Below are 52,276 nucleotides of genomic sequence, written 5' to 3' on the forward strand. Positions count from 1 at the left end.
GGAACAGATGGTCTTGGTACAATAGAAAATATGCACAATTGTTGGCGGGGTGAGCACGTTGGGCTTGGCAAACGCCGTGCTGGAACGCTGGGCCAGCGATGTGCCGGAAGCGGGTGAAGGTCAGTGCCAGATTCGGATCATTTTTGAAGACGGCTTTCAATACCGTAACCAGTTTGGCCTAAGCCGGTCGCAAAAACGCATTTCGCTGGCCAAAGTGTTGCGTCAGCAGTTGGCAGCGATGGCGTCGCCGAATACAAGCCAACGTAAGCGCAAAGACCGCACCGGTCCGATCACTACGATTGCACTACCGACGCTGCCATTGAACGCGGACGTGATACTGGCCCGATACGACATTTAGCGCGGTGTCCGGTCCCTTTCTGAAGTGAGAGAAGGTCGGGCCGGAGCGCAAGAAAAATCGAATCTATGACACGCAGTAATAACGATTTAGTTCAGGCGACCTTTTTGAATGACTTGCGCAAGCAGCGCATGTCGGTCATCGTGTAACTGGTGACCGGGGTAGGGCAATCCGGGAAGATCGAATCGTTTGATCAGCATGCGGTGTTACTGCGACACGGTGACAGTGTGCAGCTGATATATAAACATATGATCAGCAGCATTATGCCGGGGACAAAACCCCAGACAGCTCAGGCATCAAATCCGGCAAAACGGACAGTGAAGCGTCCTGATGCCAACTCAGGCCCTGTGGTGACCCGTAAAGTACCGCGTCGAACGATTGTTCGTGATGAATAACGCCGCTCAAACATAGGTAAGCAAGGCGTTGAACGTCAATGGAAGATGGTGCTGGTATTCGTTCCGCCCGCCAGCTCCGGTGGATGCCGCCTATTCTTTTGAAATTGAAGTCTCACTCCGATGGCTGCATGGGGCGATTGTACAGAGCAGGGACATGAATCGGGCAGTACTACTATTGATGCGAGTCAACGAGTAAGGTATCCCGTCCCTCACGTAAAGGGTCCGTCAATTGACACTAGACGTTTGCCGGCCACCAGTCGAAGGCTTCCTGGCGTAATACGAAGATCGACTGTGTCTGGTCCAGATAAAAGCGCGAGGTCACTGCGCTCCATTGGCCTTCTACCTTTTGGCCGTCATGCAAAATGACGATGTACTGATTCCCATCTTTCGGTTCGTGCAACTGCTCATTGTATTTGGTACGAGTTTTGATCTTCATGGTGGGTCAACACACGGCTACTACATGGCTTGTCAACAAATCTTCGATGCAGGCTTTGCTATAAGCGTCCATGTCGAGAAATCGAACTCCCGCGCTGAATCCTTCTTCGGTAGGATCGCAATAGACCACTGTACCCCACGCATTAATCCGTCGCGGGCTGTCCGGAACCTCAATGGCGATGGCATAGTTACGACCGATTACGAGGGGACGGTGACTGAACAGACCGAGACCATGCAACGACACATCCAACGTGATGACGGAATAGGGGCCCACATCGTCCATGAGTACCTTCGCGTCGAAGGAACAATACTGGCGCCGGTGTAAGCGGCGTTTAAAGGCAGAAAAAGAATGCATGCGGCCATTCTAGTTCCAAGGTGCAAACATGTTTCAAATACGAAACATTTATTGCGGCGCATCAAATGCAGGGGTACCCAGTATTCCAATATTCGATGTCGTCGACTATCGTCATTGCCAATGCCATAAAAAAGCCCGCAAGAGCGATACGCCGTGCGGGCCATAAAATCCAAACCGGAAGGTTGGGAGGAGACGTAAAGTAGATAGAGATACTTTTGCCAAGTTCAAGGGACGCATTAAGTATTTTCTTTTGATGTCTTGTACTCGACAGCAAAAACTGTCGGTAGAACACGCTGACCAGCTGTGCTCAAGTGTTGCAGTCAGAATAGGCTTTCGATATGTCGTTGGAAGCAGACGCCTGGCGGGACGGAAAGGGTGTTGTGAGGGAGAGGCTACACGGAGAACAGGCTGAAATTGCCTGAGTCTAGGACGGATACGGTAGAATAGTAGTACTGTCTTTTTATACAGTGAAGGCAAATGATGGCAACGCAAATGAAAACCGGGAAGAGCGATATCGATGCCTTGAATCGCTATGGTATTGCCGATGCAGCCAGAACACGCATCACGGCGCAGATTCTTCGCAACGTCACCAGGCCGGCTCAAAAACAACCGGTACAACCTCAAGTGCCTAGAATGTCAAAAGCAAAGACAACGGCTTGAACGTGCGGTGCGCCACTCAATCGTTTTATTGACCGGTCAATAAATTGCTCATAGCACTGCAGCCTGCATAACGCAAGGGACTAGTCCGTCGACTAGGCGCTGCAACATACTCGAACGCCTACTTGAGGCCTATCGTATGGGTGAGCGCTTAACATCATGCGACTCTTGAGCCAGTCACGAGCGCCCGAGTCCATCGCTGCCGCAATGACTTCTGGTGGCAAGCTATAGACCGTAGCCCAGGCGGCGCGCCCATCCGCGATATTGGACGGAAAACTCGCGGTTTCTATTGGCCAGTGATACTTGCGCTTCAGAGTTCTGACAATGGCGGCGAGTGTCACTCGTCCGCGGAGCGGCTCGGCACCAGTCTGATCTGTGTTGGAAAGCAGAACGGCGAGGACGGCGCCACGCGCTGTACGCGGGCCGGGAAAAATGGGAGATTTGGCCGGCATCGCGATATTCTAGCCTTGGCGCCAATTCGGCGGTGCGGTTTCCGGCTTTGCGTATCTTATTGCTTATAATCGAAACGGCACTGCATAACGAACTTTGTGGTCTCCGACTGGAGCATCGCAAAACACCACGAGCAATTCAATATTGCACAATCATTTTTGCATAGTTATAACGACTGTTCTTTGCCAGCCGGTACCGTGTGCCAGAACATTCAATTATGTTAAATAGCCCACGCTTATTTTGGTGTCGCAGTAATACGGGCGTCAACATACAGTGAAGGTGAGGCTCGAATACGATTTTTATACGACAACTGCTTTAATGCACATCGGGATAGACGTCGTTAGATGACCGTTAACGTTCAATCCAATGCACGATCTCTAACCGTGCTGCGGATCAAGCCTCATGATGCGCTTGGTAGACCCGCTCGACTTTGCGAGCCTTGAATCAGCGTGATAAGGGTACGCATAGTTTGCGTGCATGTCCCCGCTCAGTCAACTACGTCGAATCGCACCATCATTGCGTGATCTTCGTGACTGATGTTATGACAATGCATCATGTACTTGCCGATAAAGTCACGAAACTGGATGAATACTTCCACCTCCTCACCGTCAATGATCGGATACACGTCCTTGCGGCCGCGCTCATGAGCTGGCGGTGATTTTCCGTCCCGTGACAGGATCCGTCCTTCTTCCATGTGGATGTGTACGGGGTGCAGCCAGCTACCCTTGCTCTCCAGCGTCCAGATCTCAGCCGTCCCTTTTTTTACGGTGAACAGCGGCTTGGTCACGTCAAACAGGTTGCCGTTGACAGTCCAGCTGCCGCCGGAGCGATCGAACTCGAAGTTGCGTCTGCGCACAGCCTTCTTGGTATCAATCGGCGGAAGGTCGCGCAATTTCGCCGGGACTTGGCTCGGGTCATCGACCGCTCCAGCTTTGATTTTAAACTTCAGGATCTCGTCACCGGGGGTGAGGAGTTTTCCTGTCGGTTTCCTGCCGTCGACCTGTTCCAGCCGGTTCACCAGGATGACCTCATCGTCAGCACCGATATTGCCGAAGGCCTTGAAATCGATGATGATGTCGGCACGCTCGGCCGGCGCAACGCGAATCTTCTGCATCGTCAATGGCGCCGGCAGCAGGTTGCCGTCATTGGCGATATAGGTGAAATTCTGTGCACGTCCCTTGTACATGAGGTAGAACTCGTACTGCCGGGACGGGCTGGCGTTCAGGATACGGAAACGGTACTTGCGGCGCCTGACATCAAAGAACGGCTGGATCTTTCCGTTGACGCAGATCTTGTTGCCCAAAATGCCGTCATTATTGAATTGATCCAGCTTCACATAACCACTGGCGTCGAACTGCTTGTCCTGCACCATCAGCGGAATGTCGAAGTCGCCGACGCCGCTGGGCAGGCGCAGCGCTGTCGGGCTAGGGTCGGTCTCATTGCCAGAGTCGATATGGTCGAACAACAAGTAGAATCCGGCGAGTCCCCGGTAGACATTCCCGGCCGTGAAATCCATCCGGTGGTCATGAAACCATAATGTGCCCAGTGCTTCCCGCGCGTCACCGCCGGCATAGGTGTTCGGGTACAAATGGTCCTTCCACCGTCCTGGTGCGGTAAGCGATGGGCCCGCCTTTGTGGCGCTATAGTAGTCACCGGTGAAACCGTCACTCTCGGAGGCACAGTGCAGGTTATGCAAGTGAGTGGAGATCTCCGGAGAACCATACCCGACGGCATCGCCAGGCAAGTTATTGCGAAAGCGGACGCAGACGGGCTCTCCATACCGGGCTACGATCGTCGATCCGGGCAACGTGCCGTTGTAGCCCCAGATCAGGTTCTTGGGCCCTTGCGCATGGAACTGATGTTCTGCCTGCCTGACATCAATATCGTAGAGCACTCGGGGCTGAAACTCGGTCCAGCGCTGGTGTGGGAGGCGTCCAGTCTCGCCGTTTGCTTCATCGCAGTCTGCCGCAGGAGCGGGGGCTAAGGCACCTACTGGCGCCAGTGCTCTATTGACAGGCAGAGGGTCCATCCATGGTGTGGTGGTATAGCCGCCGCTAGGCGTAGTGGTCTGGGCCTGGATATCCCCGATGCGGGACGCAATGATACTGGTACCGGTTGCTACCATGCCGAGTTTCAGGAGGTTCCTGCGGCTGAGCCCGCTTTCTTTAGTAGAGGAAGACGACATGGTCGACACCCTTTCTGTACATGGTAAAAATGTATGTGTAGATAACGGCGTTGTGCCCGGATCCCGACCATTTCATTGGCCGCCTCTGCCTGCTGCTACATCGACGTTCCGTTTGTGACGAGATTAGCCAATTTGGCAATGACGGCCAATAGTACAAATGCCGTACAAGGCTGCGGATCGCAATGGCTAGCTCAACAGCCGCAGCGGTACTAAGAATAAAGCAGCCCTCGTTTTTCGCCTTCTAGCAGGCGGCTGTCATGCAGCATTGTCGTTCTGAGTTTGTGCCCGTTATCAATTGTCTGAGATGAACTCAACAGGGAAGTGCAGGCACCGGCTTTGGGCAGCTAGCCCCAAACAGTACCCCGAAGCTCAGCAAGCACTTTCCTTGGCAAGGGGGGATGTTGCTGCGGCTATGCCGTTAAATGCAAGTGGTAGGCAGAAGACAAGTCACCACGGATACGAGTCGCCGGTGGTCAAATCCGCTGTGGTGTCCAATCCGGCGCTCGAATCGCTGCGCAAGTTCGTGGCGGAAAACCCATCCATTGCCACCATCGGCAAGGACCAGTTCGCCGTCCAGAAGATGCTGGGGCGCGACGGCTACAAATAAGAGCAATCCGTCCTCAGCATTCCTTGTAACTGAACCAGAGTTCTGCAACGAGTCAATGGTACCGCCTATAACGATACCTTTGTCGATTCCATGTCCATGAGCCGTGCTGCGATCAAGCAGCGGCGAATCACACTTCGCAAGCACTGAAAGCAACTGAAAAGGAGAAAACTCATTACCGTCTGGCATCTGTAGTCAGCACTGTGTTCGTCAGATCCTGCTAGAGTATTCATGTCGAAATGGCGAAACTGCGCTTGACAACGCGCCAACGAATTGCATAGGATAAAAGCCGCCCATTACCGCACCATGAGAAAATCCCGTCCATCCAGAATTGTTGCCGCGCTTGTAGCGCTGTTCAGCGTGCTGTTTATGCAGTTCGCAGTAGCGGCCTACGCTTGCCCGACACTGCATCTTGGACAGGCCAACGACACGATGGACATGAGCGCTGACGTCAATGGTATGGCGACCATGTCGGGCTGCGCCGGTGTGGACATTGAGAAGCCTAACCTCTGTCAAGCAGACAGTCACAAAGGAAAGCTTTCCCTGGACAAGCCCGAGCTGCCCAATGTGCCGTCGTTTGCGCCAGCGCAGTTACTAGCGATAGTCATCCCAGTTCATCTTTCCATTCCTTCTGCGCCTTCCACCTCACCAGCAGGCATATTGGCGCGGACTACCGCGCCGCCGTTATCCATCCGCCACTGCTGCTTCAGAATTTGACGCTTCAGATTGCGTAGACCTTCGCTGTACCCGCTTGGCGGGACCAGTGCTGTTCGTTGCTATCTGGAGATTTCATGTTATTCCCCACCCCTGCGCATGCATCCATGCGCCGCGTCGCTCGCCGGTTTGTACCGGGAATGGCTCTCGTTTCAATCTTGGTCTCGACTTCAACGACCGCTTTTGCGGCAGGTGCGCCGCTGACGCTGACTCAAGCACAGCACCTGGCTGTTGAGCGGTCACGTCAGCTGCAGGCCAAGGACTATGCTGTCACTGCATCCCAGGAAATGTCGGTTGCCGCCGCTCAACTACCAGATCCTACGTTGAAGGCGGGGGTCGATAATCTGCCGGTCAATGGATCCGACCGCTTCCGGTTGGGGGCCGATTTCATGACCATGCGTTATGTCGGCGTCATGCAGGAAATTACTCGCTCCGATAAGCGAAAATTTCGTGCCGAACGCTATCAACGAGAGGCGGACAAAACCACCGCGGAGAAAACGGAAGTGGTCGCCAATATTCAGCGCGACACCGCACTTGCCTGGCTGGAGCGCTTTTACGCCGAAGCGATGGCTGCTGTCGTGGACGAGAATGCGACACAGTCGGAGTTCGAAATCCAAGCCGCTGAAGGGGCTTACCGGGCTGGACGCGGCAACCAGGCTGAGATTTTCGCCGCTAAAAGCGCCTTGTCGACCTATCGTGACCGGGCTAGTCAAGTCAACCGTCGCATCCGGAATGCGAAAGTCACCCTTGCACGCTGGATTGGCACCGCCGCCGATTCACCGCTTGCCGGCAAGCCTGCCACAGATACGGTTCGTCTGGACGCGGGTGCGCTCGATACCCAGCTCGCTCATCACCCCCGTATTGCCGTTCTGAACCAGCTCGAAGCCATGGCCGTGGCGGACGCGAAGCTGGCGCACGCCAACAAGCAGCCGGATTGGAGCGTGGAAGTCATGTATCAGCAGCGTGGTTCCGCGTATGACAACATGATCTCGTTTGGCGTCTCCGTGCCGCTGCAATGGGACCAGAAGAACCGTCAGGATCGGGAACTTGCAGCCAAGCTGGCCATGGTCGAGCAGGTCAGGGCCGAGCGCGACGACATGCTTCGTGCGCATGTGGCAGAAACGCGCGCCATGCTCAACGAGTGGGAAAACGGAAAAGAGAGACTGGCCCGTTACACAGAGGAACTGGTCCCGCTGGCAAAGGAACGCACGCTTGCCGCGCTAGCGGCTTACCGTGGCGGAAAGGCGGGCTTGGACGATGTGTTAATGGCACGGCGCAACGAGATCGATGTGCGCCTGGAGGCGCTGGAGCGGGAAGCTGAAACAGCCCGGCAGTGGGCCGAGCTTAATTTCCTGTTTCCAGATAGTGGCTTGAGTCATCCAGCCACTACGCAATACAAGGAATTCAAATGAAAGCAAAAGCAATTGTGCTCGCGTTGGTTGCAGTTGGCGTCGTTGGAGCCGGAGGATATGGCTTGTACTCGGCCGGCATTGATCAAGGACTGAAGTTGGCGGCTCCAGCGCAGGGCGGGACGGCGCCTGCCGGCGCGGCCGGAGGTACGTCAGGCGGCGGCTTGGTGGACTCTGCCACTGGTAAAAAAGTGTTGTACTGGCATGATCCCATGGTACCCGGACAGAAATTCGACAAACCTGGCAAATCTCCCTTCATGGATATGCAACTGGTGCCGGTTTATGCCGAGGATGCTGGTGATGAAGGCAGCGTCTCAATCAACCCACGGATCCAGCAAAATCTTGGAATTCGCACGGCAGAGGTGACGAAAGCGAATCTCGCAGCGGCGCTCGAAGCGGTCGGTAGCGTTGCCTATAACGAACGTGACTTGGTCATGGTACAGGCGCGGAGCAACGGCTTTGTAGAACGGCTGTATGTGCGTGCCCCGCTCGATGCAGTCCGTAAGAGCCAACCTCTGGTTCAGCTTTACGTTCCCGACTGGGTAGCGGCCCAAGAGGAATATCTTTCCGTTAAACGGATGAATGGCACGGGTGCGGAGGCATTTGTCGACGCGGCGCGCCAACGGATGCGCTTGGCCGGCATGACGGATGACCACATCCGCCTTGTAGAAACGACGGGAAAAGTTCAGGCCAGGATGACACTTACGGCACCGGTATCCGGTGTGGTGGCGGAACTGTCCGTGCGCGAAGGCATGACCGTGATGTCTGGCGCGCCGCTGTTTCGCATCAACGGCTTGTCAACCGTGTGGGTCAACGCCGAAGTGCCGGAAAATGTCGCGGCGCAGGTTCGTCCCGGTAACGTCGTCGAGGCACGTACGCCATCGTTGCCCGGAACCGTTTTCAAAGGAAAGGTGAGTGCGATATTGCCGGAAGTGGATCCCACGACGCGAACACTGAAAGCACGGGTCGAGCTTGCCAATTCGGGCAGCCAACTCGTTCCCGGGATGTTTGCGACCGTCAACTTCACACCACATACCCGCCAAGACGTGTTGACCGTACCGAGCGAGGCGGTGATCGCGACGGGTAAGCGAAGCGTCGTGATGATTGCGCAGGGCGATGGCAGGTTCGCCCCGGTCGATGTGGAGGTTGGTATCGAGGTGGATGGCAAGACCGAGATACGAAAGGGCCTTGAGGCAGGCCAGAAAGTGGTGGTGTCGGGCCAGTTCCTGATCGACTCGGAAGCGAGCCTGAAGGGCACCATAACGCGCCTGGGCGAAGTACCTGCGGCAGCCGAGGGTGACAAAGGCGGCGACCAACTCCATCGCGGACAGGGCAAGGTGGAAGTCATCGACAAGGACGAAATCGTTCTCTCGCACGAGCCTATCCCCAGTTTGCAGTGGGGAGAGATGACCATGGGATTCAAGCTTCCACCACAAGGACTGCCAAAGGGCATTGCCGAAGGTGATAGCGTCACCTTCGAGATCCGGCCTCGCAAGGATGGCACCTATGAAGTCACGTCTATTGGTCCGTTGGGCGCTTCCGCTGCTTCAGGCGCGAAGGGTGAAATGAAAGGCGGCATGAGCATGCCCGCAGCGCCGGCAGGAGCCGTCAAATGATTGCCAAGTTGATTCGTTGGTCCATCGCCAACCGGTTTTTAGTGTTGCTGGCAACGATCATGCTCACTGCATGGGGCATCTGGTCACTGACGCGTACCCCGGTGGATGCATTGCCTGACTTGTCCGACGTGCAGGTGATTATCCGAACCACTTATCCCGGACAGGCACCACAGATCGTCGAAAACCAGGTGACGTATCCGTTGACCACCACCATGTTATCAGTGCCGGGGGCGAAGACGGTACGCGGTTATTCGTTCTTTGGCGATTCCTTCGTCTATATCCTGTTCGAGGATGGCACCGATCCGTACTGGGCGCGTTCGCGCGTGCTCGAGTATTTGAACCAGGTTCAAGCGCGGCTGCCACCCCAGGCGAAGGCATCCCTGGGACCCGACGCAACCGGTGTGGGATGGATCTATGAATATGCGCTGATTGACCGGAGCGGAAAAATGGACTTGTCACAATTGCGCGCATTGCAGGACTGGTTCCTCAAGTATGAGCTCAAGACCGTCGCCAACGTCTCCGAGGTCGCCAGCGTGGGCGGCATGGTCAGGCAATATCAGATTGTGCTCGACCCGGACAAGCTGCGTGCCTACAGCATCCCGCACGGAATGGTGATCGAGGCAGTGCAAAAGTCCAATCAGGAAACCGGCGGCTCGGTGCTGGAGCTGGGCGAGGCCGAGTACATGGTACGCGCATCGGGGTATCTCCAGTCCCTCGATGATTTCCGCAAGATTCCATTGACGACCACCTCTGCCGGTGTTTCCGTGCGCCTGGGGGATGTCGCGCGAATACAGCTCGGACCGGAAATGCGTCGCGGTATCGCTGAGCTGAACGGAGAGGGCGAGGTGGCGGGAGGCATCATCGTCATGCGGTCGGGTAAGAACGCCCTTGAAACAATCGATGCCGTCAAGGCCAAGCTACATGCGCTAAAACCCAGCCTGCCGCAAGGAGTGGAAATCATTCCCACCTACGACCGCAGCGGACTTATTAAAAGCGCGGTGGCAAATCTCGAAGAGAAGCTGATCGAGGAATTCATCGTGGTGGCGATCGTCTGCGCGATATTCCTGTTTCACGTTCGTTCTGCGCTGGTCGCCATCGTTTCGCTGCCGCTGGGGATCCTCAGCGCTTATATCGTGATGTACTACCAGGGGGTCAACGCCAATATCATGTCGCTTGGCGGAATTGCAATTGCCATCGGCGCGATGGTCGACGCGGCCGTGGTGATGATCGAAAATGCGCACAAGCATATCGAGGCCTGGCACCAAGCCCATCCAGAACGCAAGCTCAGCGGTGATGAACAATGGCGTGTCATCGGAGATGCCTCGGCAGAAGTCGGTCCTGCATTATTCTTCTCGCTGCTTATTATCGTGCTGTCGTTCATCCCGGTGTTTACGCTCGAAGCCCAGGAGGGGCGCTTGTTCTCGCCGCTGGCATTCACCAAGACTTATGCGATGGCGGCAGCGGCGGGCCTAGCGGTGACGCTGATACCGGTATTGATGGGATACCTGATCCGTGGGCGCATCCCGGAGGAGCAGAAGAATCCACTCAATCGCTTCCTGATCGCGCTTTACCGTCCGCTGCTCGATGGCGTGCTACGCTTTCCGAAGATGACATTGGTGGCCGCCGCCGCCATCGTCGCATTGACCGTGGTGCCGTTGAGCCGGCTGGGCGGAGAATTCATGCCGCCGTTGAATGAGGGTGACCTACTCTATATGCCATCTGCACTGCCGGGACTATCGGCTGGCAAGGTGTCGGAACTCTTGCAGCAGACCGACCGGCTGATCAAGACCGTCCCCGAGGTGCATACCGTGTTCGGCAAGGCAGGACGTGCCGAATCGGCGACCGACCCGGCCCCGCTCGAAATGTTTGAAACCACGATCCAGTTCAAGCCACGGGAGCAGTGGCGACCTGGCATGACGCCCGACAAGCTGGTCGAGGAGCTTGACCGTGTTGTCAAGGTACCCGGACTTTCCAACATCTGGGTCCCTCCCATCCGCAACCGGATCGACATGCTCGCGACTGGCATCAAGAGTCCGGTTGGCATCAAGATCGCCGGAACCCAGCTTCAGGAAATCGACCGTATTACCGGCGAGATCGAGCGTACTGTAAAAAAGGTACCGGGTGTCAGCTCCGCGCTGGCCGAACGGCTGACAGGAGGGCGCTACGTCGATGTCAACATCGACCGCGACGCCGCGGCACGGTATGGATTGAACATTGCGGACGTACAAAGCATCGTGTCGGCGGCAATTGGCGGCGACAACATCGGTGAGACAATTGAGGGACTGCAGCGTTTTCCGATCAACGTGCGCTATCCGCGGGAGGTGCGTGACTCGGTTGAAAGGCTGCGTCAGCTGCCAGTACTGACGGCGCGCGGAGCCCAGATTCGGCTCAGCGACGTTGCCAGCATCCGAATTAACGACGGTCCGCCCATGCTGCGCAGTGAGAATGCCCGCTTGTCAGGCTGGGTCTACGTGGATATTCGCGGCAGGGACCTAAGCTCGGTCGTGGCCGACATGCAGCAAGCAGTGGCAAAGGAGGTCAAGCTGCCTGCCGGATATTCGCTTTCCTGGTCCGGCCAGTTCGAATATCTTGAGCGCGCGGCGGCCAAGCTGAAGGTCGTCGTACCGGCCACCTTGCTAATTATTTTCGTGTTGCTGTACATGACCTTTCAGCGCTTCGACGAGGCAGTGCTGATCATGGCGACGCTGCCATTCGCACTAGCTGGCGGTATTTGGCTGCTCTGGCTACTCGGACACAATCTGTCAGTGGCAAGCGGCGTTGGTTTCATCGCACTTGCCGGCGTTGCCGCCGAGTTTGGCGTCATCATGCTCCTTTATCTAAAGCACGCATGGAACGATAGGGTCATGCTCGGTAAGACGAGTGAAGCAGACCTGCTCGATGCGATCCGCGAGGGCGCGGTGCTGCGGGTGCGTCCCAAGGCGATGACGGTGGCGGTCATTATTGCCGGCCTCGTCCCGGTCATGTACGGCACCGGAACCGGCTCGGAAATCATGCAACGCATTGCCGCACCGATGGTAGGAGGCATGGTCACAGCCCCGCTGTTGTCGATGTTCGTGGTGCCGGTAGTCTATTTGCTCTTGCGACGGCGCGAGCTGCGAAGCGCACAACGCCGCGAGCAGAGGGCGCAGGAAACGCGGTTGAAGGCCGCCTGACGATTTCGCAGTTCACAGTAACGTGTGTAAGTCGTCCAGCGTGAGCGAGGCGTGGGAAGCGCAAGGGCGCCATGGATACGCGCATTGGCGTCTATGCGTCGAGATTGTGTCTTTGCAGGCGTTATAAAGCATAGAGGTGCTATGTTTTTATTGGGAAAATGGATACCGAAGGAGGTGGTCAACACCTACATTCTGCTATGGGGCCTGACGGTAGTTCCAATGCTGGTCTATATTTTCTGGGGCATGTGGAAAGCCAGGCGCCATGGCCGCCTGGCGCGGCCGGAAAGACGGAAACGCAAAAAACGCACACGGCATTGACAGCGTGCCTGAGGTTGCGAGCTTCCGATACGCGTTAGCGGCAAGATCATCATCTAGGTACGCGTATAGACCAGCGTACCGCTGAATTGGAAAGCAATGTCTTGCCGTCCACGAGTCGCATGCGGCCAGCCGTTCTCCTGGTACGAATGGCGTTCTGCTCGGCGATTTCACTTTGACCGTCAATGCAGCTGCAAGAGATCCTGCAAATCCGAGTAGCAACGGTATCGTCTACAAATTCAGGGGGGGGACGTGACCGTGTTTTGCAGCAGGCGTTGCCCCTGATCTGGAGATCAACGACGTGTCTGACATGGTGGCATGGGCATTCTATTATCATATTAGGGTTAATCCTCTAACCTGATCGCCCATTGATATCATGGATATACCAAAACAGATTCGAGACTGTGGTCTGCGGGCTACGCTTCCTAGAGTACGGGTGCTGCAGCTGTTCCATGAACATCCGGGAAAGCATCTTTCTGCGGATGATATTTCTCACCTGCTTGCGAATGAGAAGATTAACGTCATCTTGCCTACCGTGTACAGGGTATTGATGCAGTTTGCTGATGCGAATATCCTGATTCGTCACACATTCGACGCAGAGCGCGCCGTCTTTGAGCTCAATGAGGGTTCGCATCATGATCATCTTATTTGTACCAAGTGTGGCCGAGTAGACGAGTTCATTGATGAGGCGATCGAGCGCCGCCAAAAGGCCGTCGCCCAACAAAGGCGATTTGTGCTCCAGACACATACGCTTACGCTGTATGGTCTCTGCGCGCAATGTGCATCACGCGTTCGTTAAAGCAGGGCCTTCGCCGGTTTCATGTATTCGCAGTGCTGGGCGCAACCTACCGACAAGGGGCAGGCCAGTCGCTTACGACTGAGTGACAAACGTCCACGTCCGACTGACGGCACGGTTATCAATGAGGCCTCGAAACGTGACTTCATAGGTGGTGGCAGGCGCAAGCGGGACAAGAGGAATGATTGATGCCGCGGAGCTTGGCGTGTAACGGTCGGTGCCGGCTGTCAGTAATCGTACGGGGAGCGCTGCACTGCCGCGCGGCTGAATGGTAAAGCTTTCTACCTGTACAGTCGACGTCACATTCGCGTGGACGCTGATGGGGTAGCCGACTTCATTCTGCTCAGGAACAGGGTCGGGCAATTCATTATCGCTTTGAAAATTTTGGGGGACTTGCTGCTGCCCGTTAAAGGGATAGGTAACGATGTCGCTGGCGCCAAGTCCTCTGTCTAGCCCGACTGCACCGAAGTTCGTGGTGAAATAGGTCATGCCGCGCGCCGATGTTACAGCGCCGCTGCCTGCCTCTTTAAACATAGGTTCGAATGCCACGAACCGGTGATAGATAGCCGCAATCAACTCCTCCGCAGACCTGAAGCCGGAGGTATAACTGGTACTGGAGATGATCTCACCGTACATATAGCCCGCCGTCCCCAGCTCGTAGCCGGCATTGGCAAGGCGTTCGCCAAGCGTGGCACCGGTAAAATCCGCATCTGTCCGTGTTTGTTCATGCGAAATGACGTTATTCGTGGCCTGGTACCTCGAATGCCCAAGCGCAGCAGTGTCAATACGGTTATTGCGCGTCACGCTGGCCAGGCCCACCTGAGTACGTCTGAAATTGAACCAGTTGAAACCGTCCGTTGCGATGTTTCCCGTCGCTTGCGGTGCTCCTGGCTCTGGGGTGGGTGCAGCCGACGCGGCCGCGGTACTGGACGCGACGTTGTCAGTGCCGCTTCCACCACCACAACCAGCCAGGGCGATGGAGAGCAGAACAGCAAGGAGCCATTTTTTTGAGAGGGCAGTATGCAAGCGATACCTCCAGCGAGCGATTCGGATTCAGGGGGCGCTCAGCCTGAGTCACCAGTGGTGACCGACGGGTGAGATGGCATGGCGATGTCATGTGGCAGAACGCTTTGTTTGCAAATGACAATGTCCGGTATGACTGATAGCCATAGAAGTGGTTCATCCCATATGCAATGCCGCAGGAGATAACCATCGATCGATCCAGTCAGTCGGAGCCGGCTCAACTCTGACTCTGCTGCAAAAGGCCGCCGGGTGGATTGGCAACAGCAAGCCGGCATGCTTCCACGACGTTCAATGCAGCCCGTTCATAGGAGTACTCGCGCACACGGGCCACGCTCATCCTTGAACAATTCTTCCATGTCTCTTCGTTCGTCAGCAACATCGCCGCACGGGAAACCCATTGTTCTGGGTCCAGCGCACACACAAAGCCGTTTTCCCCATCACGGATGAGTTCGCCTGCCGCACCTGCGTATGGAGAGGAAATGACAGCCAGGCCTGCGGCGCAAGCCTCGTTCACGACAACGCCCCAAGGATCACAATGGGTAGGAAACAGGAAAATGCGGGCCTTCCAATAGAAGGGTGGCAGTTCCCGATGATCTTTGAATCCATGGAATTGCGCATCGACTACCTCGGCATGGGCCGCTGCGTATTGCCTAAGCATCGCTTCCTGGTCGCCCGCACCGATAAACAGGATGCGGGTCCTGCGGCGGAGTACGCCTGCGGCCCCGATGGCAACCTCGAGTGCGAACCTGGGATTCTTGACCTCTTCGATTCGGCCACAAAAGACAAAATCAAAAGGCCTTCGCATAGGGGTACCCTTGGCAGCAAACAATTCATTGTCAATGCAGAGGGGGACCTTGAAGCAGCGTTCTGCAGGGATCTGATAATGACTGAATAGTCGGACCCCGCCGTCGCTTGCAGCCAGAAAAGCCTTCGATCTGGCAAAGACGAAGCGCCGTATGCTCTTATGGATTCGGCTAAGGGAATGCTCAGACCAGTCGGTACCGTCAGTCATGGGAACATGCGGGATACGCTTAGCCAGCGCATAGGCGAGCGCATACAGATGCGTGGGGTTGAATCCTCCGGTGATGACGACATCAGGCGCAAAGCGATGCAATGCCGGGATGACATCTACGTTATTGTGTATATACCGGCCGCTTTTTTCGATGACGTTTTCACGCAGACAGACATAGCCGAAGTCCAGCGGCGGCAACACCCATTGTCGGTTCGGCTCGCGCATCGTGCAGAGAATAACCTGCAGGGTAACGCCTGGCATCTTGGCAAGAAGGCTAAATAGCGGTACACGGTAGGGCGGGAGCTCATTGGTCACAATAGCGATACGAAGCATGTTTGGACTCGTGTTCAGGGGTGCGTAAGAAAGTAACGCTATGGGTCACACGTGGGCAAGGCCGCGTTGGCGGTTCTGGTGCGTTCGGGATGAAAACACTTCATTGACATGGCTTGCGAACCTACAAGGCAATAGCACGCTTGCCACCACCCCTTGAGGTAAGGGGGATGTCGAACGATAATGCCGCCATCACGCAGGATCACGTCAGAAAAGAAAGGCGCGCCAGGCACGACATCATCCAGAGCATCGACTTTACAGGAAGTGGCAGCCGGCAATAGTGATGGTGCCGGCTACTCGCCGATGAACACCGATCGATTCGCGTCGATACGGAGGAAGACATGGCGAAGCTGGAGTGTCGCGTCGTTTCAACGGTATATGAGACGCAATTCATGTCGTCAATGCATAGGCAAATCCTTCCACGCCTTGTTGAGCGCAATGTGATGTGGTGGTCGACCGGCGAGTCGAATCGTTCGCAACGTGCACCCAACAGGGTGCGATCGCGGTCAATGGAAGATGTCTTCCCAGCCCGATATCCCACCCCAGGAATGATGGAGGAACGAAGGAGTTTGCACCTATTGTCCGCTGCGATAAGTCATGTCTTGTGGGTTGCCGTAGGGGCTATTACCGCCACCACGTGTTGCCATGCCGGAACAGCCAGCCACAAGCAGAACAAGCAGCACTGTAGAAATTGCTTTCATGTCATTTCCTGTTTTTCAAATTGGAGATACGGCGCTTAAGCACCTTGGCCTCTTCATCTTGAGCGATGGACATTACAAACAGATGACAAGAGGATTACATGTCGTGCCGGTATGCGTTAAGTCAGAAGGGCGATATAAACTTTTCAAGCATCGCCTCAGTCGATACAGAGGTACTTCATCATCCCCGCGCTTCGCCGAAGGACATTTGCGCAAAACGCAGCCTGGACGGAGGACATGGCATCGCATAAGTGCCCTCAAGCGTTATGCGTCGCTGTGTTCGCGCGTAAGTGGAATGCGATGGCGCCGTGGCAATGTGCTTTGTGGAATAGCATTTGCTGTGAGTGGACAGGTGCCATGAGCGAAGTTCTTGCGCTGCATGGAACGCCATCTGTACGCTGGATGACGAAGGAGTGGGTGTAGTAATCGATACTGAATGGCAAATGACACGATAGAAGACGGGGGTTGTGTGGATAGGTATAAAAAAGAGGGTGCGCTTAACCCTGCGAGCCGGTCGCGACGGCGGTTCGTCACTGGCCTGGCCGCAGGTGGGGCATTGGCAGTCGCCGGGCCATTCGGGCGTCTTGCATGGGCCGCTTCCGATACTGGCAAGATAAAGACAATGCAGGGGACCGAGTTTGATCTCGCTATCGGAAGTACGCCGGTGAACTTCACTGGGAAAGAACGCCACGCAACGACGGTCAACGGAGGCGTTCCGGGACCCTTGCTGCGCATGCGTGAAGGGACAACAGTTACCTTACGGGTGACCAACCGCCTCGCCGAGGACTCCTCCATCCACTGGCATGGGCTAATCCTTCCGTTTGAAATGGATGGGGTTCCCAGCTTCAGCTTTCCGGGCATTGGTCCCGGCGAGACCTTTACTTACCAGTTCAAGGTGCAACAGAGCGGCACCTACTGGTATCACAGCCATAGTCGTTTCCAGGAACAGACAGGGGTTTACGGGCCGATCGTAATCGATCCCGCCGGCCCGGATCCGATTCAGGCAGACCGAGATTATGTCGTCATGCTAAGCGATTGGACTGACGATGAACCCGAGTGGATTTTTCGGCGACTGAAGCAGTCCTCGGACTTCTTTAACTATCAGATGCCGACGGTGGGAGATTTCTTTCAGGATGTACGACAGATGGGTTTGTCCAAGGCGTTTGAGAAACGGCGCATGTGGGACCAGATGCGGATGAACCCCACCGATCTCGGTGATGTCTCCGGCGCCACTTTCACTTACCTGACCAACGGTACCTCGCCTGCCGGCAACTGGACAGCGATTGCACGGCCTGGCGAACGGGTCCGCTTGCGCTTTATTAACGGCGCGGCAACCTCCATATTTGATGTGCGTATTCCAGGCTTGAAAATGACCGTGGTTTCCGCGGACGGTCAAAACGTTGAGCCGGTGACGGTCGATGAATTTCGGATTTCAGTCGCAGAAACCTATGATGTGGTGGTGCAGATGCCGGATGACCGTGCCTACACGATCTTTGCGCAATCCATTGACCGGAGCGGCTATACCAGGGGAACACTCGCTCCCAGGTTGGGAATGTCAGCGGCCGTCCCGGAAATGGATCCGAAAACCTGGTTATCCATGGTCGACATGGGGATGGGAAACATGCCGGGCCATGACATGGGCGCGATGAACGTGCAGGGAAGTCCCCAACCTTCTGCAGCGATGGGGCAGTCGCACCCGCCCGGCGGTCAACATGGCGGCGCAGCGGGTACGACAGCAACGTCGCCGTCGCCCGGGGCCGGTCACGCGATGCATGACATGCCAGGCCATACGATGGGAGGGGCAACTCCAGGCGCAGCGCAGGCCGCGCCGTCCGGCATGGCCGGACATGACATGTCTGCCATGAACTCCCAGAGCACGCCGGCCTCCGCGCAAGGCGGTGGCAACATGGCGGGTCACACCATGGAGGGAATGGCAGGCATGTCGGGCCATGACATGTCTTCTATGCAGGACATGACGATGCTAGGCACTGAACCTGGCGTCGATTCCCGCTCAATGGCGCCTTCGAAGTCACTGAGTGATCCCGGGCCCCGATTGCGCGACAACGGGCGTCGGGTCCTTACTTATGCAGACCTGCGTACCATCGGTGGCCCTATTGACCAACGTCCCCCTTCGCGCGAAATTACGCTGCGGTTGACTGGAAACATGCAGCGCTTTATCTGGGGATTTGATGGCAAAAAATTCCATGAAGCCGAGCCAGTCTATTTCAAATATGGTGAGCGGCTTCGGGTCACGCTGATCAATGACTCGATGATGAACCATCCCATTCATTTGCACGGCATGTGGAGCGAGGTCGAGAACGAGAATGGGCAGTTCCAGGTTCGCAAGCATACGGTCAATGTCCAGCCAGGCAAGCAATTGACCTTTCAGGTCACCGCTGACGCCATTGGACAGTGGGCGTTTCATTGCCATCTTTTATATCATATGGAAGCGGGTATGTTCCGCAAGGTGATCGTCGCATGAGTATTTACCTGCCAACCTGTCGTGAAACTCATCGCCGGCGGTTGCCTGCGTTGCCTACTCTTGGCGTAGCGATCGGCTTGCTCCTCGCTGGCCCCGCCGTCTTTGCGCAATCGACAATGCCCGGAATGGACCACGGATCTATGCCGGGCATGAATCATGGTGCCATGCCCGGTATGGATCATGGCTCCGGGAATACCCAGTCAAACGCACCGGCTGTCACGCCCGCTCCTGCGCAACAGCCGCCATCCCGCGCTCCAGCGCCATCGCATGAGTCACATCCAGCCCTCTCCAGCCCGGCGTCTGGCATGCCGGCGCCGGCAGGCGCTGGTCGTAGCATCCCTGGTGATCCTTCGTCCGGAACAACCCCGATGCCCATGCACGGCAACCACAACATGGCAACGCCGAGCCAACAGCAGATGCTTCGCTCGTCGACCGTCCCCTCCGCATCGCAATACAAGCGCAATCCGGATGGTTCTTACCAGATTCCGGGCTCGGAAATGGTCATGGCCGACAACGATATCTTTTATATGGTGCTGTTGGATCAGCTGGAGTATGTCAAAAGGCGCAATAGTGATGGTATCGCCTGGGATGCCGAAGGATGGGTGGGACGTGACTACGGCAGGCTTTGGCTCAAAACAGAAGGCGAGCGTATTGAAGGTAGATCGGAAGGCTCGATCGAAGCGCTTTATTCCAAGCCCATTGCCGCGTTCTGGGACGCGCAAGTCGGAGTCCGACATGACTTTGGGGAGGGGCCGAGCCGTCAATGGCTGGCCCTGGCGATCCAGGGTACCGCGCCCTACTGGTTCGATGTTGAAGGTGCGCTTTACCTGGGGTCCGCCGGCAGGGTTGGCGCACGCTTCAAGACCGACTACAGCTTCCGGCTCAGTCAAACGGCATTTCTTACCCCGGAAGTCGAAGTCAATGCCTATAACAAGTCTGATCATGCACGTGGCATCGGGAGCGGCCTGTCGGATATCCAATTCGGATTGCGTCTTCGGTACGAACTCCGTAGAGAAGTGGCTCCCTATATTGGCGTGACGTGGGGGCGCAAGCTCGGTCGAACAGCGGATTTCGCGCGCGAGGAAGGTGAATCACCCATTGAGCGCCAAGTGGTCGCAGGAGTGCGTATCTGGTTCTGACCCTAACCTCAAGACTTAATGATTATTAACGGCTTGCGCAACCTCTGTTGCGCTGGCCAGGAACGGCCTGTGTTCAGGTGTTGTCGCGGTCTTGCTGAAACTCGACCTGCGTTCAAACCGGCAGATGCAAGGTTGGTAGTCCAATTCACGTTGGTAAGCCCGATAACGAAAGCGTCGATGCGATCCACGCCGTGGCGATAGATGCCTTCGACAAAGCGAGTTGGTTGGTACAGGGGCATTGCAGGTCCAACAATCCCGAGCGTTATAAATCCAGATGGAGAACACTATGCAGATACCTTATTTGAAAACGTGTACCGCGACGGCCGTCGTCTTGCTGCTTGTCGGTTGTGCGGGCAATGCACCGCAGTCAACCGCTCAAGGTTCGTCCTCGACGTCTGCTGCCGTACGTGGGGCAGCGACGTCGGCACCAAGGCCTTCTGCCACGTCTTCCGCCGGCACTGCAAATACGAATATGCAAGGTATGAGCCACGGCACTGGCTCCATGGCGGGGATGGACCATTCATCGATGGCCAACATGAAGGGAATGGATCACTCCCAGCATATGCAAGGCGCCGGGACGGCCCAGGGCGGCAGCCAGACATCGGCCAGCAACCATTCCATGGGACACGGCAGCGGGGGGCACGGCGAATCCGCAGCGGGACGGCCTGGCACCGCAGGGCAAGTCACCCGCACCGTCAACGTCACCGCGCTTGATACCATGCGGTTTGATCCGTCAACCTTCGCTGTGAAGTCTGGCGAGACGATCCAATTTGTCGTGACGAACAAGGGAAAGGTGCCACATGAGTTTGTCGTTGGCACGGCGGAAGAGCAAAAGGAACATGAGCAAATGATGCAAAAGATGCCGGGCATGAAACACGATGACCCGAATGCCATCACGCTGGCGCCAGGGGAAACCAAGAGCCTCATCTGGCAATTCGGCCGGAGCGCCAATGTCGAAATCGGCTGCCATATCCCAGGACACTACCCGGCGGGCATGGTGAGCAAGGTCACCGTCAGCGGGGCCGGCAGCCGATAGGTTACTTCGGCCGCATCTGCAGCACGGCGTTACCACGGGCTCCTTGCCAGTATTTACCGACAGCGAGGGGGCGATGGTTCCTTGAGCGGCATCTTCCCTTCCTGGAGAGCCAGGTCATGGCGTCGGGTCAGTGCTTCACGGGAAACAATAGCGTGAACGTTGTCATTTCATTAGGGGTGCTCGACACCATCGCCTGACCACCATGGAGTTTCATGATGGAAGCGACGATGGCCAAGCCGAGCCCGGTGGAAGATGTGGATTGGCTGCGCGCCTCGTCCACCCGGTAGAACCGGTCGAACAGGCGTGGCAGGTGTTCGGCATCGATGCCTTGGCCGGGGTTACTGACGCTAATGAGGGTACTCGTTGGCTTCTGTTCCACGTGCAACGACACCGTGCCGCCGGAAGGGGTATAGCGTATCGCGTTGGAGACAAGGTTGTTGACCGCCCGGCGGAACAACGCGGGATCGGCGTTGACGGTGGCACTGCCTTCGACGTCAAGACGGACGCCAACATCTTCAGCAATACCTTCGAAATACTCGGCGATACGCTGCAGCTCCTCCTTGCCATCGAGGGCGCTACGGCTGAGCGCCACCTGCGCATTGTCGGCCCTGGCAAGAAAAAGCATGCTTTCCACCATGCGGGTCAGTCGCTCATACTCCTCCAGCCCGGAACCGAGCAAGGCAACGTATTCCTCCTCGGCCCTTGGTTTGGAAAGCGCCACCTGCGTCTGCATGGTCAGGTTGTATAACGGAGTACGCAGGTCATGGGCAAGATCGGCGGAAAACTGGGATAGCCGTTGAAAACTTTCCTGCAAACGATCGAGTACCGCATTAAAGGATTTCACGAGAGCCTGCAGCTCAGAGGGGACGGCACTCGCATCAAGGCGCTTGTCCAGGCGGCGCGCCGTAATGGAATGCGCTTGTTGCGCAACCGCTTTAACTGGTCGCAACGAACGCCGCACTACGATGAAGCCAAGCATGGCTGCGCACGCCGCGCCGGCCAGAACGGCTCCGAGAATGTCCATCAGGTACTCGCCCAGCAATTCCATGCGCTCTGACGCGGTGCGCGCAACGATGATCTGCACCTGCGTCGTTGGATCGGCAAGCCTGCCCCACGCTGATATCGTCGTCGCCACTTTCCCGGGCGCGTACCTCCATACCTGTAATGCGCTTTCCGCGGGGACGCGATCAGCGGGCACAACTTCAATGTCAGGCAGTGAAACGGCATCGTTCCGGTTGCGCATCAGTATCTGTCCATCTGCAGCGCGTAGAAACACGATCAAGCCGTCGTGGCCGGTGGCGACGTCGACGAAGCGATGCTGGTGTTCGATAATCGCGCGCACCGAGGGCGTCTCAATGAGGATATGCCGATACTGCTCGATCTTTCCAATCAGTTCATGTTCATCCCTGGACTGCAACTGAACGGCCAGCGAGCGATACAAATAGGCGCCGACGACGCTGAGCGTGAGCAAGGCTGCGGCGGCAAACAGCAATGCCAAACGCGTAGTAAGCGAATGCGGCAAAAAGCGAATCACCCACGTTCCTCCAGCACATAACCCATGCCGCGCACCGTATGGACCAGTTTGCTGGAATACGGATCGTCCACCTTCACACGTAACCGTCGTATCGCCACATCGACGACGTTGGTATCGCTATCGAAATTCATATCCCAGACTTGCGAAGCGATCAATGAACGGGAGAGAACTTCTCCTTTGCGCTTCGCCAGCAGATGCAGTAATGCAAATTCCTTGGCAGTGAGGTCGATCCTTTCGCCGGCGCGGGTCACTCGCCGCTTGAGTACGTCAATTTCCATGTCCGCAATCTTGAGAAGTTCTGCCTCGCGGATGGGACCGCGCCTGAGCAGGGTGCGGATGCGGGCAAGAAGTTCGGCAAACGCGAACGGCTTGATGAGGTAATCGTCTGCGCCGAGTTCCAGTCCCTTGACGCGGTCCTCAAGCTGGTCCTTTGCAGTCAGGAACAGCACTGGCGTTTCCTTTGTTTTACGCAGCTCCTGGATGACCTTCCAGCCATCAAGCCCCGGAAGCATGACGTCAAGCACGATGACATCGTAGGTGTTGGTCTGCGCCATATTCAGGCCATCCAACCCATTCTGTGCCAGATCGACGACAAAGCCGGACTCGGAGAGTCCTTTACGGAGGTATTCCCCGGCTTTGGTTTCGTCTTCCACTACTAGGACCCGCATGGTTCTCCCTATTCTTCGCTATCAGTTGATGCATATTTTCACCGATAAACCTCAATTTCCACATTACAAAGCTGTAATGTTCAGGCGCCAAAGAGAATGCATGCACACAGCAAGCACTTCGCCGTCATGACCGCGGCTGATATCGACCTCCTCGATATGGGAAGGAGGGGCGTTGCCGTGACTTTTTTATATGCTAGACTAAAATGATGGGCCGATTCGCCAAGATGCTATGGATATGGATGCTAATCCTTGTGCTACCTGTGCAAGCAGTAGCCTCTGCGAACAGTGTGTCTTGCGGTCCTTGGCACCACGCGGCGGCATCTATTGCAAAGAACCAACGTGCGGCGTATTCGGCTAATAAAAAGGTCACCGTGACGCTTGCTGGCCATGATGTCGGCATCGGTGCCGACAAGGTCGCCCTGCAACCTGGACAATCGCGCGACACGTCCCCCAGTCAGGATGTGCGCAGCAGTGCATGCGCTATGTGCTGCATCAGCGCTTCAGTTCTTCCAACCCGGAACTCGTGGCGTCCAGCCATTGGACATGAAGCCGCTTTCGGCGCTCATCCTATAACACTTTTCACCAGTTACATTCCAGCTCGCCTGGAGCGACCTCCACGTTCTTCCTGACCGTGAAGGTTCCATCTCGTACTCTGATCAACGGAATGCATCCAGTTGCGACAGGCTTCCTTGCTGACTCGTTGCTTGACATGCTGCCCTCCTGCATCCTGTCCCGCCGGTGTGAGTGGGCCGACAGGGCGCAGAATCGAGGTGGTTCGACCGCAGGAACAAGCTGATTGGACTTGTTCGGTAAATAAGAAGCCATCGGGGAACATGGCCGACCCAGCGAGTCTATATACATTAACCAGAGACATGGCAGATTGACCTTGTCCTTTGCATCAGGGAGAACCAAGCGTACCAACATTAACTCTTTTGGAGCAAAACCATGACTATGACTACCCAGTCTCAAACGCAGGCGAACCCGCAAATGCAGCAGCACATGATGGAATGTATCCAGAACTGTCTGGATTGCGCGCGCGCCTGTGAAATGTGTGCCGCCGAATGCATTCGAATGGACATGCCCGGTATGGCAGAGTGTATCGCTGCATGCTTGGATTGCGCCGATATTTGCTTGCTTGATGCGCGTTTGATGAGCAGAAATTCACCAATGCACTTTGACACGTGCGCTCTGTGCGCCCAGATCTGCACAACATGTGGCGATATTTGCGAGCGGATGGCCGGATCGCATCCCGGACAGAGCGCCACGATGATGCAAGAGTGTGTGGAAGCTTGCCGCCGTTGCGCTCAGTCTTGCAGTGCGATGGCATCGATGCGGACAGCGATGCATTAATGTTCCCGGGCGGGGCTATCAGTGCTCCGCTCAATTTTCAGAGAGAAGACATGTTTTACACCGGTGGGCCATTGCCTTCATCAATGTTACCAACCCTAGGCATTGTGGGTGCCCTCATCTTATTGACTGTTTTAGGCTTCTATTATTATCTGCGCCAACAGCACAAGCGGCCGAAGCCTTCGGGTCGAAAATCCAAAGCGGCTCCCGCGTCAACGTCATTGGCGATACGGAAGAAGAAAAGGTAGCGCCATCTTCGCGCCTGGACGGTTTCGCGTCAGGCACATGCCGTGTTTCCAGGCGTGGCAGCGCGACACCCGCGGTATGACGTAGTCGCCATCCCTCGTTTCCACCCTCATCACCGGTTGTTGTACCGCTCAGGTCAGCGGCTGCCCAACGATACTTCAGGAGAGGGTAGCGCAAAGCATTACGCAGTTGTAATGGGCATGTCAGACTCGCGTTGCCACCCGGCTCCTAAACTTGCACTCATGGATCGATGCAGTAAGAAAGCGATCCGGAAGTTTTCCCCCATTATCCATAGGAGTGCAAAATGAAATCGATCTCGCTGTCCGTTGCTGTTATTGTAGGTTTGCTGTCTGCTGGAATCGGCTCGACAGCTCTGGCCGACGATAAATGGATCGGCGATCAGGGCACTAACTGGCAGGAGCATATCCGTTCAACCAAATCGCGAGCACAGGTCCAGGAAGAACTCAGGCAGGCGCAGGCGCAGGGTCTCATTGGTGTCGGTGATGAACCATTCTATCCTTATCAGCCTAAGTTCGTCTCCTCGAGAAGCCGCGCGGAGGTCAGGGCCGAAGCGATTCAGGCTAATGCCAATCGGATTGGCGCTCTTGACGAGCTTTACCGCGGTGGCAATTAAGGACGACCGGCGTACCTGCTGTCAGAAAGAGCGCAGAGAGGCTCTCTTCTTCAGAAGTACTGGAGCCACTTGCACTTACGCGGGTAAGCGATTTCTGGGCTCGCTCTCTCATTGATCAAGCCAATGCCCTGCAAAGGGCTTGATCAATGAGATGACTGTTCAGCTGACGAATTTGTCAACGCGTGCTACCGCGATGGTTTGATCTTGACTGGGGACAGCTTGATCCCCCACCCCCAGCCATGTGCGCGCCAAGGCTAACGGTCGCAACCTCGGGAGCGCTGCCATGCAAGGAGGGCTTATGCCGCGCAAGACCGGACTTGACGGCAACATACCCCCGTTCCCGTTACTGACGCCTATTTATCGGGTGCTTGTGGAAGAGGACGGCTCGGCTACGGCATTGATCACATCATCCTGCAGGAATGTGCTAAGGGCTGCCACAAATTCCGCTGGCCGTTCGACCTGAGGCAAATGCCCGCATTCCGGAATCAGCACCATCCTGCCTCGCCGTAGGTGGCGCGCGGCGGCAGTGCCATGGCGGCTAGGGACAACTTGATCGTCCTCGCCCCAGACGACCAGGGTCGGAATCTCCAATTGCACTAGCAGATCCAGAAGGACCTCTCTTTGCCCGGTCAGCCCAAGCTGCCCCCGTACCGGAGCCACCACGCCCCCCATGATATGTCCTTGCTGGCGAGCCAGACGGAAGGCGTTCGAATACCAGGACAGTGGAATGCGGTGCGGCCGGGAAAAGGCAATCGATGCGAGCATCCATGTCCATTGGCTTGCCCCCCACGGCGTTGTGCACCATAGGCTGATGGTTTCCCCGACAAAGGGAAGGGCAAGCATGACCAGCAGCGGGTGTGTTTCCCGCCCGAGCGCCGCGCTGTCGGCGAGACAAAGGGCCGTAACGCGCTCCTGTGCAGCTAGCACAAATCGTAATGCAATCAGACCTCCATGCGAGCTTCCCACCAATGCCACGCGCGATAGTTCAAGCTCGTCCAGAAATGCGGCAAGGAAGTCAGAATAGTACGAAGGTGGGGTAACCGCAGAAGCGAGCTTGCCGCTTTGTGCCGCACCTGGTAGATCGATAGCATAGACGCGATGCGTACGCGCCAGCTCGGGAATGACGTGCTGCCACGTTGCCCAGTTTTCCCCTTGCCCGTGAAGAAGAATCATGGCCGGCCCGGCGCCCGCGGTGACGTAATGGACCTTCACGCCGTTGACTGTCGCCCATTCCTCCCTCATGTCCGGCTGAGGCGTACCTGAAATCGTGCCAATCATTCGATGTTTTCCCAAAATCTCGGTTAGTGTCCAGCATGGCAACAAAGTTGCAGGTTCTGAAGCGTTGCGAAGTCGGCTTTTATTAGCGAAACGGGAGCGTTCGCACAGTCGCGTGTCATCGGTCGAGAATGCGAAACAATCCTTGACCTTGCCATCGCTGGAAGGGCTATTGTTACGATAACGCCTCAGGAGAATTAGATGGATACAGTCGTAAGCAATAAGGCCGGGATGACGGATGTCACTTTCAGAATCGAAGGAATGACTTGTGCATCCTGCGTCGCACGGGTTGAGAAAGCGTTGAAAACAGTCCCGGGTGTGGAAACGGCCTCGGTAAATCTTGCAACCGAGAAAGTTACCGTACGTTCTGAGGCCGCAGTTGGGATCGATGCGCTCTCCGCTGCAGTGAAAAAAGTGGGTTACGCGGTCCCCGAAGAGGAAGTAACACTCGCAATTTCCGGCATGACCTGCGCATCGTGCGTGGCTCGTGTTGAAAAGGCGATCACGAAAGTGCCTGGAGTCACCAGTGTATCGGTCAATCTCGCCACGGAAAAGGCACAGATCAAGACGACCGGCGTGGCCATCGAAGCGCTCCTCGCCGCCGTTCAGAAGGCCGGGTATGAAGCCGCGACTCCTACCTCCGACAGGCGAGATCCTTCCCCGGCGCACGCACTTCCGGGCTGGTGGCCGGTTGCCTTGTCGTCGGCCCTGAGTCTCCCCCTCATCGCGCCGATGTTCATGCTTCCCTTCGGCAGGGACTGGATGCTGCCCGGCTGGATACAGCTTCTTCTTGCCACCCCGGTACAGTTCTGGCTCGGCGCCCGGTTCTACAAGGCCGGATGGAAGGCGCTGCTTTCACGTTCGGGCAACATGGATCTGCTTGTCGCTATTGGCACCAGCGCAGCGTATGGCCTATCGGTGTATCTGTTGTTCGCTCATGGTGACCATGGCGCCATGCAGCACTTGTACTTCGAGTCTTCCGCTGTTGTCATCACGCTTGTGCTGCTTGGAAAATGGCTGGAAGCCCGCGCCAAGCAACAGACGGTCTTTGCCTTACGTGCACTTGAATCGTTGCGCGCAACCACGGCGATGGTTCGTCGCGACGGGCTCGACGTTGAGATCCCGACCGCACAGGTTCGGGTTGGAGACAGGGTGATCGTGCGGCCGGGCGATCGTGTCCCTGTTGACGGGATTGTGGTCGAAGGCGCCAGCCACCTGGACGAGTCATTGCTCACCGGGGAAAGCCTTCCGGTAGCCAAGTCAGTCGGCGACCAGGCCACCGGCGGCGCCGTGAACGCTGACGGCTTGTTGATTTTAGAAGCGACTGCGGTGGGCGGCGCAACCATGCTGTCGCAGATCATCAAGATGGTCGAGGACGCGCAGGCGGTCAAGGCACCGATCCAGCGCCTGGTCGACAAAGTCAGCGCGGTCTTCGTACCGGTGGTTTTGCTGATTTCCGGTGTGACTTTTTTTGGCTGGGGACTACTGACCGGTGATTGGCAGCAGGCCTTGCTTAACGCCGTTGCGGTACAAGTGATTGCCTGTCCGTGTGCGCTGGGTCTGGCCACACCGACTTCGATCATGGCGGGCACTGGTATTGCAGCCAAATACGGCATCCTGATCAAGGATGCAGAGGCGCTCGAAACCGCCCATGCGGTCACCGCAGTCGCTTTCGACAAGACCGGTACGCTGACCGAAGGAAAGCCAGCCCTGGTCGCTCTTGAAGCCCGTGACGGGTCCGAGCGGGACGCTTTCGAGCATGCGTGGGCTGTGCAGCAATACAGCGATCATCCGCTTGCCAAAGCCGTTACCGCGGCTGCGGCAGACCGCGGCGTTACGTTACATGCTGCGACCGGTGCCAAGGCATTGCCGGGACGCGGCGTGCAGGCCGAGGTTGGCGGCGTGAGCGTCTACCTTGGCAATAGGCGGCTCATGCAGGAACTGGGTGTGGCGACGACCGCGATGGAAGAAATCGCTCGCTCTCATGAGGTGGCAGGCAGAACGGTCTCATGGCTTGCGGTGCGGTCCGATACCGGGATGGAAGTGGAGGGGCTGCTTGCCTTCGGAGACACATTGAAACCGTCCGCGAAACATGCAGTGGCCAGGCTCAAGGACATGGGGATTCATGCAGTGATGCTAACTGGCGATAACCCCGGTAGCGCGAGGATGGTGGCGGCGGCAGTCGGGATCAGCGAGTTTCGCGCGGAAGTGCTCCCGGCCGACAAAGCCGATGTCATCACTAACCTCAAGAGCAATGGCCGAAAGGTGGCCATGGTCGGTGACGGCATCAATGATGCGCCGGCGCTGGCCGCTGCCGACGTCGGGATTGCGATGTCGACCGGTACCGATGTGGCAATGCATACCGCGGGCATTACCCTGATGCGGGGCGACCCGGCACTGGTTGCCGACGCAATCGACGTGTCAAAACGGACTTACCGAAAGATTCAGCAAAACCTGTTCTGGGCATTCATCTATAACCTGGTCGGCATTCCGCTGGCAGCATTTGGTGTGCTGAACCCGGTGATCGCGGGGGCGGCAATGGCATTCAGTTCAGTGAGCGTCGTCAGCAACGCATTGCTGCTTCGCCGTTGGAAGCCACGATCGGCTGTGAACTGAGGGTAAAGCGACGTTACATGCTATCGGACGCGAAATTAGCCCTGTACCGTCAGGAAATCGAAACGGAGGAAGTCGATGATGAATATTGGTGAAGCCGCAAAAGCCTCGGGTGTCAGCGCCAAGCTCATCCGATATTATGAAAGCATCGAGTTGGTCCCCCCGAGCGCGCGTACCGATGCAGGCTACCGGAAGTACACAGAGCAAGATATCCAGATGCTGCGTTTTATCAAGCGGTCCCGCGACCTCGGCTTTTCCATTGAACGCATCAAATCCCTGCTCGCGCTATGGGAAGACCGTTCCCGCAAGAGTGCCGAAGTCAAGACGCTCGCGCGCCAGCATATGGCTGAACTCGACAGGGATATCGAAAAGCTGCAATCGATTCGCAACCAATTGCAGCATCTGGTCGAGCATTGCAACGGCGATCAGCGACCGGACTGCCCGATCATCGAAGATCTCGCGACCAGCCATTGCGCTCCATTGGCAATACATCATTAAGGCCGTTAGCCTTGCATCGAAGGTAGGGGCGGACAGGGGCGATGGCAAAGGCGCGAGCGGAGCCCGCGCCTGCAAGCGTTCGGTCACATGATCCTGGTAACCCGTCAGGGCAAGTTCAAGCTGATTTCCTTATCCATTGGCGGATAACATACTCCGGTTTTCTCATTACAACCCTGATACCCTGCTGCCAGCGTCAGCGATCTTGCCGCCGGCGCGCGCTCGAGCGTGATCTCGGCCTGTGTCGGTTTCTCGTAGGTTTCCATCCTTCCGAACGTTGGGTCGTTCTTCACCTTCCCGGCAGGGAGCTTGACGGATTTAATCGCAATTCCCTTTGTATTTTTGAGTGCAAAGCGAATGCGTTCGCGATAAAGATAGTAACCAGGAGCCGGTATCAGCTCGGCGATCAAGGTGGTGGGTCCCGAGGCGGTGACTTTCAGCTGAAATGCCTTGTCTGGCTCCAGCAGCGCTTCTTCCTTGGATTCAGAGAACAAGTCGCCAAGACGCTTTTGCACACCGGCCGTCAAGGATTGCTGGGCAAGGCTGTACGACGCGGGAATGAGCGTAACAGTCGAGAGGACGACAGCGTAAAGCCACCGGGTTTTAGGCAACAAGAATTTCATGGCAAGGTCATTATTAAATAGATGAGGTCCAAGGTATTGCGCTTTCGGCCAACGAACATAACGTATCTCGGCTAGCCGCAGTTATTTGTGCAGCCGGATGTCGCCTGCGCAACATCTTGATCAGGAAGACGATAGACTGGTGCGAATCCGCCCCCCGCGGTGCGGAAGTTCGTCGTTTGCCCTTGATACAGGCGTGCAGCGATCCATTGTATCTGTCCTTGATAGGCATAGCAGCGGATGTCAAATTTCAGGGATCCAGGCGCGTCCGCCGATCCCGACACGCGGTCCCCCGGTGCCATGATGTGTTGTGCGACGTAGCCGCCCGCCAGAATGTCTTGCCAGACGCGCTTGGTCAGTTTGTCACCACGGTATGCGGCCCGGCTGCCATAGCCGGCTGATGGCTTGAAAAACAGATTGCGACGGTGCGCCCATAAGCGATCCGCTTGTGCCGGGTCGATCACCTCGGTCGGAAGGATGTGCTGCAACAGCACATCCCGATCCTCCTGAGAGGCTCCCAGCTTCGTGAGACAGTCGGCGTTGCTGAACAGGGTCATGTTGCGTTTGTCTGCATAGAGCGCATGCGCCTGCGGATGCGGGGTAAGGACCACGGCGTTCGTCAGATAGGCGGTACGCAGGACCGCACTCGCCGGGTCGTCCAGCATGAAGTCGGTTAGCCGGTTATAAACAAGGTCAATCTCCAGCGCGCCATGCGTCAGCTTACCATCATGGATGCTGAGCTCCGACGGATCCGCAATCACCGCCTGGAGGCCGTTACGTGCGAACATCTTCTGGAACAGCACAAACTCGGGATACAGGTATTGCTGACGAGGGTCCTTGTCAACAATGGCAATCGTGCGCAATGGCCGTTCACGTTTAGCGATCGCCCACTCGTCAAGAAACATGCTGACGATGCGCTTTTCTAACGTGCCTGCCTGGTCGGTCGCTAATGCCATCGTCTGGTTATCGAGGCAACAGGCGTGGTGGGCACGCGCCATGACCGCGTTGAGCATTGCACCGCCGGCGTTCGTGTTAATTTCGATCACGCCGACGCTATCACCCGCAACGTGGAAGTCATAGCCGAAAAAGACGCCTTTCGCGCCACCGGGATCGTGACGTGCTATCTCCGGTGCAGTCTCAAGCACGTGTTCCCGATACGCTGGCAGGGCAACCACGGCCTCCACCGCGCGGATGACGGCGGCCATCCGCGCCGCCTGCTCCTCCGAGATGAACACAGGGCGTGCGGAGAACAGGTAAGGGCTGCGTTCCTCGACTAGAGCGGTCAGATCCGGTGACCCCAGTTCGCTGATTAAGGCTTGTTTCAGTGTGTCGGAATTGAGGCTCACGCAGAAGCAATGGCTATTTAACCGTTGACTTATCAATTGGCCGTCTCTCCAGAATAGCGCCGGGCGGCCGTGCGACCAGCCCCAAGGTAGTCATGCCTGGCTCCCAGTACCACGCAACCGCAACGCGTTGGTGATTACGGAAACTGAGCTCAAACTCATCGCAAGCGCGGCAATCATCGGAGAAAGCAACTGGCCCGTGAACGGATAGAGCAGTCCCGCTGCCAGCGGAATGCCCATCGCATTGTAAATGAATGCAAACCCCAGATTTTGGCGCATGTTTCGTACTGTGTCGACGGAGAGGCTGCGTGCCCGGGCAATCGCACGCAAGTCGCCTTTGACCAGCGTGACATGGGCACTGTTGATGGCGACGTCGGTGCCGGTTCCCATCGCGATGCCGACGTTGGACTTTGCAAGCGCCGGCGCGTCATTGATGCCGTCTCCGGCCATCGCAACCCGCTTTCCGTCGGTTTGAAACCGTTCCACCAGCGTCAGCTTGTCTTGGGGCTTGACTTCACCATAGACCTCATCAATACCGAGGCGCCGGGCCACGGATTTGGCCGTGGTGACGCCGTCCCCGGTGGCCATCACTACTTTCAAGCCGGCGGACTTCAGCACTTCCAGTGCCTCCGGCGTCGTTGCCTTGACCGGGTCGGATACCGCCAGCAAGCCGACCAACGCGCCGTTGGCGGCAAGATACATGACGCTCGCGCCTTCATTGCGTAACTCTTCGGCACGGTTACCAAGGATCTGCCAGTTGACGTTTTCCTGGTCCATCAACGCCGTATTGCCGAGGGCGATGCGCCGCCCGGCAACGATGCCGCGCACGCCGATCCCACTCGAGGATTCGAACGTCTCAGGCTTGTCCAGAGCAAGGCCGCGCCGACGGGCTTCATCGACGATCGCATGGGCTAACGGATGTTCGCTGCCCTGGTCAATACTGGCCGCAATCTGCAGCACATCGGTGTCGGTGTAACCCGGTGCAGCAGCCACCCGGTCGAAAGCGGGTTTGCCTTCGGTCAGGGTGCCGGTTTTATCGACAATGAGCGTATCGATTTTGCGCATTTCCTCGATGGCGGCCGCATCACGAAACAGGATGCCCTGCGTGGCAGCGCGTCCGGTGGATGCCATGATGGACATCGGCGTGGCCAGGCCGAGGGCACAAGGACAGGCGATGATCAGCACCGCAACGGCATTGACAAAGCCATAGACCCAGCTCGGTTCCGGGCCAAAGAGACCCCAGCCGAGCAACGTAAGGATGGCGATGCCGACCACGACAACCACAAAATAACCAGCCACGACATCGGCTAATCGCTGCATCGGCGCACGGGAACGCTGGGCATTGGCCACCATTTGCACGATCTGCGAAAGCATGGTCTGCGAACCGACCTTGTCGGCACGCATGACCAGGCTGCCGCTGGTATTGATCGTGGCGCCGATCAGCTTGTCGCCTTGCCGCTTGGTGACCGGGACAGGCTCTCCTGTGAGCATCGATTCATCAAGGGCGCTTTCCCCCTCCAGCACTTCGCCATCGACCGGGACTTTTTCCCCGGGGCGTACCCGCAACCGGTCGCCAATATGGACATGCGTCAGGGGGACGTCTTCCTCGGTGCCATCATCGAGTATCCGACGGGCGGTTTTCGGTGCGAGCCCAAGGAGTGATTTGATTGCCGCCGAGGTCTGCGAGCGTGCACGTAACTCAAGAATCTGCCCCAGCAGCGTTAGCGAAATGATGACCGCGGCCGCTTCGTAATAGACGCCGACGCGTCCGTGCATCTGGAATGTGGAGGGAAACAGGTCAGGGGCAACCGTTGCGACGACGCTGTATGCATAGGCAGCTCCGGTGCCCGTGCCGATCAGCGTCCACATGTTGGGGCTGCGGTTCGTAATCGACTGCAACCATCGCACGAAAAATGGCCAGCCCGCATAAAGAACGACCGGCGTACTGAGTGCCAGCTCAATCCAGCTTTGACCGGGCAAGCCTTGCGCAAAAATCCGATGGCCGAACATCGCCAGAACGGTGACGACAACAGTCAGCGGTAATGTCCACCAAAAGCGGCGGCGAAAGTCGACCAGTTCCGGATTGTCTTCTTCATCCAGCGACGGCATCATCGGCTCAAGTGCCATGCCGCATTTCGGGCAATTGCCAGGCGCTGGCTGCCTGATTTCCGGGTGCATCGGGCAGGTATAGATGGTACCTTCCGGCATTGCCTGCGCGGGCTCGGCTTTGACCGGATTCAGATAAGCGTCGGGGTGGGCTTTGAATTTCTCCATGCACTTGGCGCTGCAGAAATGATAAGCGGTCCCCTGGTATTCGATGGTCTTATCAGGATTCGCACCGACTTTCATTCCGCATACCGGGTCCGTGAATGGCTTGTCCGCAACGACGGCCGTGACGGCATCGTCGTGTCCATGGTGATGACCGTGATGATGATCCTGGTGCGGTCGGTCGGATTGGCGATTCATGAACCCTCCTGCGGCATGTTGTTATAGACGGTTGAACTCGTTAGGTTTTGTATGAACTGGCGGGACAGAGGCTGACGGCAGCGCTTCCGTGTCCGCTGCCTCCCGCCTTTGATGGTGGTGCGCGTGGCTCCCACGGCCATGATGAAACAGATGCATCAACGGACAGGCCAGAAGGAAGAGATAGGGCAATAGCTCTGCGCCCTGACCTTTGTATTCGGTCCATACGACATAGGCAGCCACGACCAGAATGGCGGTGACTATCCATTTGACGCGGGTGGCGACGGAAAAACGTACTGAGTAGCGATGCGTATTCATGGTAGGCTCCTGGGTCACGTAGGAATCGGGATTTGTGTAACGCAGGGTGGGGCTATCTGCACTTCTCATCCATCATCGCCATGTGCTGCCTTCGCATTTCCGGAGACATGGACTTCATGTGTTGAGTCATCATGGCGTCCCGCTCCTCGGGCGTTTTCTTCGCCATCATGTTGTGATGCATGGCGCACATCGACTTCATGTCCATCTGTCCCATCATCCCCATTTGGCCCGGGCCGCTGGTCCCGGCGCGCTGGTGTGCCAGGTGGTCTACGGTACCCGCGGTACCAACCTTGTCCGGGGAGGCGCAAGCGGCGAGAACCCCCGCCAACATGATCGGGGTGAGACGGCGCATTAAATTAGATCTTGAATTCATGACGACAGTCCTTGGCAAGTGATTGACGTGGCGCTACCTGACCCATCGTATAAAATGACACCTTAAAATTAAATGACCTAGGTCAAGTTTGGCCGGATGAGTCCGCCGACCTGCAATCTGAAACTCGCCCGGCTATGCATTCTCTTTAGCGTGGTTGATGGAATACTTCGGAATCTCGACGACGACATCCTGAGCGCCAAGTCGGGCCTGGCAGGACAGGCGGGAGTGGGGTTGAAGACCCCATGCCTGATCTAGCATGTCTTCTTCATTGTCATCCATCGGATTGAGCGAATCGAATCCTTGCTTCACAATGACATGACAGGTCGTGCAGGCGCCAACCTTGCCGCAAGCGTGCTCAATCTCAACGCCATGGTCGAGCAGAGCATCACAAATCGAGGTGCCGGATGCGACTTCCATCGATGCGCCGCCCGGTGCATATTCAGCATGTGGCTGTACCTTGATCGTGGCCATGCCTAGGTTCCTTTAGTTGAAGTTGGTGGAGTGAAGCTCACTCCACCATCGGTCTACAGGGTCGCGCTGGCGACGACTGGGTAGCCAGCATCGGCGATTGCCGAAGACACTTTTTCCAGTGGAACACTGGTGTCAATGCGGACCTTTTTCGCTTTCAGATCCACATCGACCTTCGCATTGCTGTCGACTGCCCGCACCGACCGGGTAACGCTGTTGGCGCAACCACCGCACGTCATGCCCTCCACTTGAAGCTCGTACATAGTGTTACCTCCATGGTTGAACGAGATCCCACTATAGACCTTCCAGCGATAGGAAGGTCAAGACCTATTTCAACGAGGTATCTGCATCGTTATCACTGCCTTGTGGAAGAGGCAGTTGCGCTGGTTTGTACTCGCGCACCGGTACCGGGCTGATAGTCACAGATCGAGAATTGCTTGCACAACATGTCACGCATGTCATTGATATCCCTGACCTGACTCTGGACAATGCCTTCGCAATACTCTTTCAGCTTATGATGATCGATATCGCGCTTGACTTGGCAATCGAGGCTGGGGTGCAGGGCCGCATAGTGGTGATTGCTGAATAGCTGGAGGAAGGCTTGCTCAAATTGTGCGCCTCCAGGTGTTTGTTCAAGCACCTGAATCAGTTGTTGCCCATCAGTGCGTAAGGTCGGGGTATGGGTGGCACCATACCAGTCTTTGAGAAATTTTTGGGCCTTCGCGATTTCTTCCCGCTGCATGCGGTTGGCCATCCGCGCCATCGACTTGATGTCTTCCATGCCGGCCTTCGGTGGAGTTGCATTCGTGCCGGGAGTCGGGGAAGTGCCTTCCTGAGGATTGTTGACTGCGGGGTCACGCTGGAGGTCGGTGCCAGCAGCGAGTTCCGTCATGCGCAGCGCAGAGTAATGGTGATCGATGATGAAAGTAAGGTAGTCGCGTTCGAACTGTGCGGTCTGGCCTCGCCCAGGTCCTTCTGCCTGCGCAGATGTTACGACAAGCGCCGCGCTGCCCAAGACTGTTAGCGCGACCCCTTTCATCCATCGGCGTGCGCCAGAAAATGTCTGGGCACTAATTACATCCTGTTTGAATCGGTAAGCCATGGTGCGATTCCTTTGAAGTGAGTGTCAGAACGATGCGGTACTTATCCTCCTTGAGCGTTCGACGCAGCTTTATAGCTGCTTTCCTCATGCATTACTTACCGGCAAGCTTCCATTCCTTCTTCCATTTCGACAGTTGAGCAATTTCCTTTTTTTGTTCATCGATGATCTTCTTGGCAAGATCCTTGACTTCCTTGTGCTGCGCCTTGCCGGCGGCGTGTTGCGCCATCTTGATGGCCTGCTGATGGTGGCGGCTCATGCTGTCAATAAATAGCGCGTCGAAAGCGTCTCCGCGAGCCGCCTGCAATTTGTCCATCGACATGCTTTTCATCGATTCCGCCATGCCGGGCATCTTCATGTTGAGTGCGTCGCCTTTGTCGGCATACCACTGTTTTTTCCACTCTTGCATCTGCGAGATTTCTTTTTGCTGATCATCGATCGTCTTTTTGGCCATCTGCTTGAGCTTGTCATGCGAAGCCTGTTTCTCGGCGAGTTGCGCCATCTCAATGGCCATTTGATGGTGCGCCGACATCGTGTCAAGAAATTGGAGGTCAAACGGCGCTTTTTCCGCGCCGGGTGAGCTTTGCATACCTGCGTGCCCCATCTGGGCACCGGATCCTTGTCCGCCATGCATGCCCGAATGCTGGGTGTCTTTTTGTTGCGAGGCGACGGGGCCGCTGAAGGCGAGGGCGGTCACCGCAATAGTGACCAGGGACGTGATACGCATAGTTCCTCCTTTTCTGGGATGTTTAATTCAATCGAAATGCAAAATCGATAACATCCCGTAGGAGTACCTATAAGAGAATTTGTTCGCAGTTTGTAATGTATCTATGCGTATTTTTTAGATTAAATGCGCCAGCTTAGAGCGTAAAAGGACGAGCGCTCCCCTGGATCCGGGATCCATCCGAGCGCATTACAAAGGGATGCACAGGCATCCCTTTGTAAGGAAGCGGACTTACTGTTTGACTTCGATTTGTGTCACTGTGAATTGACCGCCTACTTTCTCGGCTACAAAGCTCACCTTGTCGCCTTGCTTGACCTTGTCGAGCATGGCTGGATCTTTTACCTGGAACACCATGGTCATCGCAGGCATATCGAGGTTCTTCAGCTCACCATGCTTGATGGTGATCTTCTTCGCATCTTTGTCGACCTTCCTGATTTCGCCTTCCGACATCGCATCGGCGGAAGCAGAAGAGGTTGCCGACGGAGATGCCGATGCAGCTGAATCGGATGCCGCATAGACGCCGAACGGCGCGGCGGACAGGAGGGCGGTGATAATAGCCAGGTTCACGATTTTCTTCATGGTACGTTCCTTTCGGAGTTCACTAGTTGTAATGCTTGTAGACCGTGTAGCGTCCATTGCCTTGTACCAGCAAGACGTCGTACGGGTCCTTGCGCGGGCCTTCCATGCCCGGCGAGCCCAATGGCATGGCAGGTACAGCCAGGCCCTTGGCGTTAGGCTTTTCTGCGAGCAGTCGCTTGATGTCAGAGGCCGGCACGTGCCCTTCCAGCGCATAGCCATTCACTAGTCCGGTATGGCATGATCCCAGGTCCTGAGGGATGCCTAACTTTTCCCGGTAGTCGGACGGGTTCGCAACGTTCTGCGCCTTGACGGTAAAGCCGTTGGCTTGCAAGTGTTTCACCCATTCGGCGCAGCAGCCACAGCTTTCACTCTTGTAGACTTCCACCACGGGCGTGGCGGCCGACACGCCAAGATGCGCAGTGAGCAAGCTCACCATCGCTGCTTTCAAGAGCAAGTGCCTTCTCATCGTCTTTATCCTTTCTTCACTGTGATTTTCCCGATCATGCCGGCTTCAAAATGGCCAGGAATCAGGCAGGCATAGAAGAATTCGCCTGCCTTCGTGAACTGCCACACCATTTCTTCTTTCTTGCTCGGGCCGACATGCGACATATACGGCTCATCATGCTCCATGCCAGGGTTCTTTTTCATCAACTCCCCGTGCTTTTTGAGTTCATCCATGGTGCCGAGCACCATTTCGTGCATGATCTTTCCCTTGTTTGCGACCACAAACTTGATCGTCTCGCCTTCCTTGACCGTGATATCGCCTGGAGTAAAGCGCATCGTGTCACTCATGTCGATGGTGATGGTTCGGGAGACCTTTTTCGGGTCGCCCTGCTTGCCGAACGGATGCTCATCTGTGGAGATGGGCGCATTCGCAGTCGGCTTCTTATGGGTTTCGTCACCATGGGCATACGCCACGGAGGCCCCCATCGCAAGACCGATCGACAACAGCGCAGCCGACACGGCTTTGATTGTGAGTTGCTTGTTCATATAGTTTTCCCTTAGATTAGATAATGCTGGTTAGGTTAGTGATGACCGCCGTGGCCGGATGGCTTGCGTACGGTCATTTCAATGTTGGTACCCTTGTTCGCAGAGGGCATCGATTGCCCGCCTGCAGAGCCGCTGCGGGTAGGGGCCGGCGCTTCGCCCTTCCATTCGTACGCAACGGTGCCCGCCGGGTGCTTGTACCAGCCCGGATCCTTGTAGTCGCCCGGTTTCTGCTCCTTGCGAACTTTAAGCACCGTGAACATGCCGCCCATTTCGACGCCCCCAAAAGGCCCTTGGCCACTCATCATCGGGAGCGTGTTGTCCGGGATCGGCATTTGCATCTCACCCATGTCAGCCATGCCACGTTCACCCATGACCATGTAGTCAGGGACCAGCTTATTGATCTTCTGGGCGACACCGCGGTGGTCGGCACCGATCATCGTCGGCACCTCATGTCCCATCGCGTTCATCGTGTGGTGGGACTTATGGCAGTGGAACGCCCAGTCACCCAGGTCGGTCGCATCGAACTCGATGGCCCGCATCTGGCCAACGCCAACGTCGGTCGTCACCTCCGGCCAACGTGATTCCGGACGAGTCCATCCCCCGTCAGTGCCGGTGACCACAAACTCGTGACCATGCAAGTGGATCGGGTGGTTCGTCATGGTCAAATTGCCCATGCGAATACGGACGCGATCACCCTGACGTACGTTCATCGTATCAATGCCCGGGAAGACGCGGCTATTGAAGGTGAACAGATTGAAGTCAGTCATGGTGCTGGTGCGCGGGGTGAAGCTGCCCGGCTCGATGTCGTAGTTACTCAGCAAGAAGACGAAGTCGCGGTCGACCTTCATGAAATTCTGGTTCTTCGGGTGAGTAACCCAAAAGCCCATCATGCCCATGGCCATCTGAACCATTTCGTCGGCATGCGGGTGGTACATGAAGGTGCCAGGCCGCTTCGCCTCGAATTCATAGACGAAGGTTTTGCCAGAAGGAATGCCAGGTTGGGTCAGCCCGGTCACGCCATCCATCCCGTTGGGCAGGCGCTGGCCATGCCAGTGGATGCTGGTGTGTTCCGGCAGCTTGTTGGTGACGAAGATGCGCACACGGTCGCCTTCGACGACTTCGATCGTCGGGCCCGGCGACTGGCCGTTATACCCCCAGAGGTTCGCCTTCATGCCGGGCGCCAGTTCGCGCACGACAGGCTCGGCCACCAGGTGGAACTCCTTGACGCCGTTGTTCATGCGCCAGGGCAGCGACCATCCGTTCAGGGTCACGACAGGGTTATAGGGACGGCCATTGGGCGGCATCAGCGGTGCCTGCGTGGCGGTGCCTTCCATGATCGGCGCTTCCGGCAGTGACGCCGCGCCAACGCGACTGACTACGCCCGCGCCAACCAACGCGGTGGCGCCCTTAAAAAAATCTCTACGCGATACCATGATTCTTCCTTGTTCAATGTTCAGCTGCGCCGGCCTCGGCAGGGGCGGCCGTGCGAATTTGTACGCTGCTTCCGCCAGTGCCATTCATGGCGGCCTGCAAGTCTGTTTCCGCGATCCAGAAATCGCGCTGCGCTTCAATGGCGGCATTGACGCTGCTTACTTGGTCACGTGCGTCGGTCAGTAGCTCGAAGACGCTCGCCAGCATGCCGTTGTAGCGGAGCAGTACCTCCTCCGAAATTTTCTTGCGAAGAGGCACAACTTCGCTCTGGTAATGCTTCGCCAGATCATAAGTGGTGCGATAGGCGGAGTATGCTTCCCGTACCTGGGAGCGGGCGCGGATCGCCAGATCTGCAGTGCGGTTAACCGATTGCATGTACATGGCTTCTGCACGCGCCGTGCGCGCACCGCTCCAGTCAAAGATGGGGAGCTCCAGTTCGATTTCATAACCATTGGATCGAGGTTCGCCGGTCTCACTGGTGTTTGCGTATCCCGCATCCAGCACGTTGATGAAACGAGTTGCCTTTGTCAGGCCCAATGCGCGCGCGGTCGCGTGGGCATCGCGTTTGGCTATTTGTATGTCAAGGCGCTGGTCCATCGCGATCTGCTCGACGTTGGCCATCTCGTTCGGTGCCTTGGGCAAGTCCGGCAGCCGGTCAGGCAATTTGAATGACGCATTGGCGCCCCACAGGCCCATCAACCGTGTCAATTGCTCGCGAGCCGCTGTCGCGTTGTGACGAGCCCGTGCGACTTGTGCCGTTGCGTCCGCATAGAACACTTGCTCGCGTGCCTGATCGAGTTTGCTCACGTTGCCCACCCGTGCCAGACGCTGGGACAGTTCGGCGCCGGCATCGGCTGCGCTCTGAACCTGCTCCATATATGTGGCCGTCTGCTGCGCAGCCACTGCGTTGAAGTAGGCGCGGCGCGTGTCGGCAGCCAGCTGTACGGCTTGCGATGCGGTCTGCAACTGGGCTTGTTCAAAGCGGCGCTTCTCGATGCCGCTACGGATCGGCATCGTCAGCAATCCCAGCAGGTCGAACATCACGCTGCGCTCAATTTCGACATCTTCGCCAGCACGCATGCGGCCAAAGGAGAAGCTCGGATTGCGCATGCGGCCGGCCTGGACCAGATCCGCTTCCGCCACGCCGAGCTCGGCAAACGATGCCTTGAGTCCCTTGTTATTGAGTAATGCGATCTGCACCGCGGTATCCGGGGTCAATGGCTTTTGCAGCAACTGGCCAACGGTGTCCGGGGTTGCGTTGGCATCGGTTGTCGGTTTGGAAAACTGAACCGCTTGACCGGTACGCTCCTTGGTCATGGTCGAAACGGAATCCAGTCCTCCATCGCCGGAAAATGTAGCGCAGCCCGTAAGGAAGACGGTCAGTACGGCCACCGCCAGCGTTGAACGGCGAGGAAATTGATATTGCATGTTCATGGATTCCCCCTTTAGTGGTGCTTGCTATGGTCCACCGCACCGCCTTGCTGGGGTGCGGGGGTATTGGCATTAGCTGGTGCGACTGGTGTGCTGCCGGCATCCTTCATGTGCCCGGCATGGCCACCGATCTTGCCCATTTCGTCGTTGGCCGAACGCCAGAGCTTGTCGGGAGTCGTGCCTTCGTCATTTGATGCACGGAAATTCTTAAAGGCGGACTCATAGCTGACCGCAGCAGTCGGTGCGTTGGCGTCGAGCGGGTTCGGTTGGGTTTGTTGTTGTGCAGACGCGGCAAGGGGTACGCATACCCATGCGGCGACAGCAAGCCATTGCTTGGATGACATTATTTTCCTCAAAATCGGCAGAACAGACGTGCGAAGACACGCGAACTTACTTGGGTACTAACCGAACAAGCAGTAAATGCTTGTAGTCGGCGCCCGGTCGTGATTAAACGGAGAGGAGCCTTGGGGGGCGTTCCAACCCGGCCGGGATGAAGCCGGTGAAGGAAACGACAGGGGGAAGGACGACAGTGTGGATGGTACTGAAGACAGGCGTCAGCGAGACGGAGGCCGGAGGCGCAGTCGCACCATAGCAGCATGCCGCACAGGCGCTGCAATACGATGTTTTGTGGAAGGGCTGGATGTCAGATACCTGGTCACCCCCACTATCCACCTTGTGGACGTCTGGCAGGGCCATGCTTGTGCCATGGTCGCCATGCTCATGAGTGCCTTGACCATCAATATGATGATGCTCAGTTGCTCCTGACATGATTGCCGGTGAAATAGCGTGATGATTGGGCCCGCAAGACGCTTTGATGACAGACGCCACGCCTTGAATCGGCATAGCGGCAATCAGCAGCCAAAGCAAAAATGTCTTGAAGACCCGGTTCATTTGTTCAGTTTAGCACAAGGGTACGTGATTGAAAGCAACTTTTACCACAGTCAGTGTAGACCTTCCAACGGTGGCAAGGTCAAGCGATCTTAATGCGAGATGACACTTTTCGCTTGTGACGAATAATGTGTTCGAAAGCATTTTCCTGTATTGGTTCTACGAAAAAGACGAGCGTGCGGGCCCGGCGTATAAACGTGCACTGAAAAGATGCTCTCGATGGCGGATCTGCCTGTAAAACACTAATCACCTGATTCACAGGAAATCGTAGCCACGAAAAATTAGCACTTTCAACATATAGATATTGCGTCATACCGGCGAAATTTCAAGCGCTCGGAACCGGAAAGAAGGGCAGTGCGCCCTTCTTTCGCGGTCAGCTGTTAGCTACCGTAATACATGGAATTGAAATTTGAATTCCCGTAGCGGTTGGCTTGCACCGCTTCCGCTTGCACCTGGACACGAGTCTTGCCGGCGACGAAAGTGGGTTCCGGCGGATACGAGGAGTCGTTACCAACATACAGCGATCCATCCTTGCGTGCCTGTTCCAGTTCGGCACGCACCTCGGCACGCGACTTGGTCGACTGTGTATGATCCTGCCAGTTTGTGCCGATGTCACCCAGCCATTTGTCATCTGCCAAGGCACTGGTGCTCATTCCAGTGATTAACACCAGGCCGGCTACAGCCGACATCATCAATTGCTTCGTTTTCATATTGCACTCCTACGCTGGTGGTTGGTGGACTGACATGTCATCTCAATCCATGCATCCAGTTTAAGAGCCGCGGGGAAACAGTTACGTGACGCCTACATTACAACTATGTAATGTAGCAGCGAGGGGCGTGTGGGGGGCATTGAGCAAGGTGTCAACACTGCAATCTTCAAAGGGGGACAGCTAGGCGAGCAGCGGCCCGGTGATCATGCGGTAATAACAGAACGCTAATCGGGCATTGTAGCTGGAGGGCATTTGACCCAGGCTGGCTCTTGATAACGGGGGAACTATCCGAACGCAACCGATAGACGAATGCCATCCGCGTTGACGGGAATAGACCGGTAGGATCTGTGCTTTATGTGATTCCTAGGGTAACGGCAGCCAAGGCGATATAACGCACGGTCTTCGCCATTGCGACAAGGCTCAGAAAAATGGAGAAGCGCTCGCGCATCAGACCTGCAACCAGTGTGAGCGGATCCCCAATGATCGGTAGCCAGCATAGCAGCAACGACCATCGGCCAACTTTCCCGTACCACCGCTGCGCACGCGTGAGTGCGTCATCATTGGCTGGAAACCATCTCCTGCCACGAAAATGTTCAAGATACCGTCCTAGCCACCAATTGATGCAAGACCCTATCGTGTTACCAATACTGGCGACCAGTATCAGCAACCATGGTTGCTGCTTGCCCGCCAATAGCAGCGCAACCAGCACTGCTTCGGATTGCGCCGGCAGGATGGTGGCTGCCAATAAGGCAGCCGAAAACATGCCACTATAGGCCGCCCAGTCATTCATGCGTTGGGACCATCAAGCTGCTCAACCTTTCACCATTGTCGTACATCGCTCATTGATAGAAGTAATTGCCGAAGGAGGGGGCGGCACGTCCACAGTACTATGTTCATCATGATAGATGGTACGATGACTGTAATCTGGCGATTATCGTTGGTTATTGCTCCAGTATAGTCTGTTATTCAAATGCACAGGCTGGGACGGCGCATGCCGTTCCTTCTTTTGCTCCAAGGAGTCAAGCCATGCAAAAGTCGATATATATGGCATTGTGGATCGTCGGCCTTGCGTCATTCACCCTGGTAGCAATCGCAGATCAAAAAGCCGGCGACCAAGGCGGCCGAACCATGAAAAAAGCGGCCAGTCCCTCTACCATGGCGGAGGGCGAAGTAGAAGACGTGGACCTGGCCACCCCAAGCATCACGCTCAGGCATGGACCTATCAAGAGCAAAACGATGGAAATGGAACCAATGACCATGCCGTTCGCGGTCAAGGATGCCGCATTGCTGGCGGGGGTGAAGGCGGGCGACAAAGTCAAGTTCATCGCCGAATACCTTGATGGCTTTCCGACGATAGTTACACTGCAAGTCCTGAGATAGGTTGGGCCAGCATGCTTCTCGGGCCATTGACTGAAGGACTTTGCGCGCATCGACTGCATCATTGAGGCGCTCTGGGGATTGCAATGTACCTTAACGGCGCAACGTTATCGACAAAGGCTGCCACTGCGGCGCAGTAGAATGGGCTGTTCTAATTGGCTAGACCAGAAAGATTCACTTGGGCGGGGCGACGATCGTTACACCTTGACCGCATCCCCCAGGATACGCCGCATCGAATTCTTGATATGTGTTTGCATCGCATCCGACGCCGCGCGACAATCCCTCTTGATGATTGCCTCCACTATGTCATGATGCTCGCTGCAAATTTGGAACGACCGTTGAGTCCATTGCGGCGCCGAGAGTTCGAATGACATTTGCATCGTAAATAACATGTGCGGTCGCAGCGCGGTCAACCCCGTAACGTACATTGGGTTTTTAGATGCAACGGCAATAGCGTTGTGAAGGGAAAAGTCTGCATCAACGCACCAATCCCCATAGGCGGATGAGCAGGAAACTGCATGGTAGGCACTTCTAATTGAAGTGATGTCCCGAGAATCGTGCATCAAGGCAGCCTGTTTCGCCGCGCCTGTCTCAAGACAGCAGCGAAACTCGTAATATCGCTGGATGTCCTGGACGCAGGCAATCGAAGGAAGGGTTAGCGTCGCTGCTTTCGCAAGCGTACTAACAAAGGTACCTGCCCTCGGTCGCGAAATCACTAAGCCGGCGGCGCGTAAGCGTATAAGTGCCTCGCGTACGGTTGATCTGGATACACGATAATGGTGACATAGCGCCTCTTCGGTCGGGAGGCGCTCACCTGCTTTGATCCCGCCACTTTCAATCTGCTGTAGGATGGCATGATGGACTACGTCTACAAGATTGTTGCGGAGGGACAAAGGGTTAGTTTTGTCGAGGCTCATAACAAAACATAGTCTAATCCATTTGCCGAGCACCGCAGCAAGTTCGATGGAACGCCAACCCGCCTTCTATCCGGCCGGTAGACGGCCCATTCTTTTGGAAGAAGATGATCAGCTTCCGAAATAAATCGAATCGAAGATCTCGTTCCCCTGGCGGTTAGCCTGTACTGCTTCGGCGCGGACCTCTGCGCGTGAGCGCCCCTGATATGCTTGGGGTGCTTGGGGTGCTTGGGGATAGAACGCACCGTTGCTGACCTGGAGCGTACCGTTTCTGCGGGCCTCTTCCAGTTCAGCGCGCACCTCCGCGCGGGACTTCGTCGACTTAACATGGTCTTCCCAGTTCGAGCCGCGGTTACCTAACCATTTATCGTCCGCCAGCGCGCTCGAGCTTACGCCAGCAATCATTACCAATTTTGCAATTGCGAACAACAGTTTCTTTTTCATGGTGCATTCCTTTGCTAATAAGATCATCAATCCCGTGACTTGCTTCATTGATGGAGGAAGTATAGAAGCCGCAAGGCAACGACAACGTGACACCGACATTACAACCTTGTCATACACGCTAAATGGGAATGGCGAACATTACACACCTGTAATCTGCAGAGTGCGATCCAGTTAACCATGACCATGCTGCTGCTAAGCGTAGTGGTCACCGCGTCAAAGCAGAATAAGCCGTCCAGTGACGTTAGCCAGTCAAGCCGGGTGCGCATCTCAATCCGGCATCGCGTGACGTTCGCCGACGCTCACCTAAGTGGGCGAGCGCAATTTCCTGTGGACGGCGCTTAGGCACGGGATACCTGCGCATCACGGCGCTTCCCGAATAACCAGGAAGCGACCCCTGTCTATGGGTAGGAGGTCGCTCGTCCGATAAGGTGAAACTTGATCTGAATCATATTCGCCAGCATTGGTGAAGGGATATTCTCGGTTCGCTATTCGACGCGTTGAGCAACGGCGTCAACAGCCAGGCTGGGGCCTTGCATCATTTTACTTAGGACGATCCATTATGAAGAATCTACAACGAGTCGGAGCGATATCATTAGTTCAGGTTGCATTGCTAACCCTCGCCAATGCAGCGATCGCGGCCCCCAATAGTATCTATGTTGCGAACGAGGGCGATTCGACCGTCAGTGTAGTTGATATTGCGACATTCAGGCCAGTCAGAAACATCCAAGTCGGCCGGAATCCTCACAACGTACAGTTAAGCCCGGATGGGAAGTTCGCATGGGTCACCAATGACGGGCCCCACAAGCCTGATGGAAATACACATCAGGACGCGGACAAACACGGCCAGACCACCGAGAGCTCCGGCGGTGAGATTTGGGCGATTGATACGCAAACCGATCGCGTGGTTGCACAGATCGTTGTAGGGGTTCATCCAGCGCATGTGGTGCTCACTCCTGACGGCTCTCAGGCCTATGTCACCAATGGCGGCGAGGGTACAGTCAGCATCGTCGATCTGCAAGCGCAGAAGGTAATCGCTACTGTCAAGGTAGGGAATTATCCCCACGGAATACGAATTAGCCCCGACGGAAAGCAGGCGTATGTGGCGAACCTGAAAAGCGGTACCGTTTCGGTTATCGACACGGCGTCACGGAAGCAGGTGGCTGAAATCACTGTAGGGAAAGGGCCGGCGCAGGTCGGTTTCACGCCTGATGGATCAGCCGCTTTTGTGTCACTGTCAGGCGAGGCAAAAGTCGCGTTGATAGACCCACGGCAGAGAAAGATGATCTCGAAAGTTGGCGTTGAATCGGTGCCGATCCAGGTGTACGCGACGCCAGACAGCAAGACCGTGATCGTTGCAAACCAAGGTTCCAAAGCAAATCCAGGCAAGACGGTAAGCTTCATTGATATCGCTACCCGAAGGGTGGTTAAAACGGTGGAAACCGGGAAAGGCGCGCATGGCGTAGTCGTGGATGAACGAGGCGATCGTGCGTACGTTTCTAATACCTATGCGAATACTGTATCGTCAATCGATATCCGTTCGGGTAAAGTCGTCGCAACGACGCCGGTTGGCGAAGCGCCCAATGGTATAAGCGTGCTGCCATGAAGGCTGCATTGAGGTGGCTAGAGACCGGGTCAGGCGGCCAACTCGCAGCCTGGTCCAGTTAGCACGTGCCTGCACGGTGTGGCGGACACTGTGTCTCCACTATACTGGACTGTCGCCGCTCCTCATCCTGGTGAGCACCAACAGGTGCTTGACTTTGATGATCTTGAGACGAACGGACGTATCCTGCCGCTCCGAGAAGGCTATTGACGCTACTGCGGCCGCTAGGGCAGCTATATCGATGGACAACAACGGTGGCCACATCGTGGAGAATGGCAACGCTTGCCGGCCTGATTTTAGAGGAAATCGCTACAATACACCCGTACAACAAGAGCGATAAAGGATTGACGGATGGGTGACGCGCTGGCAAAACTGATTGAGCATTGGAAGGCCGATGCGCACAGCACTTATAACACGTGGTTTCTTTGGGAAGAGCGCATCAAGAACTTCCGCTCCATCCGGCGTGGCATTGGCCAAGTCGTGCGCGACATACAGGCTGGTACCTTTGGCAACGCGTACCGCGGCTCTTCGTTGGAGACCGTGGTCGGGTCTATTGCCGAACAGCGACAGGTATTCAAGGGTGCGGACCATGCCTTTCTCTGGAAGCCAAAGCTCCGCACCCCGGACATCTACGAAAACCCAAAGAATCAGGCGGCCTTCGCCCAATTACTTCATCATTGCGATTGCTGCAATACGGCTGAAGAAGTTATCGCAGGAATACAGCGCATCGATGCGCTGGCTATCAAAGGGCTCGGCCCCGCGGTGGCCAACCTTCTTTACTTCATTCATCCCACCTTCGTCTCACCCTTCAATACAGCCATCGTAAAAGGCTTCAACGCCGTTACCGGCGGCAACGTGAAGCTGGGGCGCTGGGATCATTATTTATCGATGCGGGAAGGTTTGATTCGCCTGAATGAAGAGTATCGGACGCTGCTATCCAATGATTTGGGCGCGATTGCCGGACTGATGTTTGATGTGGGCGCAGGACGTTACGCCGCACCGCCTCGTCTTGATGACGCCGCCGCTTTTTCTGCATGGGAGGCCGATCTGGAGCGCGTAAGAGTGGAGTCGGCGGCTGCCCAGAAACAATGGGAGGCTGCACGTGAGAGCGACGCAACCCATACGGAAATCCAGGGATGGTTGCGCGATTTGGGATTGGCGCTCGGGTTTGATGTCTGGGTCGCTGCCAATGACAAGAGCCGCACCTACCTGGATGGCAAGCTCGGGGATAAGTGTCTCGCACAGCTTCCCGATGGGGTCACCAAGGGCATGGATTCGGTACGGCTCATCGATGTTGTTTGGCTCACCAAGGGCCAACACAACGTGGCCGGCGCGTTCGAAGTTGAACACTCGACGTCGATCTACTCAGGCATTGTTCGAATGCTTGATCTTGCCCTTGGAACCGAGGTCGGCAAAAACTGCACGCTATTTTTGGTTGCTCCAGACAATCGTCGTGATGAAGTCAAGGTGCAGTTGCGTCGGCCGGCATTCTCACGCGTGTCCGAATTGAACATCCAGTACTTGCCTTACAGCCAGTTGAAAGAGCATCGTGGAGCGATCGCCCGCTTTGGAACAGGTATTAAACCGCTTCTGGAGATTTCACAGGGCCTGCACTGATTCTCCGAAACTGGACTCGTTGCTCATCAGGAGTACGCAGGACAGCCATCGGTTTGCGTGCTCAGACAATGTGTCCGTCAAAATGACGGTCGACGCTCTGGTCTTGGTTCTCGAGAGGACTCGCTTGAGTGAGGTGCACTGGCAACGGTAGGCACCTTGGTTCGTCAGGTGCTGGTGTGATGGATAACGACGGGCAGTAATGGCATGCTTCCCGGTGCCAGAAACGTGTTTCAACTGGGAGTGATTCCGTACGACTGACTACAGGCGAGCATTACGTGATTTTTGCCGGCCTTCTTAGCCGCATACAGTGCCTTATCCGCCGCGTCGATCAGGGTTGCAGAATCGGGATAGTCGGCCACCAGCGGAGCCACCCCAATACTGACGGTATAAGCAGGAACCTCCTTGGACCACACTTCAGCTGCCATAGCACGAATGCGGTCGGCAACTGAATAGGCATCGTCTTGAGTCGTGTCGGGCAACAGCACAAGGAATTCTTCGCCGCCATAGCGTCCTATGGCGTCGCCGCGGCGAAGAAGTTGCTGCACCTTCGAGGAGAAATCGATAATCACTTGGTCGCCCGTCAAATGCCCATGACGGTCGTTGACCTCCTTGAAATTGTCGAGATCAATGATCAATACCGACATCGGGCGTCGCTTCAGTCTCGATTGTGCAATCGTCTGGTCCAGCAGCGCAAGAAACGCATCCCGTCGGTACACGCCCGTCATTTGGTCCCGTGTCGCCAGGAATTCGAGTTTCATGTGCATCGCACGGCTGACCATGAGCATGAAGCCGAGGCTAAGCGCGACGAGCGAGAAGGCAAACGTGCCCATGTAGACGCTATGAACCAGAGAGGTATCGGTATCTGGCCTCACACGGCTGTTTTGTAAGAAAGCGGCAGTGCAACGGGCCAGCATGACGACCGAGGTAGCCAGAAAGGCCAACCCGGTAAATCGCTCCGCGAATCCTTTTTCCTTGAGCCGGAAAATCAATAGAGCGCATGCAGTAAAGAGGACAGTAAGCGTACTGCTCATGGTGATGACGCGAGCCCGATAGTTGTCTTGTACGAAGGTGAACCACGCCAGGGCAAGTGCTGCGGCACCCAATATAAGAAACAGCAGTTTTGTCTTTCTTTTAAAACCGCCATACTCGGTCAGACTGGCGTGCATGGTAACGACGCCGACAGCGACTAGCAGATTTGGCAGAAAGCTCGAAAACAAGACCGGAACTATTCCGCGCAGGGCAAACAAGAATGCTGCCGTAGCCATCGTAATGCAAGCGGCACCCCAGTGCGCAAGTCCCTTGATATCGCGAAGGAATCCGGAACCCAGCACAAACAGGACAAAAGCACATAGGGTACCGAAAGCTGCGGAAATGATAATAAAAGCAAGGGGATCGATTCCCGGCACAGCGTACTTCCTTCAAATCATCGTCTTCAAAATTGCCATATTAACAACATCTTCCCGTCATCGAGTTCGCCGTACGAGAGGGAAGATGGTCGCATACAGGTTGCATATGGGCAACTACTATCGCGCGCTTAGTTCAATAGCAATTTTGCAATAGATGGGACGATACGGAAGTGCTTATGGCAAAGAGTGTGGAAAAGTCAATTATTCGCAACAAGCTCATCTTCCCATCGCAAACGTCAGGGAGACCGAGGTTTTCCCTAAAAGCAAGGCCTTGGACGAACAACGCGCAACCCTACGAAGCCTTTACCGGCTCAGGCAAACAGCGCTTACAACCTGATCATAATGAGGCAGCAGCCGACTTCTTCGCGATTACATACCTTCGTATTCCGGGTTCAGCAGTCCGTTAACACAAGCTCCTATTTATTTCGGGCAACGCCATATGGCTGGCGGTGTCATTACAGTTTATCGCTCGAACCTGGTTAATGGACCTGCGGGACCGCAGGTACACACGCCATGCGTCGATCATCGGAGGCTTGGGGGCGTTTAGCTTGCAGTCGACGTCTTGCGAGTATAACGGCGGTCCCGCCCGCGCCCCTCGGCGTTGATATCGCCATTTTTTGATAGAACGCTTAACGCATTCGACATGCGCTGGTTGAGCTTTTCCTTGTCTTCGGTCGATGGGCGGATGCCCAGGGCGGCCACGGCTGCATTGAAAATCTCCGAAGCCGATTGCGGAGTGTCCGTCAATAAAGACGGCCAAAAGTCCTTGCCGGTGGAAGGCAGCTTGGACTTGATTGCCGAAGTCGTGGCTGCCTTCTTCTGAGTCCTTGCCACTTTGGGTTCCGCTTTTCGACTGACTGCCGCGCGGCGACGTATTGTTTGTAAGTCAGTAACTGGCGCATCAATAGCGGCCAAAGTTTCCAGCACGTCTTCTAAACTTTCAACCAGTTTTGAGTAGTACATCATGCCTTGACGGGCCTGATTCAATTCGAGCTGAATTGCCTTCGCTGCCGATCCAGTATTTGCCATGGAAGTCTCCTATCTAAATGGGAATACAGTTTAGCAAGTTATGCAAGAGATTCAATTATGAATACTTCTTCTCTGGCAAATGAATAGCAGGGGGCTTATATCCACCATTGGCCGCCGCCGGGAAGGGAGCCACGGATAGTCTGCATTGGCCCTGACCTTGCACCGATTTCACGTACAGCAGGAAGTTTGATAATTTACTGTATGTGAGTAGTCGAACTTTAACTTTTTACCTGTTATGCTGACGACCACCTCTTCAGGAATTTCAGGAGTTGCATCTTTTGCGCACGTTCCATTAATTCGTTGTTGCAACTAGGAATTGAATAGTCGATTGAGATAACGGACACGGGGTAAAGGTATCTTAAGCAAGAGCGCACAGATAGCGTGAGCTATAGTCGGATCTGGTGTACGGGCTGAGCTCTGAAGGTGGGGAGGAAGGCGGTGGAGATTTTGTTGGACAATTT

50 protein-coding genes are annotated in these 52,276 nt (G+C 56.0%); 19 read left to right on the top strand and 31 right to left on the bottom strand.

Annotation, left to right across the window (positions count from 1 at the left end):
* The first annotated feature begins 64 nt into the window (after window positions 1–64).
* Window positions 65–358 carry a hypothetical protein gene (locus RY831_RS27230; RefSeq protein WP_326509510.1) on the top strand — a complete coding sequence of 98 codons (294 nt, stop codon included), beginning with the start codon at window positions 65–67 and terminating at the stop codon, window positions 356–358.
* A gap of 149 nt (window positions 359–507) precedes the next feature.
* On the top strand, window positions 508–750 hold the full coding sequence (locus RY831_RS27235) for an RNA chaperone Hfq (RefSeq protein WP_326509511.1): 243 nt from the start codon (window positions 508–510) through the stop codon (window positions 748–750).
* 235 nt (window positions 751–985) lie between these two features.
* Here the strand turns inward: RY831_RS27235 and RY831_RS27240 are convergent, their stop codons facing one another.
* Complete coding sequence (locus RY831_RS27240) at window positions 986–1,186, bottom strand: hypothetical protein (protein ID WP_326509512.1); 201 nt, start codon at window positions 1,184–1,186, stop codon at window positions 986–988.
* A gap of 6 nt (window positions 1,187–1,192) precedes the next feature.
* Window positions 1,193–1,540: a PilZ domain-containing protein gene (locus RY831_RS27245; protein WP_326509513.1), complete on the bottom strand. Its 348-nt coding sequence runs from the start codon at window positions 1,538–1,540 to the stop codon at window positions 1,193–1,195.
* Between the two features lie 477 nt (window positions 1,541–2,017).
* On the opposite strand from RY831_RS27245, the gene RY831_RS27250 reads away from it, so the two are divergent.
* Window positions 2,018–2,200, top strand: a complete 183-nt coding sequence (locus RY831_RS27250; protein WP_326509514.1) for a hypothetical protein — start codon at window positions 2,018–2,020, stop codon at window positions 2,198–2,200.
* A gap of 934 nt (window positions 2,201–3,134) precedes the next feature.
* On the opposite strand, the gene RY831_RS27255 is transcribed toward RY831_RS27250, so the two are convergent.
* On the bottom strand, window positions 3,135–4,832 hold the full coding sequence (locus tag RY831_RS27255) for a multicopper oxidase family protein (protein ID WP_225984968.1): 1,698 nt from the start codon (window positions 4,830–4,832) through the stop codon (window positions 3,135–3,137).
* A 469-nt stretch (window positions 4,833–5,301) separates the two neighbouring features.
* Here RY831_RS27255 and RY831_RS27260 point away from each other — a divergent pair, with 469 nt between their 5' ends.
* The 6 genes from RY831_RS27260 to RY831_RS27285 all read left to right on the top strand — a co-directional run bounded on the left by RY831_RS27260 (window position 5,302) and on the right by RY831_RS27285 (window position 13,462).
* Window positions 5,302–5,439 (top strand): hypothetical protein, encoded by a 138-nt coding sequence (locus tag RY831_RS27260; protein WP_192805321.1) that lies wholly within the window; start codon window positions 5,302–5,304, stop codon window positions 5,437–5,439.
* Between the two features lie 303 nt (window positions 5,440–5,742).
* A complete protein-coding gene (locus RY831_RS27265) occupies window positions 5,743–6,153 on the top strand; it encodes a hypothetical protein (protein WP_151639342.1) in 411 nt (136 codons plus the stop codon).
* A 74-nt stretch (window positions 6,154–6,227) separates the two neighbouring features.
* Window positions 6,228–7,562 carry a TolC family protein gene (locus RY831_RS27270; RefSeq protein WP_228536160.1) on the top strand — a complete coding sequence of 445 codons (1,335 nt, stop codon included), beginning with the start codon at window positions 6,228–6,230 and terminating at the stop codon, window positions 7,560–7,562.
* On the top strand, window positions 7,559–9,175 hold the full coding sequence (locus RY831_RS27275) for an efflux RND transporter periplasmic adaptor subunit (protein WP_151639341.1): 1,617 nt from the start codon (window positions 7,559–7,561) through the stop codon (window positions 9,173–9,175). Before RY831_RS27270 ends, RY831_RS27275 begins: the two co-directional genes overlap by 4 nt.
* A complete protein-coding gene (locus RY831_RS27280) occupies window positions 9,172–12,348 on the top strand; it encodes an efflux RND transporter permease subunit (protein WP_151639340.1) in 3,177 nt (1,058 codons plus the stop codon). Before RY831_RS27275 ends, RY831_RS27280 begins: the two co-directional genes overlap by 4 nt.
* A 691-nt stretch (window positions 12,349–13,039) precedes the next feature.
* Entirely contained in the window at window positions 13,040–13,462 is a 423-nt protein-coding gene (locus tag RY831_RS27285; protein WP_151639339.1) for a transcriptional repressor, read from the top strand.
* 72 nt (window positions 13,463–13,534) lie between these two features.
* Here the strand turns inward: RY831_RS27285 and RY831_RS27290 are convergent, their stop codons facing one another.
* The 3 genes from RY831_RS27290 to RY831_RS27300 all read right to left on the bottom strand — a co-directional run bounded on the left by RY831_RS27290 (window position 13,535) and on the right by RY831_RS27300 (window position 16,525).
* The gene (locus RY831_RS27290; RefSeq protein ID WP_326509515.1) at window positions 13,535–14,485 is read right to left on the bottom strand and encodes a CAP domain-containing protein; all 951 of its coding nucleotides are present in this window, start codon (window positions 14,483–14,485) and stop codon (window positions 13,535–13,537) included.
* 214 nt (window positions 14,486–14,699) lie between these two features.
* Window positions 14,700–15,827 (bottom strand): glycosyltransferase family 4 protein, encoded by a 1,128-nt coding sequence (locus RY831_RS27295; RefSeq protein ID WP_225984966.1) that lies wholly within the window; start codon window positions 15,825–15,827, stop codon window positions 14,700–14,702.
* Between the two features lie 572 nt (window positions 15,828–16,399).
* On the bottom strand, window positions 16,400–16,525 hold the full coding sequence (locus tag RY831_RS27300; RefSeq protein ID WP_264158769.1) for a hypothetical protein: 126 nt from the start codon (window positions 16,523–16,525) through the stop codon (window positions 16,400–16,402).
* A gap of 433 nt (window positions 16,526–16,958) precedes the next feature.
* Between RY831_RS27300 and RY831_RS27305 the strand changes: the two genes are divergently transcribed.
* Window positions 16,959–19,004: a copper resistance system multicopper oxidase gene (locus tag RY831_RS27305; RefSeq protein WP_151639337.1), complete on the top strand. Its 2,046-nt coding sequence runs from the start codon at window positions 16,959–16,961 to the stop codon at window positions 19,002–19,004.
* 216 nt (window positions 19,005–19,220) lie between these two features.
* Here RY831_RS27305 and RY831_RS27310 read toward each other — a convergent pair whose 3' ends face one another.
* On the bottom strand, window positions 19,221–19,367 hold the full coding sequence (locus tag RY831_RS27310) for a hypothetical protein (protein WP_225984965.1): 147 nt from the start codon (window positions 19,365–19,367) through the stop codon (window positions 19,221–19,223).
* 5 nt (window positions 19,368–19,372) lie between these two features.
* Here RY831_RS27310 and RY831_RS27315 point away from each other — a divergent pair, with 5 nt between their 5' ends.
* Window positions 19,373–20,143, top strand: a complete 771-nt coding sequence (locus RY831_RS27315; protein WP_326509516.1) for a copper resistance protein B — start codon at window positions 19,373–19,375, stop codon at window positions 20,141–20,143.
* 481 nt (window positions 20,144–20,624) lie between these two features.
* On the top strand, window positions 20,625–21,179 hold the full coding sequence (locus RY831_RS27320; RefSeq protein WP_326509517.1) for a cupredoxin domain-containing protein: 555 nt from the start codon (window positions 20,625–20,627) through the stop codon (window positions 21,177–21,179).
* A 127-nt stretch (window positions 21,180–21,306) separates the two neighbouring features.
* Here the strand turns inward: RY831_RS27320 and RY831_RS27325 are convergent, their stop codons facing one another.
* Both RY831_RS27325 and RY831_RS27330 read right to left on the bottom strand, forming a co-directional pair.
* Window positions 21,307–22,713 carry a heavy metal sensor histidine kinase gene (locus RY831_RS27325; RefSeq protein ID WP_225984884.1) on the bottom strand — a complete coding sequence of 469 codons (1,407 nt, stop codon included), beginning with the start codon at window positions 22,711–22,713 and terminating at the stop codon, window positions 21,307–21,309.
* Window positions 22,710–23,381 (bottom strand): heavy metal response regulator transcription factor, encoded by a 672-nt coding sequence (locus tag RY831_RS27330; RefSeq protein ID WP_151638642.1) that lies wholly within the window; start codon window positions 23,379–23,381, stop codon window positions 22,710–22,712. The genes RY831_RS27325 and RY831_RS27330 overlap by 4 nt, the downstream gene beginning before the upstream one ends.
* A 999-nt stretch (window positions 23,382–24,380) precedes the next feature.
* Between RY831_RS27330 and RY831_RS27335 the strand changes: the two genes are divergently transcribed.
* Together RY831_RS27335 and RY831_RS27340 are read left to right on the top strand one after the other, a co-directional pair.
* The gene (locus RY831_RS27335; protein WP_496196647.1) at window positions 24,381–24,731 is read left to right on the top strand and encodes a four-helix bundle copper-binding protein; all 351 of its coding nucleotides are present in this window, start codon (window positions 24,381–24,383) and stop codon (window positions 24,729–24,731) included.
* A gap of 547 nt (window positions 24,732–25,278) precedes the next feature.
* Complete coding sequence (locus tag RY831_RS27340; protein WP_194725959.1) at window positions 25,279–25,608, top strand: DUF4148 domain-containing protein; 330 nt, start codon at window positions 25,279–25,281, stop codon at window positions 25,606–25,608.
* 357 nt (window positions 25,609–25,965) lie between these two features.
* On the opposite strand, the gene RY831_RS27345 is transcribed toward RY831_RS27340, so the two are convergent.
* The gene (locus tag RY831_RS27345) at window positions 25,966–26,886 is read right to left on the bottom strand and encodes an alpha/beta fold hydrolase (RefSeq protein ID WP_151638640.1); all 921 of its coding nucleotides are present in this window, start codon (window positions 26,884–26,886) and stop codon (window positions 25,966–25,968) included.
* A gap of 228 nt (window positions 26,887–27,114) precedes the next feature.
* On the opposite strand from RY831_RS27345, the gene RY831_RS27350 reads away from it, so the two are divergent.
* Window positions 27,115–29,499 carry a heavy metal translocating P-type ATPase gene (locus RY831_RS27350; RefSeq protein ID WP_326509518.1) on the top strand — a complete coding sequence of 795 codons (2,385 nt, stop codon included), beginning with the start codon at window positions 27,115–27,117 and terminating at the stop codon, window positions 29,497–29,499.
* Between the two features lie 78 nt (window positions 29,500–29,577).
* A complete protein-coding gene (cueR, locus tag RY831_RS27355) occupies window positions 29,578–29,994 on the top strand; it encodes a Cu(I)-responsive transcriptional regulator (protein ID WP_151638653.1) in 417 nt (138 codons plus the stop codon).
* 104 nt (window positions 29,995–30,098) lie between these two features.
* Here the strand turns inward: cueR and RY831_RS27360 are convergent, their stop codons facing one another.
* The 17 genes from RY831_RS27360 to RY831_RS27440 all read right to left on the bottom strand — a co-directional run bounded on the left by RY831_RS27360 (window position 30,099) and on the right by RY831_RS27440 (window position 44,218).
* Complete coding sequence (locus tag RY831_RS27360) at window positions 30,099–30,614, bottom strand: protein-disulfide reductase DsbD N-terminal domain-containing protein (protein ID WP_151638638.1); 516 nt, start codon at window positions 30,612–30,614, stop codon at window positions 30,099–30,101.
* A gap of 71 nt (window positions 30,615–30,685) precedes the next feature.
* The gene (locus tag RY831_RS27365) at window positions 30,686–31,957 is read right to left on the bottom strand and encodes a hypothetical protein (protein ID WP_225984883.1); all 1,272 of its coding nucleotides are present in this window, start codon (window positions 31,955–31,957) and stop codon (window positions 30,686–30,688) included.
* 90 nt (window positions 31,958–32,047) lie between these two features.
* Window positions 32,048–34,420 carry a heavy metal translocating P-type ATPase gene (locus RY831_RS27370; protein WP_151638636.1) on the bottom strand — a complete coding sequence of 791 codons (2,373 nt, stop codon included), beginning with the start codon at window positions 34,418–34,420 and terminating at the stop codon, window positions 32,048–32,050.
* A 21-nt stretch (window positions 34,421–34,441) separates the two neighbouring features.
* Complete coding sequence (locus RY831_RS27375; protein WP_326509519.1) at window positions 34,442–34,735, bottom strand: DUF2933 domain-containing protein; 294 nt, start codon at window positions 34,733–34,735, stop codon at window positions 34,442–34,444.
* A gap of 52 nt (window positions 34,736–34,787) precedes the next feature.
* Window positions 34,788–35,108, bottom strand: coding sequence for a hypothetical protein (locus RY831_RS27380; protein ID WP_151638634.1), 321 nt, complete (start codon window positions 35,106–35,108; stop codon window positions 34,788–34,790).
* A gap of 132 nt (window positions 35,109–35,240) precedes the next feature.
* Complete coding sequence (gene fdx / locus RY831_RS27385; protein ID WP_151638633.1) at window positions 35,241–35,579, bottom strand: ISC system 2Fe-2S type ferredoxin; 339 nt, start codon at window positions 35,577–35,579, stop codon at window positions 35,241–35,243.
* 53 nt (window positions 35,580–35,632) lie between these two features.
* Complete coding sequence (locus RY831_RS27390; protein ID WP_151638632.1) at window positions 35,633–35,839, bottom strand: heavy-metal-associated domain-containing protein; 207 nt, start codon at window positions 35,837–35,839, stop codon at window positions 35,633–35,635.
* A gap of 92 nt (window positions 35,840–35,931) precedes the next feature.
* Window positions 35,932–36,678, bottom strand: coding sequence for a DUF305 domain-containing protein (locus RY831_RS27395; RefSeq protein ID WP_151638631.1), 747 nt, complete (start codon window positions 36,676–36,678; stop codon window positions 35,932–35,934).
* A 91-nt stretch (window positions 36,679–36,769) separates the two neighbouring features.
* The gene (locus RY831_RS27400; protein ID WP_326509520.1) at window positions 36,770–37,402 is read right to left on the bottom strand and encodes a DUF305 domain-containing protein; all 633 of its coding nucleotides are present in this window, start codon (window positions 37,400–37,402) and stop codon (window positions 36,770–36,772) included.
* A gap of 228 nt (window positions 37,403–37,630) precedes the next feature.
* The gene (locus tag RY831_RS27405) at window positions 37,631–37,978 is read right to left on the bottom strand and encodes a copper-binding protein (RefSeq protein ID WP_151638629.1); all 348 of its coding nucleotides are present in this window, start codon (window positions 37,976–37,978) and stop codon (window positions 37,631–37,633) included.
* Window positions 37,979–38,000: 22 nt separating this feature from the next.
* Window positions 38,001–38,444: a DUF411 domain-containing protein gene (locus RY831_RS27410; protein ID WP_151638628.1), complete on the bottom strand. Its 444-nt coding sequence runs from the start codon at window positions 38,442–38,444 to the stop codon at window positions 38,001–38,003.
* A gap of 5 nt (window positions 38,445–38,449) precedes the next feature.
* The gene (locus tag RY831_RS27415) at window positions 38,450–38,968 is read right to left on the bottom strand and encodes a cupredoxin domain-containing protein (RefSeq protein WP_151638627.1); all 519 of its coding nucleotides are present in this window, start codon (window positions 38,966–38,968) and stop codon (window positions 38,450–38,452) included.
* A gap of 35 nt (window positions 38,969–39,003) precedes the next feature.
* A complete protein-coding gene (locus tag RY831_RS27420; protein ID WP_151638626.1) occupies window positions 39,004–40,401 on the bottom strand; it encodes a multicopper oxidase family protein in 1,398 nt (465 codons plus the stop codon).
* A 13-nt stretch (window positions 40,402–40,414) separates the two neighbouring features.
* A complete protein-coding gene (locus RY831_RS27425; RefSeq protein ID WP_225984882.1) occupies window positions 40,415–41,833 on the bottom strand; it encodes a TolC family protein in 1,419 nt (472 codons plus the stop codon).
* A gap of 11 nt (window positions 41,834–41,844) precedes the next feature.
* Window positions 41,845–42,174: a hypothetical protein gene (locus tag RY831_RS27430; protein ID WP_151638625.1), complete on the bottom strand. Its 330-nt coding sequence runs from the start codon at window positions 42,172–42,174 to the stop codon at window positions 41,845–41,847.
* A gap of 924 nt (window positions 42,175–43,098) precedes the next feature.
* Window positions 43,099–43,428 (bottom strand): DUF4148 domain-containing protein, encoded by a 330-nt coding sequence (locus RY831_RS27435; RefSeq protein ID WP_151638624.1) that lies wholly within the window; start codon window positions 43,426–43,428, stop codon window positions 43,099–43,101.
* A 352-nt stretch (window positions 43,429–43,780) separates the two neighbouring features.
* Window positions 43,781–44,218, bottom strand: a complete 438-nt coding sequence (locus RY831_RS27440) for a YqaA family protein (protein WP_151638623.1) — start codon at window positions 44,216–44,218, stop codon at window positions 43,781–43,783.
* A gap of 236 nt (window positions 44,219–44,454) precedes the next feature.
* Between RY831_RS27440 and RY831_RS27445 the strand changes: the two genes are divergently transcribed.
* Entirely contained in the window at window positions 44,455–44,808 is a 354-nt protein-coding gene (locus RY831_RS27445; RefSeq protein ID WP_326509521.1) for a copper-binding protein, read from the top strand.
* Window positions 44,809–45,002: 194 nt separating this feature from the next.
* Here the strand turns inward: RY831_RS27445 and RY831_RS27450 are convergent, their stop codons facing one another.
* A complete protein-coding gene (locus RY831_RS27450; RefSeq protein WP_326509522.1) occupies window positions 45,003–45,722 on the bottom strand; it encodes a FadR/GntR family transcriptional regulator in 720 nt (239 codons plus the stop codon).
* Between the two features lie 108 nt (window positions 45,723–45,830).
* The gene (locus RY831_RS27455) at window positions 45,831–46,163 is read right to left on the bottom strand and encodes a DUF4148 domain-containing protein (protein ID WP_326509523.1); all 333 of its coding nucleotides are present in this window, start codon (window positions 46,161–46,163) and stop codon (window positions 45,831–45,833) included.
* A 559-nt stretch (window positions 46,164–46,722) separates the two neighbouring features.
* Between RY831_RS27455 and RY831_RS27460 the strand changes: the two genes are divergently transcribed.
* A complete protein-coding gene (locus RY831_RS27460) occupies window positions 46,723–47,766 on the top strand; it encodes a YVTN family beta-propeller repeat protein (RefSeq protein WP_151638619.1) in 1,044 nt (347 codons plus the stop codon).
* 348 nt (window positions 47,767–48,114) lie between these two features.
* The gene (locus tag RY831_RS27465) at window positions 48,115–49,380 is read left to right on the top strand and encodes a type II restriction enzyme NmeDI-related protein (RefSeq protein WP_326509524.1); all 1,266 of its coding nucleotides are present in this window, start codon (window positions 48,115–48,117) and stop codon (window positions 49,378–49,380) included.
* Window positions 49,381–49,610: 230 nt separating this feature from the next.
* Here RY831_RS27465 and RY831_RS27470 read toward each other — a convergent pair whose 3' ends face one another.
* Both RY831_RS27470 and RY831_RS27475 read right to left on the bottom strand, forming a co-directional pair.
* The gene (locus tag RY831_RS27470; RefSeq protein WP_326509525.1) at window positions 49,611–50,786 is read right to left on the bottom strand and encodes a GGDEF domain-containing protein; all 1,176 of its coding nucleotides are present in this window, start codon (window positions 50,784–50,786) and stop codon (window positions 49,611–49,613) included.
* Between the two features lie 543 nt (window positions 50,787–51,329).
* Window positions 51,330–51,815 (bottom strand): hypothetical protein, encoded by a 486-nt coding sequence (locus tag RY831_RS27475; protein ID WP_326509526.1) that lies wholly within the window; start codon window positions 51,813–51,815, stop codon window positions 51,330–51,332.
* Window positions 51,816–52,276 lie beyond the last annotated feature (461 nt).

This window comes from Noviherbaspirillum album (genome assembly GCF_035916955.1).
Lineage (GTDB): Bacteria > Pseudomonadota > Gammaproteobacteria > Burkholderiales > Burkholderiaceae_D > Noviherbaspirillum > Noviherbaspirillum album.

Coding starts and splice junctions, on each gene's coding strand:
- RY831_RS27240 (WP_326509512.1), bottom strand. CDS start 1,186: ATGAAGATCAAAACTCGTACCAAATACAATGAGCAGTTGCACGAACCG.
- RY831_RS27245 (WP_326509513.1), bottom strand. CDS start 1,540: ATGCATTCTTTTTCTGCCTTTAAACGCCGCTTACACCGGCGCCAGTAT.
- RY831_RS27250 (WP_326509514.1), top strand. CDS start 2,018: ATGATGGCAACGCAAATGAAAACCGGGAAGAGCGATATCGATGCCTTG.
- RY831_RS27255 (WP_225984968.1), bottom strand. CDS start 4,832: ATGTCGTCTTCCTCTACTAAAGAAAGCGGGCTCAGCCGCAGGAACCTC.
- RY831_RS27265 (WP_151639342.1), top strand. CDS start 5,743: ATGAGAAAATCCCGTCCATCCAGAATTGTTGCCGCGCTTGTAGCGCTG.
- RY831_RS27270 (WP_228536160.1), top strand. CDS start 6,228: ATGTTATTCCCCACCCCTGCGCATGCATCCATGCGCCGCGTCGCTCGC.
- RY831_RS27275 (WP_151639341.1), top strand. CDS start 7,559: ATGAAAGCAAAAGCAATTGTGCTCGCGTTGGTTGCAGTTGGCGTCGTT.
- RY831_RS27280 (WP_151639340.1), top strand. CDS start 9,172: ATGATTGCCAAGTTGATTCGTTGGTCCATCGCCAACCGGTTTTTAGTG.
- RY831_RS27285 (WP_151639339.1), top strand. CDS start 13,040: ATGGATATACCAAAACAGATTCGAGACTGTGGTCTGCGGGCTACGCTT.
- RY831_RS27295 (WP_225984966.1), bottom strand. CDS start 15,827: ATGCTTCGTATCGCTATTGTGACCAATGAGCTCCCGCCCTACCGTGTA.
- RY831_RS27300 (WP_264158769.1), bottom strand. CDS start 16,525: ATGAAAGCAATTTCTACAGTGCTGCTTGTTCTGCTTGTGGCTGGCTGT.
- RY831_RS27305 (WP_151639337.1), top strand. CDS start 16,959: ATGGCAAATGACACGATAGAAGACGGGGGTTGTGTGGATAGGTATAAA.
- RY831_RS27315 (WP_326509516.1), top strand. CDS start 19,373: ATGCCCATGCACGGCAACCACAACATGGCAACGCCGAGCCAACAGCAG.
- RY831_RS27320 (WP_326509517.1), top strand. CDS start 20,625: ATGAGCCACGGCACTGGCTCCATGGCGGGGATGGACCATTCATCGATG.
- RY831_RS27330 (WP_151638642.1), bottom strand. CDS start 23,381: ATGCGGGTCCTAGTAGTGGAAGACGAAACCAAAGCCGGGGAATACCTC.
- RY831_RS27335 (WP_496196647.1), top strand. CDS start 24,381: ATGATGGAATGTATCCAGAACTGTCTGGATTGCGCGCGCGCCTGTGAA.
- RY831_RS27340 (WP_194725959.1), top strand. CDS start 25,279: ATGAAATCGATCTCGCTGTCCGTTGCTGTTATTGTAGGTTTGCTGTCT.
- RY831_RS27345 (WP_151638640.1), bottom strand. CDS start 26,886: ATGATTGGCACGATTTCAGGTACGCCTCAGCCGGACATGAGGGAGGAA.
- RY831_RS27350 (WP_326509518.1), top strand. CDS start 27,115: ATGACGGATGTCACTTTCAGAATCGAAGGAATGACTTGTGCATCCTGC.
- cueR (WP_151638653.1), top strand. CDS start 29,578: ATGAATATTGGTGAAGCCGCAAAAGCCTCGGGTGTCAGCGCCAAGCTC.
- RY831_RS27360 (WP_151638638.1), bottom strand. CDS start 30,614: ATGAAATTCTTGTTGCCTAAAACCCGGTGGCTTTACGCTGTCGTCCTC.
- RY831_RS27370 (WP_151638636.1), bottom strand. CDS start 34,420: ATGAATCGCCAATCCGACCGACCGCACCAGGATCATCATCACGGTCAT.
- RY831_RS27375 (WP_326509519.1), bottom strand. CDS start 34,735: ATGAATACGCATCGCTACTCAGTACGTTTTTCCGTCGCCACCCGCGTC.
- RY831_RS27380 (WP_151638634.1), bottom strand. CDS start 35,108: ATGAATTCAAGATCTAATTTAATGCGCCGTCTCACCCCGATCATGTTG.
- fdx (WP_151638633.1), bottom strand. CDS start 35,579: ATGGCCACGATCAAGGTACAGCCACATGCTGAATATGCACCGGGCGGC.
- RY831_RS27390 (WP_151638632.1), bottom strand. CDS start 35,839: ATGTACGAGCTTCAAGTGGAGGGCATGACGTGCGGTGGTTGCGCCAAC.
- RY831_RS27395 (WP_151638631.1), bottom strand. CDS start 36,678: ATGGCTTACCGATTCAAACAGGATGTAATTAGTGCCCAGACATTTTCT.
- RY831_RS27400 (WP_326509520.1), bottom strand. CDS start 37,402: ATGCGTATCACGTCCCTGGTCACTATTGCGGTGACCGCCCTCGCCTTC.
- RY831_RS27405 (WP_151638629.1), bottom strand. CDS start 37,978: ATGAAGAAAATCGTGAACCTGGCTATTATCACCGCCCTCCTGTCCGCC.
- RY831_RS27410 (WP_151638628.1), bottom strand. CDS start 38,444: ATGAGAAGGCACTTGCTCTTGAAAGCAGCGATGGTGAGCTTGCTCACT.
- RY831_RS27415 (WP_151638627.1), bottom strand. CDS start 38,968: ATGAACAAGCAACTCACAATCAAAGCCGTGTCGGCTGCGCTGTTGTCG.
- RY831_RS27420 (WP_151638626.1), bottom strand. CDS start 40,401: ATGGTATCGCGTAGAGATTTTTTTAAGGGCGCCACCGCGTTGGTTGGC.
- RY831_RS27425 (WP_225984882.1), bottom strand. CDS start 41,833: ATGAACATGCAATATCAATTTCCTCGCCGTTCAACGCTGGCGGTGGCC.
- RY831_RS27430 (WP_151638625.1), bottom strand. CDS start 42,174: ATGTCATCCAAGCAATGGCTTGCTGTCGCCGCATGGGTATGCGTACCC.
- RY831_RS27435 (WP_151638624.1), bottom strand. CDS start 43,428: ATGAAAACGAAGCAATTGATGATGTCGGCTGTAGCCGGCCTGGTGTTA.
- RY831_RS27440 (WP_151638623.1), bottom strand. CDS start 44,218: ATGAATGACTGGGCGGCCTATAGTGGCATGTTTTCGGCTGCCTTATTG.
- RY831_RS27445 (WP_326509521.1), top strand. CDS start 44,455: ATGCAAAAGTCGATATATATGGCATTGTGGATCGTCGGCCTTGCGTCA.
- RY831_RS27450 (WP_326509522.1), bottom strand. CDS start 45,722: ATGAGCCTCGACAAAACTAACCCTTTGTCCCTCCGCAACAATCTTGTA.
- RY831_RS27455 (WP_326509523.1), bottom strand. CDS start 46,163: ATGAAAAAGAAACTGTTGTTCGCAATTGCAAAATTGGTAATGATTGCT.
- RY831_RS27460 (WP_151638619.1), top strand. CDS start 46,723: ATGAAGAATCTACAACGAGTCGGAGCGATATCATTAGTTCAGGTTGCA.
- RY831_RS27465 (WP_326509524.1), top strand. CDS start 48,115: ATGGGTGACGCGCTGGCAAAACTGATTGAGCATTGGAAGGCCGATGCG.
- RY831_RS27475 (WP_326509526.1), bottom strand. CDS start 51,815: ATGGCAAATACTGGATCGGCAGCGAAGGCAATTCAGCTCGAATTGAAT.